This is a genomic window from Pseudoalteromonas sp. CO342X, from assembly GCF_004208915.1.
Taxonomy (GTDB): Bacteria; Pseudomonadota; Gammaproteobacteria; order Enterobacterales; family Alteromonadaceae; genus Pseudoalteromonas; species Pseudoalteromonas maricaloris.
Map to the genome: position 1 here is coordinate 1 of NZ_SGPH01000016.1, position 57,671 is coordinate 57,671.

General features: G+C 42.9%; 54 protein-coding genes, 1 pseudogene and 1 riboswitch. Of the genes and pseudogenes, 39 read left to right on the top strand and 16 right to left on the bottom strand.

Features of this window, described 5'->3' with window-relative positions:
* Both EXT47_RS07010 and EXT47_RS07015 read left to right on the top strand, forming a co-directional pair.
* Positions 1 to 288, top strand: a pseudogene (locus EXT47_RS07010) (transposase); the annotation flags it as partial.
* Between the two features lie 542 nt (positions 289 to 830).
* Positions 831 to 1,868: a hypothetical protein gene (locus EXT47_RS07015; protein WP_045988703.1), complete on the top strand. Its 1,038-nt coding sequence runs from the start codon at positions 831 to 833 to the stop codon at positions 1,866 to 1,868.
* 359 nt (positions 1,869 to 2,227) lie between these two features.
* Here EXT47_RS07015 and EXT47_RS07020 read toward each other — a convergent pair whose 3' ends face one another.
* The 4 genes from EXT47_RS07020 to EXT47_RS07035 all read right to left on the bottom strand — a co-directional run bounded on the left by EXT47_RS07020 (position 2,228) and on the right by EXT47_RS07035 (position 7,458).
* Positions 2,228 to 2,779: a DUF4136 domain-containing protein gene (locus tag EXT47_RS07020; RefSeq protein WP_010371911.1), complete on the bottom strand. Its 552-nt coding sequence runs from the start codon at positions 2,777 to 2,779 to the stop codon at positions 2,228 to 2,230.
* Between the two features lie 107 nt (positions 2,780 to 2,886).
* Positions 2,887 to 5,664, bottom strand: coding sequence for an ATPase (locus tag EXT47_RS07025; RefSeq protein WP_039495573.1), 2,778 nt, complete (start codon positions 5,662 to 5,664; stop codon positions 2,887 to 2,889).
* The gene (locus EXT47_RS07030) at positions 5,661 to 6,209 is read right to left on the bottom strand and encodes a hypothetical protein (RefSeq protein ID WP_010371906.1); all 549 of its coding nucleotides are present in this window, start codon (positions 6,207 to 6,209) and stop codon (positions 5,661 to 5,663) included. Before EXT47_RS07030 ends, EXT47_RS07025 begins: the two co-directional genes overlap by 4 nt.
* Before the next feature lie 4 nt (positions 6,210 to 6,213).
* Positions 6,214 to 7,458, bottom strand: a complete 1,245-nt coding sequence (locus EXT47_RS07035) for a hypothetical protein (RefSeq protein WP_130126176.1) — start codon at positions 7,456 to 7,458, stop codon at positions 6,214 to 6,216.
* Positions 7,459 to 7,614: 156 nt separating this feature from the next.
* Between EXT47_RS07035 and nhaD the strand changes: the two genes are divergently transcribed.
* The 4 genes from nhaD to EXT47_RS07055 all read left to right on the top strand — a co-directional run bounded on the left by nhaD (position 7,615) and on the right by EXT47_RS07055 (position 12,671).
* Positions 7,615 to 8,862: a sodium:proton antiporter NhaD gene (gene nhaD, locus EXT47_RS07040; protein ID WP_010371900.1), complete on the top strand. Its 1,248-nt coding sequence runs from the start codon at positions 7,615 to 7,617 to the stop codon at positions 8,860 to 8,862.
* A 145-nt stretch (positions 8,863 to 9,007) separates the two neighbouring features.
* Positions 9,008 to 9,178, top strand: a riboswitch (Lysine riboswitch).
* A gap of 88 nt (positions 9,179 to 9,266) precedes the next feature.
* Positions 9,267 to 10,613 carry a lysine-sensitive aspartokinase 3 gene (gene lysC, locus EXT47_RS07045; protein WP_017219273.1) on the top strand — a complete coding sequence of 449 codons (1,347 nt, stop codon included), beginning with the start codon at positions 9,267 to 9,269 and terminating at the stop codon, positions 10,611 to 10,613.
* A gap of 122 nt (positions 10,614 to 10,735) precedes the next feature.
* Positions 10,736 to 11,266, top strand: a complete 531-nt coding sequence (locus EXT47_RS07050) for a DUF924 family protein (protein ID WP_010604514.1) — start codon at positions 10,736 to 10,738, stop codon at positions 11,264 to 11,266.
* A 79-nt stretch (positions 11,267 to 11,345) separates the two neighbouring features.
* Positions 11,346 to 12,671, top strand: coding sequence for a sodium-dependent transporter (locus tag EXT47_RS07055; protein WP_039495578.1), 1,326 nt, complete (start codon positions 11,346 to 11,348; stop codon positions 12,669 to 12,671).
* Positions 12,672 to 12,732: 61 nt separating this feature from the next.
* Here EXT47_RS07055 and EXT47_RS07060 read toward each other — a convergent pair whose 3' ends face one another.
* Positions 12,733 to 13,533 carry a DUF2989 domain-containing protein gene (locus EXT47_RS07060; RefSeq protein WP_130126177.1) on the bottom strand — a complete coding sequence of 267 codons (801 nt, stop codon included), beginning with the start codon at positions 13,531 to 13,533 and terminating at the stop codon, positions 12,733 to 12,735.
* Between the two features lie 188 nt (positions 13,534 to 13,721).
* Here EXT47_RS07060 and EXT47_RS07065 point away from each other — a divergent pair, with 188 nt between their 5' ends.
* The 7 genes from EXT47_RS07065 to EXT47_RS07095 all read left to right on the top strand — a co-directional run bounded on the left by EXT47_RS07065 (position 13,722) and on the right by EXT47_RS07095 (position 22,530).
* Positions 13,722 to 15,167, top strand: coding sequence for a glyceraldehyde-3-phosphate dehydrogenase (locus EXT47_RS07065; RefSeq protein WP_017219277.1), 1,446 nt, complete (start codon positions 13,722 to 13,724; stop codon positions 15,165 to 15,167).
* Positions 15,168 to 15,412: 245 nt separating this feature from the next.
* Positions 15,413 to 16,540 carry a M14-type cytosolic carboxypeptidase gene (locus EXT47_RS07070; RefSeq protein ID WP_130126178.1) on the top strand — a complete coding sequence of 376 codons (1,128 nt, stop codon included), beginning with the start codon at positions 15,413 to 15,415 and terminating at the stop codon, positions 16,538 to 16,540.
* Between the two features lie 135 nt (positions 16,541 to 16,675).
* Positions 16,676 to 18,346 carry a sodium:alanine symporter family protein gene (locus EXT47_RS07075; protein WP_017219279.1) on the top strand — a complete coding sequence of 557 codons (1,671 nt, stop codon included), beginning with the start codon at positions 16,676 to 16,678 and terminating at the stop codon, positions 18,344 to 18,346.
* Between the two features lie 108 nt (positions 18,347 to 18,454).
* On the top strand, positions 18,455 to 18,781 hold the full coding sequence (locus EXT47_RS07080; protein WP_039495584.1) for a hypothetical protein: 327 nt from the start codon (positions 18,455 to 18,457) through the stop codon (positions 18,779 to 18,781).
* Between the two features lie 2 nt (positions 18,782 to 18,783).
* Entirely contained in the window at positions 18,784 to 19,065 is a 282-nt protein-coding gene (locus tag EXT47_RS07085) for a YeaC family protein (protein WP_010371878.1), read from the top strand.
* Positions 19,055 to 21,739, top strand: a complete 2,685-nt coding sequence (locus tag EXT47_RS07090; protein WP_130126179.1) for a DUF349 domain-containing protein — start codon at positions 19,055 to 19,057, stop codon at positions 21,737 to 21,739. Before EXT47_RS07085 ends, EXT47_RS07090 begins: the two co-directional genes overlap by 11 nt.
* Before the next feature lie 191 nt (positions 21,740 to 21,930).
* On the top strand, positions 21,931 to 22,530 hold the full coding sequence (locus EXT47_RS07095) for a polymer-forming cytoskeletal protein (protein WP_039495587.1): 600 nt from the start codon (positions 21,931 to 21,933) through the stop codon (positions 22,528 to 22,530).
* A gap of 43 nt (positions 22,531 to 22,573) precedes the next feature.
* Here EXT47_RS07095 and EXT47_RS07100 read toward each other — a convergent pair whose 3' ends face one another.
* Entirely contained in the window at positions 22,574 to 23,236 is a 663-nt protein-coding gene (locus tag EXT47_RS07100) for an FMN-dependent NADH-azoreductase (protein ID WP_130126180.1), read from the bottom strand.
* Between the two features lie 107 nt (positions 23,237 to 23,343).
* Here EXT47_RS07100 and EXT47_RS07105 point away from each other — a divergent pair, with 107 nt between their 5' ends.
* The 3 genes from EXT47_RS07105 (at position 23,344) to EXT47_RS07115 (ending at position 26,799) form a co-directional block, all read left to right on the top strand.
* Positions 23,344 to 24,231 carry a LysR family transcriptional regulator gene (locus EXT47_RS07105; protein WP_130126181.1) on the top strand — a complete coding sequence of 296 codons (888 nt, stop codon included), beginning with the start codon at positions 23,344 to 23,346 and terminating at the stop codon, positions 24,229 to 24,231.
* Positions 24,232 to 24,350: 119 nt separating this feature from the next.
* Positions 24,351 to 25,154, top strand: coding sequence for a PhnD/SsuA/transferrin family substrate-binding protein (locus EXT47_RS07110; protein ID WP_130126393.1), 804 nt, complete (start codon positions 24,351 to 24,353; stop codon positions 25,152 to 25,154).
* Between the two features lie 31 nt (positions 25,155 to 25,185).
* Positions 25,186 to 26,799, top strand: coding sequence for a sensor histidine kinase (locus EXT47_RS07115; protein WP_240701598.1), 1,614 nt, complete (start codon positions 25,186 to 25,188; stop codon positions 26,797 to 26,799).
* 99 nt (positions 26,800 to 26,898) lie between these two features.
* On the opposite strand, the gene EXT47_RS07120 is transcribed toward EXT47_RS07115, so the two are convergent.
* Entirely contained in the window at positions 26,899 to 27,270 is a 372-nt protein-coding gene (locus tag EXT47_RS07120) for a VOC family protein (RefSeq protein ID WP_240701599.1), read from the bottom strand.
* A gap of 229 nt (positions 27,271 to 27,499) precedes the next feature.
* Between EXT47_RS07120 and EXT47_RS07125 the strand changes: the two genes are divergently transcribed.
* Both EXT47_RS07125 and EXT47_RS07130 read left to right on the top strand, forming a co-directional pair.
* Positions 27,500 to 27,805 (top strand): NIPSNAP family protein, encoded by a 306-nt coding sequence (locus EXT47_RS07125; protein ID WP_130126182.1) that lies wholly within the window; start codon positions 27,500 to 27,502, stop codon positions 27,803 to 27,805.
* A 27-nt stretch (positions 27,806 to 27,832) separates the two neighbouring features.
* Positions 27,833 to 28,348, top strand: coding sequence for a GNAT family N-acetyltransferase (locus EXT47_RS07130; protein ID WP_130126183.1), 516 nt, complete (start codon positions 27,833 to 27,835; stop codon positions 28,346 to 28,348).
* A gap of 49 nt (positions 28,349 to 28,397) precedes the next feature.
* Here the strand turns inward: EXT47_RS07130 and EXT47_RS07135 are convergent, their stop codons facing one another.
* Complete coding sequence (locus EXT47_RS07135; protein WP_205991255.1) at positions 28,398 to 29,297, bottom strand: DMT family transporter; 900 nt, start codon at positions 29,295 to 29,297, stop codon at positions 28,398 to 28,400.
* 116 nt (positions 29,298 to 29,413) lie between these two features.
* Between EXT47_RS07135 and EXT47_RS07140 the strand changes: the two genes are divergently transcribed.
* Entirely contained in the window at positions 29,414 to 29,896 is a 483-nt protein-coding gene (locus EXT47_RS07140) for a MarR family winged helix-turn-helix transcriptional regulator (RefSeq protein ID WP_045989463.1), read from the top strand.
* Between the two features lie 175 nt (positions 29,897 to 30,071).
* Here EXT47_RS07140 and EXT47_RS07145 read toward each other — a convergent pair whose 3' ends face one another.
* Together EXT47_RS07145 and EXT47_RS07150 are read right to left on the bottom strand one after the other, a co-directional pair.
* A complete protein-coding gene (locus EXT47_RS07145; protein ID WP_039495600.1) occupies positions 30,072 to 30,497 on the bottom strand; it encodes an N-acetyltransferase in 426 nt (141 codons plus the stop codon).
* Positions 30,494 to 30,745, bottom strand: a complete 252-nt coding sequence (locus EXT47_RS07150; protein ID WP_039495601.1) for a hypothetical protein — start codon at positions 30,743 to 30,745, stop codon at positions 30,494 to 30,496. Before EXT47_RS07150 ends, EXT47_RS07145 begins: the two co-directional genes overlap by 4 nt.
* A gap of 693 nt (positions 30,746 to 31,438) precedes the next feature.
* On the opposite strand from EXT47_RS07150, the gene EXT47_RS07155 reads away from it, so the two are divergent.
* From EXT47_RS07155 to EXT47_RS07165, 3 genes are all read left to right on the top strand, one after another.
* Entirely contained in the window at positions 31,439 to 31,852 is a 414-nt protein-coding gene (locus tag EXT47_RS07155; RefSeq protein WP_039495603.1) for a hypothetical protein, read from the top strand.
* A 123-nt stretch (positions 31,853 to 31,975) separates the two neighbouring features.
* On the top strand, positions 31,976 to 32,401 hold the full coding sequence (locus EXT47_RS07160) for a hypothetical protein (RefSeq protein ID WP_039495604.1): 426 nt from the start codon (positions 31,976 to 31,978) through the stop codon (positions 32,399 to 32,401).
* Between the two features lie 129 nt (positions 32,402 to 32,530).
* Entirely contained in the window at positions 32,531 to 33,592 is a 1,062-nt protein-coding gene (locus EXT47_RS07165; RefSeq protein WP_039495606.1) for a hypothetical protein, read from the top strand.
* A 184-nt stretch (positions 33,593 to 33,776) separates the two neighbouring features.
* On the opposite strand, the gene speB is transcribed toward EXT47_RS07165, so the two are convergent.
* Together speB and speA are read right to left on the bottom strand one after the other, a co-directional pair.
* On the bottom strand, positions 33,777 to 34,697 hold the full coding sequence (speB, locus tag EXT47_RS07170; RefSeq protein WP_010604538.1) for an agmatinase: 921 nt from the start codon (positions 34,695 to 34,697) through the stop codon (positions 33,777 to 33,779).
* A 3-nt stretch (positions 34,698 to 34,700) separates the two neighbouring features.
* Complete coding sequence (speA, locus tag EXT47_RS07175) at positions 34,701 to 36,614, bottom strand: biosynthetic arginine decarboxylase (RefSeq protein ID WP_130126184.1); 1,914 nt, start codon at positions 36,612 to 36,614, stop codon at positions 34,701 to 34,703.
* 269 nt (positions 36,615 to 36,883) lie between these two features.
* On the opposite strand from speA, the gene EXT47_RS07180 reads away from it, so the two are divergent.
* From EXT47_RS07180 to EXT47_RS07215, 8 genes are all read left to right on the top strand, one after another.
* Positions 36,884 to 37,834: a calcium/sodium antiporter gene (locus EXT47_RS07180; RefSeq protein ID WP_130126185.1), complete on the top strand. Its 951-nt coding sequence runs from the start codon at positions 36,884 to 36,886 to the stop codon at positions 37,832 to 37,834.
* Positions 37,835 to 37,924: 90 nt separating this feature from the next.
* Complete coding sequence (locus EXT47_RS07185) at positions 37,925 to 38,767, top strand: alpha/beta fold hydrolase (RefSeq protein ID WP_130126186.1); 843 nt, start codon at positions 37,925 to 37,927, stop codon at positions 38,765 to 38,767.
* 62 nt (positions 38,768 to 38,829) lie between these two features.
* Entirely contained in the window at positions 38,830 to 39,219 is a 390-nt protein-coding gene (locus EXT47_RS07190) for a hypothetical protein (protein ID WP_130126187.1), read from the top strand.
* 3 nt (positions 39,220 to 39,222) lie between these two features.
* The gene (locus EXT47_RS07195; RefSeq protein WP_039495616.1) at positions 39,223 to 39,867 is read left to right on the top strand and encodes a DUF6058 family natural product biosynthesis protein; all 645 of its coding nucleotides are present in this window, start codon (positions 39,223 to 39,225) and stop codon (positions 39,865 to 39,867) included.
* A gap of 114 nt (positions 39,868 to 39,981) precedes the next feature.
* Positions 39,982 to 41,115 carry a type 1 glutamine amidotransferase domain-containing protein gene (locus tag EXT47_RS07200; RefSeq protein WP_226899094.1) on the top strand — a complete coding sequence of 378 codons (1,134 nt, stop codon included), beginning with the start codon at positions 39,982 to 39,984 and terminating at the stop codon, positions 41,113 to 41,115.
* A complete protein-coding gene (locus EXT47_RS07205) occupies positions 41,108 to 42,019 on the top strand; it encodes a dienelactone hydrolase family protein (RefSeq protein ID WP_130126188.1) in 912 nt (303 codons plus the stop codon). Before EXT47_RS07200 ends, EXT47_RS07205 begins: the two co-directional genes overlap by 8 nt.
* A complete protein-coding gene (locus EXT47_RS07210; RefSeq protein ID WP_130126189.1) occupies positions 42,019 to 42,720 on the top strand; it encodes a response regulator transcription factor in 702 nt (233 codons plus the stop codon). The genes EXT47_RS07205 and EXT47_RS07210 overlap by 1 nt, the downstream gene beginning before the upstream one ends.
* Before the next feature lie 21 nt (positions 42,721 to 42,741).
* Positions 42,742 to 44,004: a sensor histidine kinase KdpD gene (locus EXT47_RS07215; protein ID WP_130126190.1), complete on the top strand. Its 1,263-nt coding sequence runs from the start codon at positions 42,742 to 42,744 to the stop codon at positions 44,002 to 44,004.
* Between the two features lie 81 nt (positions 44,005 to 44,085).
* Here EXT47_RS07215 and EXT47_RS07220 read toward each other — a convergent pair whose 3' ends face one another.
* Positions 44,086 to 44,781, bottom strand: a complete 696-nt coding sequence (locus EXT47_RS07220) for a hypothetical protein (protein ID WP_130126191.1) — start codon at positions 44,779 to 44,781, stop codon at positions 44,086 to 44,088.
* A gap of 253 nt (positions 44,782 to 45,034) precedes the next feature.
* Between EXT47_RS07220 and EXT47_RS07225 the strand changes: the two genes are divergently transcribed.
* Entirely contained in the window at positions 45,035 to 45,886 is an 852-nt protein-coding gene (locus EXT47_RS07225) for a GNAT family N-acetyltransferase (RefSeq protein WP_130126192.1), read from the top strand.
* A gap of 5 nt (positions 45,887 to 45,891) precedes the next feature.
* Here the strand turns inward: EXT47_RS07225 and EXT47_RS07230 are convergent, their stop codons facing one another.
* Positions 45,892 to 47,352 (bottom strand): PLP-dependent aminotransferase family protein, encoded by a 1,461-nt coding sequence (locus EXT47_RS07230; protein ID WP_226899091.1) that lies wholly within the window; start codon positions 47,350 to 47,352, stop codon positions 45,892 to 45,894.
* Between the two features lie 108 nt (positions 47,353 to 47,460).
* On the opposite strand from EXT47_RS07230, the gene EXT47_RS07235 reads away from it, so the two are divergent.
* Together EXT47_RS07235 and EXT47_RS07240 are read left to right on the top strand one after the other, a co-directional pair.
* Positions 47,461 to 48,237, top strand: coding sequence for an aldolase (locus tag EXT47_RS07235; RefSeq protein ID WP_130126193.1), 777 nt, complete (start codon positions 47,461 to 47,463; stop codon positions 48,235 to 48,237).
* Positions 48,238 to 48,246: 9 nt separating this feature from the next.
* Positions 48,247 to 49,125, top strand: a complete 879-nt coding sequence (locus tag EXT47_RS07240) for a dihydrodipicolinate synthase family protein (RefSeq protein ID WP_130126194.1) — start codon at positions 48,247 to 48,249, stop codon at positions 49,123 to 49,125.
* Here EXT47_RS07240 and EXT47_RS07245 read toward each other — a convergent pair.
* Positions 49,122 to 50,018 carry a LysR family transcriptional regulator gene (locus EXT47_RS07245; protein WP_130126195.1) on the bottom strand — a complete coding sequence of 299 codons (897 nt, stop codon included), beginning with the start codon at positions 50,016 to 50,018 and terminating at the stop codon, positions 49,122 to 49,124. The genes EXT47_RS07240 and EXT47_RS07245 overlap by 4 nt on opposite strands.
* Before the next feature lie 109 nt (positions 50,019 to 50,127).
* Between EXT47_RS07245 and EXT47_RS07250 the strand changes: the two genes are divergently transcribed.
* A complete protein-coding gene (locus EXT47_RS07250; RefSeq protein ID WP_130126196.1) occupies positions 50,128 to 50,883 on the top strand; it encodes an SDR family oxidoreductase in 756 nt (251 codons plus the stop codon).
* A gap of 24 nt (positions 50,884 to 50,907) precedes the next feature.
* Here EXT47_RS07250 and EXT47_RS07255 read toward each other — a convergent pair whose 3' ends face one another.
* Positions 50,908 to 52,467 carry an ATP-binding protein gene (locus tag EXT47_RS07255; protein WP_130126197.1) on the bottom strand — a complete coding sequence of 520 codons (1,560 nt, stop codon included), beginning with the start codon at positions 52,465 to 52,467 and terminating at the stop codon, positions 50,908 to 50,910.
* Positions 52,468 to 52,625: 158 nt separating this feature from the next.
* Here EXT47_RS07255 and EXT47_RS07260 point away from each other — a divergent pair, with 158 nt between their 5' ends.
* The 5 genes from EXT47_RS07260 (at position 52,626) to EXT47_RS07280 (ending at position 57,581) form a co-directional block, all read left to right on the top strand.
* Positions 52,626 to 53,006, top strand: coding sequence for a BlaI/MecI/CopY family transcriptional regulator (locus EXT47_RS07260; RefSeq protein WP_130126198.1), 381 nt, complete (start codon positions 52,626 to 52,628; stop codon positions 53,004 to 53,006).
* A 3-nt stretch (positions 53,007 to 53,009) separates the two neighbouring features.
* Positions 53,010 to 54,338, top strand: coding sequence for a M23/M56 family metallopeptidase (locus EXT47_RS07265; protein ID WP_130126199.1), 1,329 nt, complete (start codon positions 53,010 to 53,012; stop codon positions 54,336 to 54,338).
* Position 54,339: 1 nt separating this feature from the next.
* Positions 54,340 to 55,692 (top strand): peptidoglycan DD-metalloendopeptidase family protein, encoded by a 1,353-nt coding sequence (locus tag EXT47_RS07270; RefSeq protein ID WP_039495635.1) that lies wholly within the window; start codon positions 54,340 to 54,342, stop codon positions 55,690 to 55,692.
* Entirely contained in the window at positions 55,685 to 56,908 is a 1,224-nt protein-coding gene (locus EXT47_RS07275; RefSeq protein WP_130126200.1) for a DUF418 domain-containing protein, read from the top strand. Before EXT47_RS07270 ends, EXT47_RS07275 begins: the two co-directional genes overlap by 8 nt.
* 88 nt (positions 56,909 to 56,996) lie before the next feature.
* Positions 56,997 to 57,581: a GNAT family N-acetyltransferase gene (locus EXT47_RS07280; protein WP_130126201.1), complete on the top strand. Its 585-nt coding sequence runs from the start codon at positions 56,997 to 56,999 to the stop codon at positions 57,579 to 57,581.
* Positions 57,582 to 57,671: the final 90 nt, after the last annotated feature.

The window sequence follows — 57,671 nt, forward strand, 5'->3', positions numbered from 1 at the left end:
CGAAAACATATGCCAAAAGGTCTGCCTTTTGAACTCAAATCCTATATTGAATTAGTTGAACTCACAGGCCAATGTATTCGCGCCGACAAGCGAGGCTATATCTGTGAGTCTCAACCCATTCTTACTCGATTAAATATCGAACCGGAAAACTGGATAAAACTTACTACGCAGTTTTCTCGGGTATTCCACGGTGCAGTTGGACGAGAGCGAACAATAACCGCTTACTGCGAAACACTTCAAAAACGACGACGGACGAACCTAACAAATTGCGAGCGCTTGTTGGCTTAGCAAAACTCACATTCTCAACGCTAGAGTTTCTTTCTGTTGTATTTGCAGCGCCTTGTCGTGCGTGATAATCCTGTTTTAGTGTAGAGATACGCTTGAGTGCTAAAAATTAGCCTATCGATAAACGTTTTTGACCAACGTGATGGAAGTATTTTTATACTTTTTTACTTGGCCTCCTCAGATCGGGTGTTAATAGTAGTGGGAGTCACTTATTTTTCACTTATTTTAGTCCTTAGTTTTGATGCTAATAGTGATGGGTGTGAGCGATTTGTCTTGTTCGGATATCAAGGAAAATAATGAAAAAATTTTTGCGCGTTTACGCATGAATGAATTAAAAATGTTATTTTTTATCAATAGGTTATTTGTTTTTGATTTGAGGTAATAGGTTTGGGAAACGCGCATGCGCATTTTTCCAGATGGTATATTTAGCAGAATGCTGATAAGTTCTTTGCATACAGATAGTTAACTGTGCGCGTTTTCATTGGTCCAACGAGGTAAACGCGCATGCGCACGAATAAAATGTTATAAGCCTTCGAGGAATTAGCTTGACTTCAAGTAATGAAAAAAATGGACAGCCCTCTAAATGGGAGTACAAAGAAGGTGATAAGTCTTTAGACGGATCAGTTATTTCACATATTGTGGGTAGAGAAGAAGATTTTATTGTATTCATTTGTGAAGACGGCGCTTGCAGTTGGGAACATAGAGAAATTCCAGACTGGGCATACGTGGGAATTGATCAGTACGAAAAACTTAATGCTAAAATACCTACTTTTTTAGGACAGGTTCATAAAGCTGATATCAAGGCTTTAATGGGAACCAGCTTATTATCTGCGTTTCGTTCACGAGATCATAATAAAGAAGCTGTGATAGCTTGTTTTGCTGACGCTTGGGAAAAGGTCAATGAATATGAGAGTCGAAATGTATTATTAGCTGGTGACGGTTTCTATCTATATGAAGACGAAAATCAATCAATAAAGATTCAAATGTCAAAACCTGACCAACAATTAGATAGGGCTTTTTTTGAGGCGTTTCATTTATCACAGCAAGCAGCTCACTCGTTAAAAGATAAAAAACTGAGCCAGGCTAACAGTCTAATTTGTAATGATTTTTCAAATTACAAAGAACTAGATGCTAAAGATATATTTAGTAAAAGTAAGTCATATATTGCAACCCAATCTCAAGAGGTTGTTCGTATTAATTATTTACTTATATCTATTGCGGTCGCTTGTGTTGCATGTATTTTATTGTTTATTGGCTTTTTATGTGCGTCCACTTCAAATGATATAGTGAAAACAGTAATTCTTTGTTCATTAGCTGGAATTGTTGGGGCAACAGTCTCTATTTTACAACGAAGTTCAGATGTTAAACCTGAACCATTTAGTTCTGGCGGCTTATTGGCTTTCCAAGGAGCTACTAGAGTTTTTCTAGGGGTGGTCTTCGGGGCACTTGTACCAATATGTGCTAAAGCCAATATAGCGCTGGGCTTAGCAAATGATAATCTTTTCGCTCTTTTTATTGTAGCTTTCTTCTCAGGTATAAATGAGAGGTTTGTACCTGATTTAATTAAGAAGAATATCAATTAACAGGCTTGTAACAAGTCGTTTAAAAGGACAAAAAACAGTTGGCTTTTGCTCCTTCGTCGCTAATTTTAGCCAACTATTTTATTGCCTCTTTACGAGGCGTTAACCCATAGAAATTTTTATGCGAAATTCGCCTAATACAGCCGACGACCTAAAACATTTCTGTCCAAATACTAGTCGGATGAGCATCCGTTATCGCAATTGGGTTTAAGATATGGAGTTGCAGTTGGACGGCTGAGTTTGGCACTTATATTTGATTAAGCCCTGATAATCAAACCTAGCAGATAAAGTTAAGACTATTGCTCACCTTCAAAATAAAGATGAAGAATTCGGATCAAGCCAAGGCTTGATCCGGTTTTCGCTTAGTGTTGTGGCTGTGGTGGGAAGTTAGCCAGCAATTCCGAAATGGTTTTGTTAATTGACGCAGTTCTTTGATCTGGTGATTGGTTGCTACGTAAGCGACCTTCTTTTGCACCACGCCAAACTAGCTGATTAGACGCTTTGTCTATCATATCGAGTACTAGCGTACCTACTTCATATTCACGTGTTGTGGTCTGTGTTTGCCAGCCAATACCCCAGTAGTTCCAACGCGCACCATACGTGGTGTGAAGTGAGTCAGATTCAATTTTTGTATCAACTGATGCGTGATAGTTAACCAGTAAGTCGGCCGATTGCGGATCGGTGAGGGTGAAACCTTGTTTGCTCATTTCGTTTTGAATTGCACTGCGGATCCGCTTTTCCATTAAGTCATTGACCTGGTATTCACGACCATTATTTTTTAGGTCCGCTTCGGGTGACCAAGCATAGGTTTTGTAGTTAGCGAATTGTACAGACTTATCATAATCCCAATCAGGGGTTTTGGCGCAGGCCGCTAACATCAGCACCAAAGTGGCGATAACAATATTCTTAAACATGTGTCTTTACTCCTTAGTCGGATGTTTGCTCTACCTTAACGTGTTAAGGCGTTAAATGGTAGAGACAAGCATCCTTTAATAATTGTGTCTAAGACATTAACTTGGGATTAATGTTCCACTTCTATCCAGTCTTTTTCATCCACCCAGTTTTGGCTACCTTGTGCGACACTGCGGATCGGCACCAAGTAGTCACAGCTGATCTGTGGTTTCACCGATGCAAAAATTGGTACAAACCCAAAGCTTAGTGCGGTTTCGATAATAGCCTTTTGGTTTTGTGGGTCGATATCCGCGGCTTCATCGATATAAATCGGGATACGATACATTGCTTGCTCTTGGTCAGATAGCAGATAGCGGATAAATAGCATGCCACATAAAAGCTTGATAGTGATCCGCGTACCGTTTGAGCCGGCCGAGTCAATTTTATCAAAATGCTCGGTGTCACCTGCGCGGTTGACCACTTCAAAGCGAATGTCGAAGAGATCGGTTAACGTCAATCCCGCTTTATCACTTGCCAGTTTGATGATGTGATCTTTCGCCTCATTAACAGATTTCTCTGAACTAGGCTGCTCGCTCAGTAAGTCTAAGCTTTCGCCTTTTTCATATAAATCTGAAGTGCTGATAATGGTATCTATGCTATCAACTAGCATTTTACGAGGGATGACATTGATTTTGAATGCCTGCAAGTTAGAGATACGATGCTGGCTTATGCCTTTGTTAAAGCTGTTCATCTCTCGGCGTAAGCGGTCTAAGTCTTGACGCAGTCCTTTAATGGTTGCGGCCACTTCAGTGAGCGCCACTCGCGCTTGTTTATCTACCGCTTCACGTTCATTATCGAGATTGTGATAGGCACTGATGAGTTTTTGATACTTAATGGTAACGTCAGATTCGTTTTCAAACTTAGTGATCCCAGCATTGTAGATGTGCAGGTAAGTATTACGCACGTTCACGTCTAAGTTTCTAAGCTCGTTACATTCTTTATTAAATTGGTGGATCACCTCTGAAAGGTTATCAAAATCAAGATTAATGTCGATTTCATATGGTGCTAGCTTACCCGAGTACAGATCTAGCGTGTGGTCGATACGTTCTGACTTCACCTGCTTTAGGCGGTCGGCTTGGCGCACCAATAAGTCTTGCTTGCTTTTAATGATAGAGCGGCGGTCTGAAATTGAACCAGCATTGCGTTGAATATCGTGTAAATACTCGTCAACTTGCTCTCGTTCCATCTCTAGTTGCTCTTTTAGTGCTTGTTGAGCATCGACGGATTGCAACATGGTTTGATATTGCTCAAAGCGTTTCATGGCCGCTTCTGTTGCCATGAGCTCATCATAAAGCGCATCACGTTCTTTTTGCTTTTCAGCGACGTTTGCAGCTACTTCACGCTGCTGCTTTAAGTCGTTAAGCGACTGTTGTAGTGACTCCAGTTGTGCTTGCAGTTGGGCTTTGTTCTCACCACTTTGCATTTGTACTGGACTCAGTTTTTTCAACTTAACGGTAGCGCCAGGCACCTTAAGCTCACCACCTTGAACTGACTTAGATAGCGACTCTAAAAATGCACCAAAGGCATCTTCGTCTGTGATATCAATTTCACCTTGAGAAGTGGTTGAAAACGATAATAAATCTGGGTTCAAGATCCGTGAGATCTCTTCCACTTCTTTTAAAGAAAGATCTTCACGCATACGAGTAAACAAGTTGAACTCAAGGTTCTTGAGTTGCAGTTTTAAACTCTTAATCTGCTTTTGTGTTTCGTTGATGCGAAAATCAAGGGTGTGGAGACTTTGCCCCTGTGCACTATTAATAGAGAAGGAAAGTTGCTCATATTCCTTTTTCAACAGCGTTAAATTGGTTTTAAGCGTTGCATGATTAGTTAGTTCAAATTCACGTTTTAACGCGTGGAAATCGGTAAACCATTGCTCAATTTGAGTTTGTTTACGCTCGATATCACGAGACTGCTGAACATATAGTTGCTGCTTAGACTCAAATTCGCGCTTTTCGGCTTCGATGTCTTCCAGCTGTGTTGCCAGCTCTGCAATTTGCTCGTTGTGATAGTTATCATATTCAACCAAAGCTAAATCGAGTTTCGGGGCGTAAGCCGCCAGTTTACCTTTTAATACCGCTTCATTTTCAAGCATTTTCTCAAGGGCTGAAATTGGCTCTTGCATCGACTCCAGCGCATTTAGCTCACGGCGAGCGCGGTTGACCTTATCGAAAGCGCGACGCCAGACTTCATAAAAGTCGACTTTCGAGTTCGACATATGGCGTTCGAACACCTTGAGCATAAAGCGCTTTACGTCCTGTGCGCCGAGTTTATGCAGATTCAGAATACGACGGAATATTTCTTTGTATACAGGCGCATCTTGGACATTATTCAGTGGGATCATCTTCAGGTTGATATCACCATCAAATGGGGTGGCGCCACCTGTGAGCAAGGCATTAAGTTCTTGTGCTTTTAGCTCTACAGGCTTAAGTTGCTTTTCCTGTAAGTGATTAAATAGCTTGGTGTACTTGATGATACTTTTACCTTGGGTGTAATCATCAAGATTCAGTTTGCCTTGATAGCAAAAAAACTGGTGCGCGTAACCGGCGATTTTCCCCAGCCCCGCAACGCCAATGACCACATCGCCATGGGGGAGGTTGGCTTCCAGCAAAATATAGGATTGATCAGAAGAAAAGTAGAACTTACGCGTTTCTTCTAAATCGTGACCATCCCATTCAGTCAGTCTTAAATCGTTGATAAGTGGAAACTGCAGCGCATTGATCACCGAGCTTTTACCAGTGTTATTCGGAGCGCAGATAGACGCGCTTTTATCCAGAGGAATGACACACTTAGCGTATCCGGCGGTATTTAATAATGCTAGTTTACTTAAGCCGTACAACTGCTCGCTCATAGCTCGTCCTCAATATCATATTGTTCTTCGTTTACTTCCATTAGCGCGTCAATGTAGCGATAAATCGGTGCAAGTAGCATAAAGCCTTGCTCAACCTCACGGGCTAGACCCAGTCTCACCATACGCAAAAACACGTCTTTTCTGAGATCTGAGCCCGAAAAAATCTCCAACTGGTCAAAAAGATGCTTATTGAGCTGTACTATGGTTTGCATTAGCTCTAAATCGCAGCTTTCATCAAATAGTACGCGAAGCGGATCTTTACCTTGGTTGGCATAGTGCTCAATTAAAATATAAATGGTTAGGGCAATCGCACGGGAAATTTTCCCCATATTTGGTGTGCTTTCATCGCTTGCCAAATAATAAAAACCACGGGCATCGTGCTGTAAATCATGGCCTAAGGCTGAAAATAGCGCTTGATAGCTATCAATTTGCTGATCTAATTCTTGCCAAAGGGTCGTGTCTTGCTCACTGATATGATACCCGCTCACCAGTTTTTTATTAATGGCTTGGAGTTCATTGAGCATGTCTAAGTTAATTGTCGTCATAATGCTAATCTTGTTTTGCTTTGGCACTAAATGGATATAAAGAGAAGGTATGCGATGCGATAGTGATCTTACTCTTTTGTTGTTCTTGGCTAAGTGCCAAGTCAGATTCGTTGATCAGCTTTTGATAAAGAAACAGCATTTCGTCTGCTTCAAGATCTGGGTAGCTATCGTTTAAAAAGCCCAATAGTGCCTGGCGCTTTTTACCGGTTTGTTGAAATCTCGTTTTTACCGAGTTGTAATCTGGAATGTTAGGACTCTGATAAGCTGGCACATCGTCGTGATCGGGCAGCTGATATTCTTCATGCTCAAACTCAACGAGACTTGCCATATAAGCGACCATGTGACGCTTTTGCCCAAGGTTAAAACGTTGAATGTCTGACACAAATTCTGGTTGAACTGGTGAGAGTAAACGGTCAACGCCGCGCTTTCTAATTTGTCCAAGGACTTTAGAGGCTTGGCGTGTAATGAGTGTATTGCGGCGTAGCTCTTCTCGTAACGGCATAAGTAGGTCGGTGCTGCGGCTTAGACTTTCTCTACCAATGAGGTGCATATCTAAAATGCGTGTTCTGAGCTGCTCCAGCATACGTTTGTCTGCAGCACCACGGCCTAATTGTTCAATCTCGTCAATTTGTTCACTGACCTGAAGCTCTATTTGATCAAAGCAGCGTTGGAAAGGGCCATGAATATCGACCATTTCCAGCATAGGTTCGATATATTCGTCAAACGCTTCCAATACCGCTTTATATCTCATGCCAAGAGACAGCGTTGAGGTGTCAGACTTTGCTTGTTCAACCAAGTTCATGATAGCGCTTTCGTTATGCTCGAACAGCTTAACAATTTTACGAACGCGTTCGTCCATAATGCGGCTAAAACGGCGTAGCTCAGAGTAGTCAGCCTCTTCACCAGCTTGTGCGATGCGATTACCTAATCTTTCTAAGTCTTTTACCAGCACCGTGATCTCTTCCGCTAAACCAAGACTCTCTTCTTGTAAAAGAAAGCTGGCGAAGTCAGCGATTGCACGGTTGATTTCTAACTGTGAAGATTTAGCTAAAGGGATAATAATTTCTTGTTGGAGTAATCGATTGGTTTCTTTATAAATTCGTTCACTCGACCAGCTAGGGTTTTTCTGTTTTAGGATGTTTTGTACATCTTTTAGACTGAAATCTGCGAGCTTAAATCGTTTAAAAAGTAGCTCGAGTACGCTCCAGTGTTCATTTATCGTATTTAATAATTTTTTTGCTGGGATCATAACTTTCCAGTGTGTAGTAGCTAAGTTACATCGCTACTTCATCAATTTGTCACAAAATGTTTATCGTACGTAGCATGGGGACTGTGATGGTGCTAGAATCCGCCGCGAAAACGAACCCACCCCTTGTTACATTTAATTACAGGTTGTTTACGCATTATGGTCACGCCCATTATTCTAACCCTGATCGCCATCGCTTTTATACTCATCGTTATAGAAGATATTATTCACGTAAACAAGGCCAAAACAACGCTTTTTTTTGGTACTTTATGTTGGATTATCGCCTTTATCTCTCCAATTCATGGTCAAAGCCCAGAAATTGTACAAATTGAGCTAGACCATAACATTTTGGAAATCGCGACACTTTGGCTGTTCTTAATGGCTGCCATGACGTTTGTGGCCTACTTGAACTCAAAAGGGTTTATCCAAAATATTGTTCACCGGATCATGCCAACCCATATTAGCGAACGCAAGCTAATGTTTTTGGTCGGTGCTTTTGCATTCGTATTTTCGTCAATATCGGATAACATCACCGCGACGCTTATTTCATTAGCTGTAGTCATGTCTTTGAAATTAGACCCGAAAAAGTTAATTAGATATGCGACGTTAATCATCTTCAGCGTTAACTCTGGTGGGGTATCATTGATCACCGGTGATGTAACCACCTTGATGATATTTCTAGCCGATAAAGTGACTATCCCTGATCTGCTTTTACTAATTGCCCCTTCTATTTTTAGCGTATTTATCTTAGCTGCGATGCTATCAATCGGCATGAATGATAAGATCACCTTTGAAAAGGCTGAATTACGCAGAATTGAAAAGACCGATATCACCATTGCACTCATCTTCTTATCAACCATTTTTGCTACGTTATTCTTAAGCGTGCAATACCACGTACCGCCGATGCTAACTTTCTTATTTGGCTTGTCTTTGATGTTCTTAATGGCGCAATTCTTGATGCGCAAGAAAGACGTTAATAAGAAAATCATCGACTATATCCGTGAAATTGAATACGACACCTTATTGTTCTTTGTGGGTGTGCTGTTATTAGTTGGTGCGTTGAAAGAGGTCGGTGTACTGTCTAAGTTTACCGATTTATATCTGCATCTTGCGCCGGAATACGCAAATTACTTGGTCGGTTTAATGAGTGCGGCGGTAGATAACGTGCCGTTGACGGCTGCGCTATTAAAAGCAGACATTACGATGACTCCAGCGCAATGGCTAACCTTTACTTATGCGACTGGCGTTGGTGGCTCTATGCTTATCATTGGTTCTGCAGCGGGGATCATTGCAATGAGTAAGGTTAAAGCCTTAACTTTCTCAAGCTATCTTAAAATGAGTATCTACCTGCTTATCGCATATACCATTGGATATAGTGGTGCGTATTTCGCGGGTCAGCTTATTTAAGACCAATGGATTTAATTTTTTACCGCTTTGGGATAAGTTTTTCATAAATAACTTGACACCTAGACGGCTAAAAGATAATTTTCTTACATCGCCCGCATTGATTGCGGGCTTTTATTTTGCTTTTATTCAGATTAACAAAGGCAAAATAAACAGAAGAGGCGCGATGCTTAGGTAGTTAGTGTGAGGTGACGAGACCAATGACCACTAGTGAGGGAAGTATTCGCCGAGGAGAAAAGTTGCTCGTCGCAACGATTCTTCGGTTTACGAGGCTGAATCCTCGGAACTGTCACCGTATTGGTGGAGAGCTTCTGGCAAAGGTCATTTCAAGCGTTCGTCTTTCTAGAAATCCCATGCCGAGTTCTCCTTATAAAATTTGACTGTGCCAACAGTCGAGAGGAGAGAAAATGAATTCGCAGTATGTTGTAGCCAAATTTGGCGGTACCAGTGTCGCTGACTTTGAAGCTATGTCTCGTTGTGCCCACATTGTTCGTGACAACCCAAATGTTCGAGTGGTCGTTGTGAGTGCATGTGCTGGCGTAACCAATCACCTGGTGACGCTAACCCAACAAAAGGAAGATGAAGCCGGGCGCAAAGCAGTTGTTGCAGCGGTTGAAAACATACAGCAAGCGATTATCGATCAAGTGTCTTTGGATGCTGATCTTGCAGAGGGTTACAAGCAAACCTTCAGTGAATTTGAAAGCCTTGCGAGTTTACCTGCACTTAGCAGACAGCAATGCGATGAAATGTTGAGCTTTGGTGAGCGCTTTTCTTCTTATTTGTTTACCCAAATATTACGGAATAATCAGGTTCAGGCGTCGCGCTTTGATGTGCGTAAAGTGCTTAAAACAGATAATCAATTTGGCAAAGCGAATCCAAATGTTGCAGCTACGCGTGAAGCCGCGCAAACCAATTTAGTCGCGCTACTTGGCGACACAGTGCAGGTGACGCAAGGGTTTATTGGTAGTGACCAATACGGCCAGACGACCACGCTTGGTCGTGGCGGTTCTGATTATAGTGCTGCATTGTTAGCTGAGGCAATTGACGCGTCAAGTGTGCATATTTGGACCGATGTTGTTGGTATTTTTAGTACTGATCCGCGTTTGTGTGTAAAGGCTAGACCTATTCCTCGTTTGAGTTTTGATGAAGCGGCAGAAATGGCGACATTTGGTGCCAAGGTGTTACATCCCGCAACTATATTGCCAGCGAGTCGTAAAGGTATTTCAGTATTTGTTGGTTCAAGTCGTGATCCGCAAGCGGGTGGCACTTGGATTGAAAAAGAGAAAACGGCGCAAGCAGGCATTCGCGCAGTGACACAACGTAAAAACCAAATACTATTGACGCTAAAGAGCCCTGAAATGCTTCTTGCAAGCGGCTTTTTGGCTCGTATCTTCACCATTTTAAGTAATTACAATATATCGGTTGACTTGGTAACGACTTCGGAAATTAGTGTCGCGCTTACGCTAGATAATGCGCCGAATGCTTCTCGACCAGAGTTAGAACAAGCTTGTTTGGATGAACTTGGCGAGTTTTGTCATGTGACCGTTGAAAATAATCTTACTTTGGTGGCCATGATAGGTTCTGAGATCCAGTTGAAGAAGTGCCAACTTAACCTGATGGATGTGTTGTCAGAGTTTAATATTCGACTAATATGCCATGGTGCGAGCAAGCACAATCTGTGCTTTTTAGTTGAGCAGCAGGAGTCAGATCAGGTTGTGCAATCAATTCATGCTAAATTACTAGAGGTTGCGTAAGTGAATTTATTGTTTTTTAGGAACTAATAAAAAAGTTGCATTATTGAATAATGGATGGCACTTTGTTTATAACGGTTAGGGTCTGCTGACCATCAAGTTTGTTTTTCCCTAGGAGTGCCATCATGAATTATAAAGACGTCTACGAATTCTGGTTTGTTGAATGCACTGAATCAGATTGGTGGAAGAAGTCTGCGGACTTTGATCGCATAATAAAAAATCGCTTCGGTATTTTGCACCAAATGGCGCACCAAGGTGAGCTTTCGAGCTGGAGAGCAACACCACTTGGCGCGCTGTGCGAAATCATTATCTTAGATCAGTTTTCACGCAATATATTCAGAGACACTCCAGAGGCGTTTGCCAGTGATCCTTTGGCGCTGAGCCTCACCCAACACGCTATCGAAAAGGGCTATCACCGCCAGCTCAACGATACTGAATTGATGTTTTTATACCTACCTATGATGCATAGCGAAAGTCGCATCATCCATCGTGCCGCAGATCATTATTTTCGCGACCTGCCCAATTATGATTTTGAAGTCGCGCATAAAAAAATTATCGATAGATTTGGCCGTTATCCCCATCGAAATGAAATACTCAATCGCGATTCAACAGAAGAAGAAATGGACTTTCTAGAGACGCCCAACTCGAGTTTTTGAGGCACGGCTAGAACCTCTCGCATTTTCAGCGGAAGTACGTATAATCGGCCGTCTACAAAAATAATGATTGATTACAGACATGGCTCATACGCGCGATGGATTTCAAAGCCGACTTGGCTTTGTGTTAGCAGCAGCTGGTGCGGCTGTTGGACTTGGTAATATTTGGGGATTTCCTACACAAGCCGCAAACCACGGTGGCGGTGCATTTTTACTGGTTTATTTTGCGGTAATTTTCTTACTCGCATTACCTGCACTTTACACAGAATTGTATTTAGGCCATCAGGCACAAGCAAACCCAGTTAAAGCACTTAAGACAGCCTGGCGTGAAGGTAATCCGAAAATAGGAGCCGCGGCGGGGTATATCGGCCTTGCTGGTGCTATCGTGATGCTCAGCTTTTACTCCATTGTGGCTGGGTGGATGCTGTCTCATGCACTTGATCCTCTTGCGCAAATGGCTGAATTAGATACCGCACATCAGTTTCTTAGCGGTGACTCGATGCTTAGAAACTTTATCTTTACGCCACTGATGTTAATTTTGACTGCGAGCATTATTCTCAAAGGCGTAAAATCAGGCATAGAAGCTTGGTCGCGCAGACTTATGCCGTTGTTACTGGTATTACTGCTTTGCCTTATTGGCTATATGGCGACGTTAGACGGCGCAGCAGAAGGGTTTAGAACGTATTTAGTTCCGGACTTTTCAAAAATTAGCGATCCTGATTTGATCATCGCGGCGATGGGGCAGGCGTTCTTTTCGTTGTCGTTGGGTGTGGGCTGCATGATGATTTATGGCTCGTACTTAAAACCGAATGAAAATCTACCTAAGCTGACGTTTAGTGTTGCAATGCTAGACACCAGTGTCGCATTTTTGGCCGGTTTACTTATTATCCCTGCAATATTCGTTGCGCAGCAAAATGGTGTTCAAGTATTTCAAGACGGCAAATTAATCGGTGAAGGCCGGTTGATTTTTGCCATTTTACCCGAGCTATTTGCCAATATGGGGGAAATGGGATTATTAGTTAGCCTGACTTTCTTTGTGCTTATGTCTATTGCGTCGGTAACTTCTACCATTTCTTCAACAGAAATTCCGGTATCTTTCTTGGTTGAAAACCATGGCTTTCAACGTAAACAAGCGACTTGGTTGGTTACGTTAGTTATCTTATTAGCATCGAGCACGATTATTCTAAACTTTGATTGGCTGTTCGAATTGGTGATCAGTCTATTCACGCAATATCAGCTACCATTGATGGGACTGTTCTACTTTATTACTGTTGGCTGGGTTTGGAAGCGTGGTAATCAGCTTCACTTAGAATCTCGTGGTGCACATTACTGGTTTGCTCAGTACGTTAGATTTGTTTGCCCAGTCTTGATGACCGCGGTATTTATTAACGTAGCACTGGCAAAGTAGTGGTGATTTATTTTCAAAAACGGGAAGCATAGGCTTCCCGTTTTTATTTTGACAACAAGGCTCAAAAATCACGAGGGGAAACGAACTCCCCAGCTTGAATGCTCTCATAAGTTCGTTGCGCCAATGAATCTAGGTTGGCTAAATCTTTTCCCATTGAAGCCAGTTGGTTTGTCACTGGAATAATATCGATATCTTCAACCCCAGAAAGTTGAGCCACTCGGGCAAACGTATATGCGTGCTTATATTTTTCGTGTTTGTAGAAAATACTGACTAAAGATGAATAGACTTCTGGGTTAGGGGTATGGCCGCTTTTATTCAGCTCTAATACGCGGTAGAGAATATCAACGGTTTTATCATCATCTACTTTGGCGTAAAACTCTGCGAGGAAAAGCTGAATTTCGGGATCGTTTTGAACTCTAGGGTCATCCTGCATGTTCAAAAGCTTATTCATTGCTGTGCGATCATTGTTACGAGACCAATGATAATAAAGTAGGCCTGGGTGGTTACTGCCTTTTGTTTCATTATAAATACGTGTCATTTCTTTTAATGCAGTGAGATGACCTTCCACTCGTGAAGTGGTTTTTTCTTTTAACTTGATGTGCTCAATTTTGGCAGCGCGAGAAACACATAGGTTGTAGCTTTCTAAATTTTGCAACAAGTCATATTTGTTTTCGTCCGTCGGTGACTTGTATTCGTGATAGCGCGCGTAGATTAGCGACGCACGTTCGTCTTTACAGTGACTGTCTTTATTTAAGTCTTCACAAAAACCAGGCGTTTCGCTACACACTTGGTTCAGGGTTAGGGTGTCGTCGCAACCAGCAAGTAGTAACGCTACAAAAACTAGCGACTTTTTAAACGCCATAGTTTGACCTCAATGATTTTTTATAATTATAGGGGGTTACGCCCGAATAAACAGGGTAGAGCTAATAGTTTACTAGTTTAACGCAATGAATTGTTCGGTAACAGTGGAGAATCACGGCAGTTTAAATTAGAATAGCCGTGCCCATTCGGGCTATCCGTTCAAAGAAAATTGTTTATTAGGCAGAAAAAATGACCTTATCTCACGAGCAAGAATATCAAAACAGCTGGCAAGAGCGTCAAGATTATGCAGAAAGCATGCAACCCCTAATCGGTCGTCTATACCGTAACAAAGGCGTTGAAATCTCTGTATACGGTCGTCCTCTTGTGAGCGCAAGCACCATTGATGTTATCAAAGCACACAAAACAGTAGCACGTTTTGAAGAGCGTAAACTACGTCTTCGTGAAAGCTTTCCATTCTTAGAAGTGATCAGCAAAATGGAATTAGCACCAGGTCGTGTTGACCTTGGTAAGCTAGCTTATGCCTACATTTATAAAAATGCAGGTGAAGGCCGCTCAATCGAAGAGTTTTTAAATGCAGAACTTGCAGAATTACTAAACCAAGGCGCACGTCCAGAACCTCGTGACGTTGTTCTTTATGGTTTTGGTCGCATTGGCCGTTTATTAGCACGCCTACTTATCGAACGTGGCGGCTCTCACGCTGATTTACGCCTACGTGCAATCGTTGTTCGCGGTGGCCGCGATGGTGATCTTGAGAAACGTGCAAGTTTATTGCGCCGTGACTCAATTCATGGTCCTTTCAATGGTTCAATTACAGTAGACCATGAAAAAGGTGCGATTAAAGCAAACGGTAACTACATCCAAGTTATCTACGCAAATTCACCTGAAGAAGTGGATTACACCAAATACGGTATTGAAAACGCACTTATCGTAGATAATACAGGTGTTTGGAAAGACGAAGATGGCTTAGGTAAACACCTTAAGTCAATCGGTGCGTCTAAAGTATTACTTACAGCCCCTGCTAAAGGCGACATCAAAAACATCGTTTATGGTGTTAACAACTCAGACATTCAGTCTGAAGACAAGATTGTGTCTGCAGCAAGCTGTACAACTAACGCAATCACACCGGTATTAAAAGCACTTAACGACAAGTTTGGTATTAAAAACGGTCATGTTGAAACGGTTCACTCTTACACCAATGACCAAAACTTGATCGACAACTACCACAAAGCTGAGCGTCGTGGTCGTAGTGCAGCATTGAACATGGTTATTACTTCAACAGGTGCTGCGAAAGCGGTTGCTAAAGCACTGCCAGAGCTTGCTGGTAAACTAACTGGTAACGCAATCCGTGTACCAACACCAAACGTATCAATGGCAATTCTTAACCTAAATCTAGGTAAAGAAACAACTGCTGAAGAGCTAAATGAATTCCTTCGTGAGTCTTCACTTTACTCTGAACTACGTGACCAGATTGACTACACTGCATCAACAGAGATCGTGTCTACTGATCTTGTGGGTAGCCGTTATGCAGGTGTGGTTGACTCAAAAGCAACCATCGTTGATGGCGACCGTGTAGTACTTTACGTATGGTACGATAACGAGTTTGGTTACAGCTGTCAGGTTGTACGTGTAATGCAAGACATGGCGGAAGTAAAATTCCCGAGCCTACCTCGCTAACACGAAATTTACGATAAAAAGCCAGCACCAGCTGGCTTTTTTAGTTTTTGAAACAAGTTCGTTGTGGTAGGCTTGCAAAGATAGGTCAGCTACAATTAGCTAACAAAAAGTTACACCTCAACTTTGTGCAAAGGCAGGCACAGTATTACCTCTCTTTGAGGTTTAATATAATTCTCGACTGAAACATAGTTGAGTATGGTAACAGTGTATTTACACAGCAGTTTTTAACTTATTTAGGGAAACCTATGCGCATTACGAGTAATTTCGATAGTGGTAATATCAAGGTGGTAAAAGCAGAATCACCTGCAGATATTCAACTAGAAATCAATAAAGACAATGAGTCTGACTTTTTTCAATGGTTTCACTTTAGACTTGAGTCTACGCCTTTTTTAGAGCACAAAATTCATATCAACCAACTACTAAACTCAGCCTACCCAGAAGGTTGGAATGACTATCATGCGGTTGCATCTTATGATCGTCAAACTTGGTTCCGTGTGCCAACCCGTTATGAGAATGGCACATTAACTATCGATTTTGAGCCTGAATGTGCTCACACCTACTTTGCTTATTTTGCTCCTTATAGTTATGAGCGCCATTTAGACCTAGTCTACTGGGCTCAAGCCCATGATGCGTGCGTTGTAGAGACGCTAGGTCAAACGCTTGATGGCCGTGATATGAGCTTACTCACTATTGGTGAGCCGTCAGATGAGAAGAAAAAGATTTGGATCACGGCGCGCCAGCACCCAGGTGAAACAATGGCAGAATGGTTTGTTGAAGGTTTGCTTCACAAACTATTGGATGACGAAGATCCACATGCCGCTGCACTGTTATCGAAAGCGGTATTTTATGTCGTGCCAAATATGAATCCGGACGGCAGCGTTCGTGGTCATCTGCGTACAAATGCAAAAGGCGTTAACCTTAACCGTGAATGGCAAACGCCAACACTTGAGAACTCACCTGAAGTTTATTATGTATTAAATAAAATGCATGAAACTGGGCTGGATATGTACCTCGATATTCATGGTGATGAAGCACTACCGTATAACTTCGTTGCGGGTAGTGAAGGTATTCCGAGTTATGATGATCGCCTACAGCGTTTGGAAGACGCTTTCAAGGCGGCACTGTTAACTATCACACCTGAGTTCCAAGATGAATTTGGTTACGATAAAGATGCACCGGGTGAAGCAAACCTCACCGTTGCTTCGTGTGCTGTCGGTGAAGCGTTCAAAGCGTTGGCTTATACCGTTGAAATGCCGTTTAAGGACAATGCAAATCTGCCAGATCCTTACTTCGGCTGGTCAGACCGACGTTCATATCAGTTTGGTCAAGACACCTTAGCTGCAATCTTAAATGTGGTTGATGACTTAAGATAAGCTTAAAGACGGGTAATCACCATATTGATTACCCGTTTATTTTTGTGCGTTTAAAAGAACAACAAAATAATATTTAAAAATAATAAGGTAGAGCACCTCGACAGGGTGTAATAACAACAATAAAGGGGAATATTCGTGGATGCGTTAGGCAGCTTATTAGATAGCTTAGATGGAATGTTAGGTGGTTCACCTTGGTTCCCGTATGTTCTGTTAGGGGTAGGTTTGTTTTTTACAATCTACTTGAAATTTCCACAGATCAGATATTTCAAACATGCGTGTAAAGTCGTTACTGGTAAATATGATAAAAAAGGCCTAGAAGGCGATACCACACACTTCCAAGCACTCGCAACGGCACTTTCTGGCACAGTTGGTACTGGTAATATTGGTGGGGTGGCGCTGGCAATTTCAATCGGCGGGCCAGCAGCATTATTTTGGATGTGGATGACGGCTTTTTTTGGTATGACAACCAAATTTGTGGAAGTCACACTGTCGCATAAATACCGTGTACAAACAGATGATGGCACCATGGCTGGTGGTCCAATGTACTATATGGATCGTCGCCTAAACATGAAATGGTTAGCGGTATTATTTGCAATTGCTACTGTGATTAGCTCATTTGGTACAGGTAGCTTGCCGCAGATCAACAACATTGCTCAAGGCATGGAAGCGACCTTTGGTTTTGCACCGATGGCGACCGGCGCTGTGCTTTCAGTTTTACTTGCGCTTGTTATACTTGGTGGTATCAAGCGCATTGCTGCTATCACTTCTCGCGTTGTGCCATTAATGGCCGCGATTTATATTCTTGGCTCTTTTGCCGTTATCTTCTACAACGTTGAGAATATCGTTCCTTCTTTCCTTTCTGTATTTACAGATGCTTTCACGGGTTCTGCGGCAGCGGGTGGTTTCTTAGGGGCTTCTTTTGCTTATGCATTTAACCGTGGGGTTAACCGAGGTCTGTTTTCTAACGAAGCGGGTCAAGGTTCAGCACCAATCGCGCACGCCTCGGCAAAAGCCGATGAACCAGTGTCTGAAGGTATGGTTTCCATTCTTGAACCGTTTATTGACACAATCATTATCTGTACCTTGACGGGATTGGTTATTTTGTCATCGGGTGTGTGGACCGAAAAGTTCGAAACCCATTTCGAGCGCTCGTCTATGGTTATCTTAGACGGTAAATATGACGAATCGAATCAACAAGACCGAGATGCATTGTACGCCTACTTGAATGGTAAAAAAGAGCATACTGTCAAACCGTTCAATGGTGAAATTGAGGTCGTACAGGGTAAGGCAGTAACAGAAAACTTTACCGTGATCCACTCGCGTTCTATTGGTGAGCAAGTACGTTTTGGTATTACAGAACGTCACAAGTACACAGGAACGGTCGAAGTGAAAGACGGCTTGCCAACAGACAATAGCATCAGCGTGATTGGTTACTCTTTAGTGCATTCGGCAGAGCTAACAACCAAAGCATTTACCCGAGGTTATTTGGGCGAAAATGGTAAATACATCGTTTCGATTGGTTTGTTGTTATTCGCGTTTTCTACGGCAATTGCATGGTCATACTATGGCGACCGCGCGATGATTTATCTTCTTGGTAGTCGTTCGGTTATGCCGTATCGCGTATTCTATGTTGCAGGCTTCTTCTGGGCGTCGTTTGCTGATACGACACTAGTGTGGAAGTTGGCTGCAGTGGCCATCGTAGTGATGACGTTACCTAACTTGTTTGGTATTTTACTACTCAGAAAAGAAATGAAATCTTCGGTTAAAGAATACTGGGAAGATTTCAACAAAGAACACAAACAGTGAGCGAATTTTAATTAAAATTATCTTGTCATTTAAGGACAAGAGTTTGCAAAGGTAGTAGAATAGGGCGCCTCACAGGTGCCCTTTTTTGTATTATGGAGAAGTAACACGATGGCAATAGCACAGTGCCCAAGCTGCGGTAAATCTATTTCCTCCAAACATAAGTCCTGCCCGCATTGTGAAACCAATTTAGCAGACTTTTCTCAAGAAGACAGAGAGAGAGCGGCCTCTAGAAATCGTGTAAAACGTCAGCAATCTGTAATGAATTACTCGTTTATTGCACTGATCCTAGTACTAGGTGGATTCTTATATATCTATTGGCAGCAGCCTGACCCTAACTCGTTTGAAATGATCGCAAGCAAAAGCGTTATAGGCATTGGTGCGGTTTGGTACTTAATTAATCGAGTCATCCTCGTTATTTTGAAAAAGAAAAAGTAGTAATGAATGTAGATAGCTTAGTTCAAAATATTACCCCTGAAGTATTCGAGCGTTTGCAATACGGTGCGTCAACCGGAAAGTGGCCTGATGGTACACCACTAAGTGATGCGCAAAAAGAGCAAACCGTGCAATTGGTCATGCTATATCAAGCAAAAGTAGCTAAGTCCAATGAGCAGTTCACCATCAACGAAAAAGGTGAAATGGTGCAAAAATCCAAACGCGAATTACAACAAGAATTCAAAGCCGACAATGAAATAGCTAGGTTCAGTGAAAATGATCTTTAAACACCTTTTTACACCGAAATGGAAACACCCAAAGGTTGACGTTCGCTCACAAGCAGTGGACAAGTTAGACTTAAGCAAAGACGCAACTTTACTACATACGCTAGCACTTGAGGACGAGTCTGCGCAGATCAGAAAAAAGGTACTTACTAAGGTAAATGACCTTGGTCTTTGGTGGAAAGTTTATAAGCAAGATAGCGAGCTAAAAGAGCTTGCTGAGCAGAAAATTTCGAGTGCGGTTATTAATCAAGACACCGCACTGCAGAGCAACATTCGTGAAGAATACATTGAACGCTATGCGCCAGCTAAAACACTTGAGAAAGTTGCGTTAATTGAAACCGATTTAGCAAATAAAGTTAAACTGCTTAAGCGCCTTGCGAACGCCACGTTAATCGAAAAATCGTTCAAAGAAGGTGATGAAGCACTTCAGATCGCTATGTTGGAACTGATTGCACAGCATTCACTTGAAAAGAGTGTCCTAAAAGCAGCCAAAGGTGAAGCGCTGACTTCTCTTAGTGGATCACTGGAACAGCAGCGATTAGCAAAAGAAATGCCTGCTCAAGTTGCTGAGCAAACGCGAGTTGTGCTTGCCAAGTTAAACGCGCTAAGAGATAAGCAAAACTATGAAACGGTGAACGCACAAGCACAGCAGTTATTTGCACAGTGGCAAAGCATTGAGCTTAAGTGGTTAGATGCTGAAACAGTAACTGCACTAGATGCAAAGTATCAACAAGTAGCAGATAAATTAAACCGTCATCTCAATGAGTTACAAGTTAAACATCAAGCGCAGCAAGCTGAGTTAAAGCAAAAGCAAAATGAAGCCCTAGAGGTCGCTGAATTAACTGCTGAACTTGAGGCCATTGAAAAATCGGTCGAAGTTGCATGTAAAGCACTAGACTTAGCCCCACACGATGCACTAGTTAAGCGTAGTGAAGTATTAAAAGGCAAAGTGTCTGCACCTCAATATGTCACTGTTGAAGCGCTTGGCGAGTTCACAAGAAAACTGCAAAATATTGAGCGTGATCTTGCCGATTTACCCGCACTTATTGCTGCAAGTGAAACCTTCAATAATGCCTTAGCAGAGTTAAAGGCAGTTGAAGTACCAGCTTCGTTAGAAGCGCTTGATACCCAAGTACAAGCACAAAAAGACCGCTATGTTACAGCGCGTAAAGCGTTAGATTCACTGCCTAAGGTATTGCATAAATCAGCAAAAGCTGAGCTATCAGATGCAAGCCAAGCGTTTATGACAGCTATCGAGCCGCTGAAAAATGAGCAAGAAAAGGCACTCAAAATCGCGAAGAAGAAAGCACGCGATGTGCAACGACTAATTGATCAGGGTCGATTTAACGTGGCATTTGGTGTTTTTAATGGCTTTATTGAGCAGTTTGAGTTGCTTACGCCAAGCTACAAAAAGCAGCTTGAAAACCAGCATGAAAGCTTGTCTCAAGCATTAAAAGATCTTAAAGATTGGCAAAAGTATGCAGCTACACCTAAACGTGAAGAATTGCTTACGGAGCTTGATATCAAACTGGCTGAGGAGTCGGTTGACCCTGTTAAGCGTGCTGAGGAAGTAAAATTACTTAGAACACGTTGGAACGAACTTGGTCATGTTGAAACGGAACAGGAAAAAGCGCAAGCAGCTCAATTTGATGAAAAAATCGAATTATTGTTTGTACCTTGTCGCGCTTACTTTGCGGAGCAAGAAGTACAGCGTGAGCAGGCAAAAATAGCGCGTGAAGCGGTGATTGAAGAAGTCAAAGCACTGCTTAGTAGTTTGGATAACGAGGGTATTGATTGGCGAGAAGTGGAAGCACAATTTAACCGCCTAGCCAAAGTGTGGAAAAATGCTGGCAATGTGGATGCCAAAGTCTATCAAAAGCTGAATTCGATTTACCGTGAGCACCATCAAGCGGTTTACGAGAAACTTAAAGCCTTTCATCAAGCCAATGCCGTTGAAAAGGCTAAGTTAGTTGAAACTGCACAGCAGCAGCTAGAAGCTGAAGATTTAGCTGCAGCTTGTGACTTACTGAAATCATTGCAAAAACAGTGGCAGCAAATTGGTTTTGCTGGTGCCAAACAAGAACATACTCTGTGGAAAGCATTCCGTGCCCATAATGATGCCGTGTTTGAAAAGCGCAGCGCACAATATGCAGAGCAAAAAGCACAGGAGAAGTCACAAGAAGCCGAGCAGCGTCAGTTGCTTGCAGAGTTCGACAACAAGGTCATTGAAGCGGTCACTCAAAATGAACTGGCTGCCATTCGTGACGAACTCAATACATTTATTGTAGTACCAGGACTGAAGCAAGAAAAGAATCGTTTATTGTCACAAGTGAAGTCGAAATTAGATGATTTATTTTCTTCCCAGCGTCGTGAAAAGTTCAATGAACTGGTGGAAGCGGTAGAAGCTGACGGTGATATTCCTAGCTCTTGGTTGGGTAATAATAAAACCTCGCTAAACGCTGCTCAGTTGCTATTGAGACTTGAGATTTTAACGAATCAGTCATCACCGGAAGCGTTGCAAAGCGAAAGAATGTCTGAGCAAGTCGCGATGCTGGATGCAAAACTGCAAGGTGAAGAAAGCAGCCTTGAGACTTACCTTATCGGTTATCTAGCTGAGGCTGACAAAGCCGATTTAGTGATGTCAAAAGGCAGGTTACTTGCTGTTTTGAACGCATAGTCATTATATACTTTGAGCCTACTCAGAACACTCTGGGTAGGCTTCTATCGATGTAAACTTTATCCGCCTCTAACACCTCTTGAGCTCGGTTTGAATGCTAAAGTTAAGTGAAATCTGCTTAGTGGCTCTAGGTAGTTACACCACTTTGTCTTAATACTTTGCTCTAGTAACCAATAATAAGAAGAAAAATAATGACCAACAAACTTTACCAATATCCACTTGCGCTTGCGTTTACCTTCAGCTTAGTTGCATGCTCGGTAGGTAATCTTAACGCTACTCATGGTGAAGACCTAAGCCATTTTGCTGGAAATATTAATGTGGCAAGTAGTCAAAGAGCCGGGAACTTATCCCTACAAAATGGCAATATTACGCTAGCTGAAGGGGCCAAAGTTAAATCTGCAGAAGTGACTAACGGTAATGTTCAGCTTGATAAGCATAGTGAAGCGCAGTCAATTAATATTGATAATGGTAATATTATGCTGATGGAAAAAGCGCACGTATATGGGAGCATTCAGGTTACCAATGGTAATATTGAGGTTGGTGAGTCGGTTCTAATTGAAGGAAACGTCATCAACACGAGCGGAGATATTACAATTGCTAGCGGCGCTACTATTTTAGGTGATGTGATTTATCGTCAGGCAGGATATCTTGCTTCTAAGCTTGAGAAAGACATACCAACGCTTACAATTAGTGATGGTGCAAAGATTGTTGGCACTATCCAGCTTTATCGTCCTATTCATATTGAACCTAAACATCTACAAAGTCAGATCACTTACCACTATAAACAGTAAGCTGCATGAGAGTAAAGTGAGCGCAATACGCTCACTTGTGCTCTTACTTAGCGCTAAGTATTTGTGCTAGTTTGTGCACATCATCAATAGCACGTTGTTTTGAGCGCTTATGCCTGTCGTCGCCAAACTCTTGATACTCAGATGCGATTTCATAAAACGTTTCAGCACCTAAATATGGAGCCAACTGCTCGATATGGCTACTTAGGTGATTCAAATGATATTGTGACTCACCTTTTTTAAATGCAAACTCTCCCCAAGATGCCAGTAATACGAGAGTTTTACCCGATAAAATTGGCTCAAGTGGTTTATCACCTCGTGCTAAATCAAAGCTGAAGGTTTTATTTACTCGGATCACCATATCAAACCAAGCCTTTAGCACGGCAGGCATGCCGTAGTTATACATAGGGCTTGCGATCACGATAATATCGGCATTGGTCACTTCTTTGATAATTTCGTCAGACTCAGCGAGTACTAAGCGTTGCTCTTCGCTCAACACTCCTTTTGCAAATGCAGCCGCTATAAATGCTTCATCAATGAATGTAGGTTGTTTTACGGATAGGTCGCGATGGGTGATTTCCACTTCATGTGTGCAGCAGCTAAACTCTGTCAAAAATTGCTCACCTAACATCCGGCTAATTGACTGATGTTGCGAACTCGTCTCACTATACTTTCTTACGCTACTACTTATATATAGAATGTTTTTCATGGCTTTTCTCCAGTTGTGTCTTGTGTTTTATTTTGTTCCTGCGAGAGCAATGTGACAACTGAGAAGAATCCACAAATAGATGAGATAAACTAACTTATAGGTTTGCTATGTTCACACATTTACCGTCTTTGAATAACATAAAAACCTTTGCAGTTGCTGCACATTACTTGAGCTTTAAAGATGCGGCGCGGGTACTTAATGTTACGCCTACGGCAGTGTCACATCAGATAAAATCACTGGAATCACAGTTAAGGGTTCAGCTTTTTGAGCGAAAAACGCGAGCAGTGCAATTAACATTACAAGGACAGGCACTTGCAAAGGTGTGTATTGATTCACTCAATATGCTTGATAATGCGTTTATTGAGTTTACTGTGCAAAAGAACGATTTGCTTATTTCATGTTGTAATTCATTTGCTGCACTTTGGCTTGCTCCGAATATGGCTGCCATTAATCATGCTTTCCCAAACCAAACCGTCACAATATGCGCGAGCGATCAACTCATTGATTTAAACAAAGAGAAACATATTGATATCGCCCTGCGTTATGGCAAAGCGGATCCGAATTCTAATGAAACTCATCTTATTACCGAGAAAATTGGGCTTTATGCTAGCCCAAATTATCGGGTGCCAGACCAAGGTAAACCTGTACTATTTCTCACCCATTGGCAAGACGAAACGGGGCTTGAAAATATTCCTTGGCGAGCGCACATTGACGAAAGCCATTATGACTTGCGTTATTTTGAGCAAGAACACTTTGTCTTGCAGGCGGCTGTGGCCGGGCAAGGGCTGGCACTATTGAGCGATGTATTAGCAGAGTCAGCAGTAATACAGGGGTGGTTAAGTAAAAGCCCAACAATGGAGGAATTTTCAGGCTATGGCTATTGGCTCAGGCAAACGACTTATCGCAAGAGTTCGGCGATTGTTCACCATTTTACCATTTGGCTGGCAAGCGCGTTACAAAATATCAAGGCCAACAAAGATAAGGACATAAGATAAAAAGATAAAGGACAGGCACTTTTATCAATGAGCAAATAAGCCGTTTTTTAATATTGATCTATACTTTTGTGGAACTTAAGTCCTTATTCGAAAAGTGTTTATTGCTAGGTGGTGATGTGATGATAAAAATCCTGCTGATGAGTCTCATTTTGTTTCCCGCTTTATGTTTGAGTGGTGATTATACCTTCGCCTTTGTGCCGCAGCAGTCTGCAAATAAGTTAGCCAATAATTGGCAGCCTATTCTCGATTATCTCAGTGATAAAACCGGAGATAATTACACGTTTAAAACCGCTAAAGATATACCAACCTTTGAAGCCCGCGTGCTGCAGCAAGAGTATGATGTGGCATACATGAATCCCTATCACTTTGTTGTATTTAATGAGCGGGCAGGTTATCAAGCTATCGCCAAGCAAAGAGATAAAATGATAAAAGGGATCATCGTGGTTAAGAAGGGAGCCGGTATTACCGACTTATCGCAGTTGCGAGGAGAGACGCTCGCTTTTCCGGCTCCTGCTGCATTTGCTGCGAGCATTTTACCCCGCGGTGAATTGGCGAAGCAAGGTATTGAATTTACGCCAAGATATGTTTCTTCTCATGACTCCGTTTATCTCAATGTGTCGAGGGGGTTTGTAAAGGCGGGCGGTGGTGTTATGCGTACTTTCAACAATGCCGACCCCAAAATTAAATCACAACTTGACATTCTCTGGATGACAAAAGGTTATACGCCCCATGCATTTGCCGTTAAAAAAACAATGCCAGAAGATGCAAGGCAAAGATTAGTAGCGGCATTGACTTCTCTTGAACTGAGTGAAGAGGGCATTAGGCTACTCGAAGCCGTGAACTTCAAAGGCATTATGGCGGCGTCGAACGAGGACTGGCAAGACGTAAAAGCGTTAGAATTAGAAACCTTGGTTGGCAAATAGTACTCGGATGATTAAGAAGCGCCACAACTGAATGAAAAGAGTATCGTTAAGACTCAAAACCATGATTGGCACCGCTATTATTGAAGCGGTGCTGTTGAGTGCGCTCATATTTGTGGTGATTGATTTTATGATGGAGTCCGCAAATGACGCCATGAATAAACGCGCAACCACGACTGCACGTTTGTTTGCGAGCGCGACCAAAGATGCTGTGCTGTCGTACGATTTAGCCACGCTAGATGCTTTTACCAATGAGTTATTAAGCAACCCAGATATCCTTTACGTTAAAGTGATCGATGGTGAAAGCCAAACACTTTCCTTTGCAGGAAACGAGCGCTTTAAAACGCGCACATTTGAAGATGATACGTTAGTTGCGAAAGTCATGGACGGTATTTTTGATATTCATGCTGATATTGTTGAGGGAGGGACACTATTTGGCACTATTCAGATAGGCATAGATATTGGCACCATAAATCGAACGATGTCAGAAGTAAAACGCTGGACGGTTTCTATCGCGCTGTTTGAAATGGCGTTAGTTGCTATTTTCTCTTATTTTCTGGGGATATATCTCACAACCAACCTGTATATATTGAAAAGCCAAGCTAAATTTATCGCTCGTAATGTCAAAAAAGGCGTATTTGATTTCAAATGGAAACCAATACAGAGTAAAGATGAGTTACAAGAACTGTCTTTAGCGTTTGATGAACTATCACAAACTTTAGCCGAAGAGCATGAGCGTCGAGAACGATATAAGCATGATTTGATTGAGCTAAATAAACACTTAGAAGAACTGGTGGCACAGAGAACTGAAAAGCTGAATCAGAAAAATCAGCAGCTTGAGGCCACCAACAGAGAGCTTGAAGCCGCGCAGCAACAGCTTGTTCACTCAGAAAAAATGGCCTCTGTGGGTCAATTGGCTGCCGGAGTTGCCCATGAAATAAATAATCCGCTCGGTTTTGTGATGAGTAACCTTGATGTGATGCGTCACTATCATGGCGATTATGCTGAGCTTGCAAAGCGTGCGGTTCAGCTTGGACTTGAACCTGGTGAACGTCATACGTTCAATCAATTTGTTAAAGACAAAGACTTTGCTTTTATTAATAGCGATTGTACAGAGCTTATTGATGAGTCGATGACTGGGCTACAAAGAGTTTCTGCGATTGTGAACGACCTCAAGCAGTTTTCAAGAGCTGATACTATTCAATTGCAACCTTGCGATATTAATGCATGCATAAAGACAACGTTAAATCTGGTTGAGAGTAAGCTCAAATATCATGCGAACGTGATCACACAGTTAGGTGAAGTCCCTCAAGTGCTGGGGAACCAAGGCAAGCTAATTCAAGTAATGACAAACTTACTCATCAATGCAGCGCAGGCTTTAAAGAGTGAAGGAGAGATTAAGGTAACAACGTATTTGGAAAATGGCAGTGTTGCGATCAGTGTGCAAGACAGTGGCGTTGGGATCCCCAAGGAGATCATTGATAAGATATTTGACCCCTTTTTTACTACTAAGCCTGTAGGTAAAGGCACAGGACTCGGGCTCTCCATTAGCTACGATATAATCAAAGAGCATGGTGGAGAGTTATTGGTTGAGAGTGAAGAGGGCATTGGGACATGTTTTACTATTTTATTGCCGCCATGCAAGTAAGAAATTGGGTGATTTGATTTGGAGGGTAAGCAGCGTGTTACTATGGGTTGGTTTGTCAAGACCTGTTACACCTTGAAGCGCTAGCTGCTTTTGCCAAATTTATTCATTTACGACAAACGCGCGAATACGATGTTTATCTGGGTCTAATACGATAAAACTATCGCCATATACCTCGGCTTGCGGGACCCGAGCAAACTCAATATCTAGTAACTTCCATGTATCGTATAAAGCAAAAAACGCCTTTTGGCTTGGTTGCATAATAGAGATTTCAGTACCGCCCCCGGTAATGCGACTTGGTGGTGTAAGGGCTGTGTTTTGTTTAAGTGCAATGGAGATGTTGTTTGCACACTTCATAGAAACAAAAGTTGGAGAAAGCTTTACAGTCTCACATTGGAATAGCTGTCTATAGAACGCTTCGCTAAGCTTGATATCGCTTACATATAACACCAAAGAATCAACGGTGACCATCATGGAATTCCATCATTTTTTAAAAAGTTGCAGCTACGATACTCTCTTGGTGTGTCAGTTACTGTCAGTAGCATTACGCTGAATTAATACCTTGGGTTGAGCATTTAATCGAGACAGATAGTCCCATATCACTTTAACTTCATGTTATTAACGCTTAAAGTAATCTCGCACACTGTCTATCGCTGTGTAGAGCAAAGTGAAACTGGTGTTTTTAACAAAAAGGAAAGGTTGTATGGTTACTTGCTACTTAAAATATGTTGTTGATCCGGCAAAAATTGCTGACTTTGAGGAATATGCCAAAATGTGGATCCCACTCGTCAATCGCTTTGGTGGCCAGCATAATGGCTACTTTTTACCATCGGAAGGTGCAAGTAATATTGCCTTGGCATTATTCACCTTTCCCAGTTTGGCAGCCTATGAAACGTATCGCAACGAATCGTTTCAAGATGCACAGTGTCAGGCTGCAATTAAATTTGCAGATGATACCGGTTGTATAATCAGCTATGAACGCAGCTTCTTTAGACCTGTATTTGAATAGAGGTAAGTAAATGGAGCTGAACATCCCGTGCAACTAGATATTTCTGCCAATCTCAAACTACAAAACCTTGCTTTGACGCATGCAAAGCCATTATTTGATTGCGTACAAAGTAGCCGTGAAAGTTTACAAAACGTACTGCCGTGGGTTGCGACATTACATACCGAGGCTGATGCAGAGCGATACATCGACACACGTATAAACAACCAAGTTGGCGGACTTTGGTCTGCTATTGAATTTAATTGCGAGTTTTGTGGTGTGTTTGGGATCAAGTATATGGATGCGCAAACGCAAACTGCCGAAATCGGCTATTGGCTTGGCGAAAAGGCAAGAGGTCACGGCTTAATCGGTCTAGTGCTTGAACAGGTTATTGCCAGGCTTCGAGAGGTAAGTGATATTAAAACTGTGGAGTTTCAATGCTTACAGTCAAATATTGCGAGCCAGCGGATCATTGAAAAAATAGGCGGCCAGTTTGTTGAGTCCTGTGTCAATGATCTGGGCGTAGCAAGTGACGAGTCGCTATATATCTATCGACTCGCACTTTAGTTTCGCCTTTTTAAAGGAACGAGCGCATAGTTGCTATGCGCTCAACTGATTAGTTTACCTCACACTTAGCAGGCACAGCTCGGCTTCGTAGGGTAGTGACGATAATTTGCGGTAATAACGGCATTACAATCATGCCAACCATCAAACTATACTGAAGCGGCGTGAACGTCTCGCCCAGTAGCACCAGCCCCGTCAAAATACCCGCAATCGGATTTGCAATACCACCAAAGGTAAAGTCCACAACAGACATACGTTGTAGTAACCACACGTACAAACTATAACCCAGTGCGGTGTTCAGGAGCACAACCCATAATATGCCGATGAGATTGGTCATCGAGAAATTGTTAAAAGCTGCAATATACTTAGCTGGTGCGATCACGCCATGAACGCTTGATGCGAGCGTGAGAATAACGCCGCCAATAATGAGCTGCCAAGTTAACACCGTCCACCAATGCATGCGATCACCAAGAGACTTAGTGATTGAGCTGCCGATCACGATACAAATTATTGCCGCAAGTATTGCCGCTAAACCAAGAGGGTTTAAATTCAGTGAACTCGGATCAAATAGCAACCAAGCCAACGCAATAAGCGCCGCGCCGCAGAACGCTTGCACCAATCCCGGACGTTGCTTATTGACTAACCAATGATAAAGCATGGCGAACACTGGCACAGACACCATGCCCACGCTAGATATGGCAGATGGTAGCGTTAACGACATCACGAAGATCATGCTAAAAAAGGCCGCGATATTAATCGCCCCAAGGGCGCATAGTATTTTCCAGTCAGTTTTTTTTGGCAAACTTGGCTTAACTGCTAGCAAAATAAGCCCAGCTGGAAGCGCTCTAATAGCGCCAAGTAAAAGAGGCGGCCAGTCCGCAAGGGTGTATTGTGTTACCGCGTACGTGGTGCCCCATAAAAATGCAGGGATCATCGCGAGGAGTATATTCACATTAACTATCTTTATGTTGAGATACTTTGCGGTAAGATATTACTAAAAACACTTTTTGTAAAGTATCTTTATGTTAAGATATTTCTTTACAAAGTTTGTTGTCGGGGCAAATATTGATGGATGCGATTGATAGAGTACAAGAGCAGTGGGCTCGCGAAAAACCACAGTTAGAAACAACGCCCATGGCGATAATGGGTCGCTTAGTGCGCATAGCTAAACATATGGAAGCCGAAGTTGAAAAGCTACATAAGCAATATGGCTTAAATTTGGGCGAATTTGATGTGTTAGCTACCTTGCGCCGCAGCGGCAAGCCATTTCGCTTAACTCCATCAGAGCTATTTAAAACCATGCTACTCACCTCTGGCGCGATGACCAATCGTTTAGATAAGCTAGCGGCAAAAGGCCTTATCAAACGTGAGCATTGTAAAGAAGACCGCCGCAGTGTAACAGTTGAATTAACAGCAGAAGGCCTCGCCCTGATTGAAAAGCTGATTGAACCGCATATCGCCATTCAAGCCCAATTGGTTGAAGGGATGAGTAGAGAGCAGCAAACCTTGTTAAATAGTGTGTTAAAAGAGTGGTTAACGCAATTTGAGTGAGGATGTAAACAGTCTTATAGGCGGTTCACCCGCCGAGAAGTGATGCCTTCGGATGTGGGGGAAAAGTGGTGTTGCCTGCGCGTTCAGGTTTTACTTAAATCATCGGACTGTTTGCAAGCAGCACATAACCATCATAGTGTAGTAGGTTCGAATAATCGAAGCGCTATTCGACCCACTAAACCTTTGTACTCATCACGTACTCTGGATACCCTGTATGTTCATCTTTCTGTTCAGCGATAACACTAAAGCCTTGAGATAGGTAAAACTGATAGCTTGCTTGATTTTCTTTGTATACACAAAGCGTCAATATCGGTCTTTGATTTTTTGCATGAGTAAGCAATTGTTTGCCTATGCCGTTTCCCTGCCGCTTTGGTTTCACAAATAGGGCGGCTAAGCTGTTTTGGTGTAAAGCGTAAAACCCGACAACGTCGGAGTTCAGCTCGTAGATGTAAACCTCTGAAGCAGGGAGATAAATATTACGCATATTTTCTAAATTAGCTTGCCAAAACTCAGCTGAGATAAAGCCGTGTGCTTGAATGGATGCGCTCAACCAAATTTCAAGTATGGTATCTATGTCATCTTCAGTGTATTTTCTTATCATGATTGCAGCGTCCGTAATTTTTCAAGCACTTCGTTTAGTACAGCAATTCCCATTGTTTTTTCCACGAGGGAATTCATATCCCCTTGAAGAAATTCATTCCAAGATACGGTTTTGGCACCTGAATTGTGTGCATATCTACCATACGCAGATAACACAGTTCCATCATCCTGAATGGAGACGAGATAAAGGTTTTGATCCGGCGTATCAAGCCTACGCTCGAATAGTGTTTTAGGTTGTTTATATTCCATGACCGTTTATCAAATAAAAAAGTGGCGATGTGAGTTCAGGTCTCAAGTCTGTGTTGAAGGTACTTAAAACGTACAGTGATTACCTTTTCATTCCTTGTGATGTGCAAATTATCATTGGGCCATACTTGGTACAAGTGCTTTGTTGGCGAGATGGCATGCTTAATCTTTAAAAAAACCAAAATAAATTACAAGACCGACCTGAATACGTTAACTTGAGATTGCTTTTTTGATAGGTATCAAAGCGCATCCACGCGCTCCTCGTTCATTCTTTTGAAACGACGCGATCGAGCGAACCAAGAAAACGTCGCCCTAGCATCACACTTAATCCTCAAATCCTAAGCCGATATAGTGCAACCGTCTTGTAAGGCACGTCCCTGTGCCAGACAAGACTTGGCCGACATCCTGTCGGCACATTGCATATCGGCTTATACTTTTCGGGTGTGATGGAGGGGGAAATAAGTTGCATGTGAGATTTGGCTTTTCTTTAGCAGCTGAACTGTTTGCAAGCAGTACACCAGAAAGAAAATTCCAAATGTTGCCCAAGAGTTTTATTACGCGCCTATCTACCTGTTTACTTTGAAGTTGTTCCGTGGGATTCTTAGATAAACCAATAGCGTTCGAAGTGACTATTTTTATTCAGGCATTTTGGAGAATATAGACTGTGAGAGTTTTCAAAAAAACTAAGGAGTAGGGATGAAGTCTAAAGATGATGTTTGGAAAAAAGCTTGTTCAACATCAATGAATAAATGGATAGGTATTATTGAAGAAGAAACAGAAATTGTTTCATTTGGTTCTAATCCAACACAAAAAATGCACGATCTAATTGATAAAATTAAACATGCAATTGCAACAGGCGATAATTTCGATACATCTATAGATGAACTTATTCAAGAAACTTTTGATAAAGGCGTTCAGAGTGGCTTTGCCAAAGGGTTAGCTAAATTTATTGATGGTTCGATAACAACAAAGAAAATTAGAAACGAAAATAGTTGGATTTTAAGCACCAATTCAAAGCAATATCAAATCACCGCCAAGTTGCCAAGTGCTGGCGAAAAAACAATTCAAACTACTTCATATATAAAAATCAGTGAGCATGGCTTTGAGTAACAAAGGTTAACATGTACCTAAACGACAGTACACAAGATAGCAGGCTGTATTTGTTTGTCGCTATGACCAAGCTTTTCCACGCCCATCGCTCATATACTGGCGTTGGTATTTTTAGAGGCTAATGTGAAATTTGATCCAGCATGGGAGTTCATCGATAACTCCAAAATAGTAAAAGAACAGTTTGATGAGTTGCCTAGTTTTCACGATGCCTATATTGAGAAGTTAGCATTTCATAGTGGTAATTGTAATGATGGCGGTGTCATTCAGCCTAGTTTATTAGTTGTACTCGACTTACCAGTCAGAGAGAGAAGTGGAGCTTCTTATGAGTTCCTGTATTACATACAATTAGAACTTGAGCTATCGGGCATTATTAAAGCATCTCTTAGAGACTTCACTTATGATAATTGCTTGTATTTTTTGAATATTTCTCGTAAAGAGGATTCTGGTTTACTTACTGTAAAAATGGACTCATCTACAAATGGGGATTCGTTTGAGTGTGAGGTTAAATGTACGTCGGTCACTGTCCAAAGCTGTAAAAAGAAAGACTAACAAAATGGCTAAAAAATTAATTAAGCAAAATTAAAAGTTTGTGATTAGTATTTGTTATTTACTTTTTTAAACACCAGTAAGTTAATCTGCTCGTTAACCGTCTAAGCATACTGTCAGGAGTAATAGATTATGGAATTAAAAGATTTTGGATATCACTATTTTGATGAATTCATGAAGAATAATGATATATCAGTCTTACCTGATAGCTATCTTGGTCATATGATGTTGACAAATGCAGAAAATGGCGTGTGTGCTGGTAATTATTCGAATTTACTTAATCTTTCAGTCGCAGTCGAAGCATTAATTGATCGTGATATGCACATTTCATGGTTAATAGATAATCTGAAAGCTTTATCAACATCGCCCTATACTAATATGCATGAACAGATTAACCTTAACTCGAAAGTTGCTGCTGAATTGATTGCTGGTGGACTCCTAGCTGAGTCGTTTAATGAGCTTAAGCCTCTACCTGAAGCTAAAGGAGATAAAACGCCAGACTTTAAGCTATTTGACTCTGGTTATGCTGAGGTTTATTGCCCTCAGACATCACAGCAAAATATAACTGCTGTGAATGAACAGAAAAAAAATCAAAAGGGTAAATCTGTTGTTCTCGCCTTCTCATACCCATTAACAGGTCAGACTGCCGGAGCTAAGAAATATCCAGCCAATAAAGTAATTGACCGCGTCATTAATTATAAGCGCGAGAAAGATCAGGCTCGTGAAGATGCTACAAATTTATTGTGGCTAGATTTAACTCATGGCTTTGATGTATATAGCAGCGATACACAACCACTAAAAACAGTTTTACACGCAGGTACAGCCTATACTGGTAGTTTTGGTGTTTGGCATGCATTTTATGGGAAGGCGGGTGAGAGCGTATTTGCTTCTGAAAGAACTGAACTTAAGTATCTAGACCTTAACTTTGATTCTTATCAACAGCAGAAAGAAGGTCTTTTTAGACAGCGTAACCAATTGCATGGTGCAATTTTGTTATTGAAGGACGGTATTATATTTTTTGAAAACCCCTGGTCATCTAGACCACTTACAGAGTGTGTTAAGAAGAAAATATCTCAACTTCATCGGTTCCGTGCAAATTTCTCGTGGTTTCAATGTGGTACACAGCAGCTTCATAGCTCTGTTATTGATAATGAGCTAGTTAAAATTAATTGGTTATATCAAAGAAATGGCTAACAAAAGCATTAAGTTGACGTTTTAGACTAGGAATTTTGAGGCTTGGTGGGTTGGTTGCGGTGCACCAGATTAAAATGTTTACCACAGCACAATGTTAAAACTTGACCCGTACTTACTATCCAAAGATCAACCCCAAACAAAAAAGCCACCTGGTTAAGGTGGCTTAATCTAACCCTGCATCCGGTTATTTATGCTTTACTGCCCACAGATGCAGTAGTTCGTGTGCAATGGTGGCGGCGGCGATTGCGGTGAGCTCGCTTTGGTCGTAGGAAGGGGAGACTTCTACTACGTCCATGCCTATCATGTTTAGTCCTTGCAGTGCGCGTAAAATCTTCAGCACTTTGTCGCTGGTTAGGCCGCCGCATACTGGGGTGCCGGTGCCTGGTGCGAATGCTGGGTCTAGACAGTCGATATCAAAGGTTAAGTACACCGGCAAGTCGCCAACGCGTGCTTTGATTTGTGCTGCTATTTCTTCGGCACTTAAGTCGTTTGCTGCCATAGCGTCAATCACGCCAAACTCGTGGCCTTGCTCTGTGTACTCGGTTCTAATGCCAATTTGCATTGAATGCTCTGGGCTTATTAGGCCTTCAATCGGAGCATGATAGAACATAGTACCGTGATCATAGCGTGAGCCTTGGCTGTACGTGTCTGTGTGCGCATCAAAATGTACAAGCGCCATTTTACCGTGAATTTGCTGGTGAGCACGCAGCAATGGCAGGGTCACAAAGTGATCGCCGCCTAGGCTTAATAGCGTTTTGCCTTGCTGCAAAATTTGCAGAGCAGCTAGCTCGAGTTGCGCAGTGAAATACTCAGGATCGCCAACTGGGTAAGTGAAATCGCCAGCGTCCTGAAGTTTAATTTTGTCCCACAATGCAAATGACCAAGGGTATTTTTTACTTTCCCAAGCTAAGTGCACGGATGCGCGACGGATTGCATCTGGACCCAAGCGTGCGCCTGGGCGCCCAGAGGTTGCCAAGTCAAATGGCAAGCCAAGTACCACAACGTCTGCATCAATATCTGTGATATTGCGTACCATTGGCTGACGTAAAAATGTCATGCCGTTGGAGTACAGAGAATGATCGGTGTGATCGAATAAGTGGCTCATGGGTTAAAAATCTTCCAAATAAGTATAGCCGTCAAGGCCGGTTTCAAGCTCTGCCAGGCAGGTAGCTCGTTCTTCAAGCGGTAGTTTGCTTTCAACTAGGTTGGCAAAGTTACGCTTAAATTGTTCAACATCAAGGTGTACATAACGCATCATATCGGCAACGGTGTCGCCCGCATCAACATTACCAAGCGCCAATTCGCCTTGGTCATCTAATGTGGCTACAACGGTGTGGGTGTCGCCAAATAGGTTGTGCATGTCACCTAAAATCTCTTGGTATGCACCCACCAAGAAAAATCCCAATAAATAGGGTTTATCTTTGCAAAACTCTGGTACTGGTAGGGTGGCTTCAATACCTTGGCCATCCACATAATGCTCCACCGTACCGTCAGAATCACAGGTAATATCCAGTAATACCGCGCGGCGCTTTGGCGCCTCTGTTAACCCGCTGAGTGGCAGGACAGGGAATACCTGTTCAATACCCCAAGCGTCTGGCAAAGATTGAAACAGCGAAAAATTCACAAAGAATTTATCCGCAAGCTTAGCACTGAGTTCGTCAATAATTGGGCGATGGAAACGGTTTTTGTTATCCATACGCTTGTTCAGCTCATAACAGACACGCAGATTTACTTGCTCCGCCCATGCTCTTTGCTCAAGGCTTAATAGGCCCATCGCAAATTGGCTGTGTACTTCTGCCAAGTCGCCCTGCGTATCATGAAAAATTTCAATCAACGCGCGGTCATCACTCTGCTCGTTGAGCGCCTGCCAAGACGTCCACATATTGTGTAGCAGTCTTGGGGCGTCACTTACCGGTGCAGTTATCTCTTCTACTTGATAGCTTTCGGTGCCAATCACATCGGTGATTAATACCGCGTGATGCGCCGTTAGCGCACGACCCGACTCAGAGATGATCTTTGGCATTGGCTGATTGTATTGCTTACAGGTATCGCCTACGGTGTAAACGATGTTGTTTGCATATTCAGCTAAGCTGTAGTTCATCGAGTTGGACGACTGGCTACGCGTTCCATCGTAATCCACTGCAAGTCCGCCACCTACGTCTAAATTCAACAGGTTTGCACCTAAACGGCGTAATTCGCAGTAGAATCTAGCTGCTTCACCCACACCAACGCGCACGTCACGAATATTGGCCATTTGCGAGCCTAAGTGAAAGTGCACCAGTTGCAGCGCGTCTAGCATGTCAGCTTGCTTTAATTGGTTAACAACCGTAAGGACTTGCGATGCAGACAGACCAAATTTGGACTTTTCGCCGCCGCTTGCTTGCCATTTTCCTTTACCTTGTGATGCCAAACGTACGCGTAAGCCTAAACGAGGTTTAACGTTGAGTGCTTTGGCTTCTGCCATCACGATGTCGAGCTCAGAACGCTTTTCTAAAACGATATAAACCTGATGGCCTAATTTTTCACCGATAAGCGCAAGACGGACGTATTCTCTGTCTTTGTAGCCATTACACACGATCACTGCGCTGGTTTTTTCACTGAGCGCTAATACGGTAAGTAACTCAGCTTTACTGCCAGCTTCTAAGCCAAGCTGTTTTTTATCGCTGGTTGCTTGGCTTGCGATAAGCCCCTCAATGACTTCTTTTTGTTGGTTTACTTTAATTGGGTAAACCAATAAATAATCTTCTGGGTAGCTGTAATCAGTAATCGCCTGATTAAACGCACCAACAATATTATGTACACGCTGTTCTAGAATTTGTGGAAAACGCACTAGCGCAGGTAGGGTATAACCCTCAGATTTAATTTGTTGTGCAATGTTTGTCAGAGTTACGGCGTGCTGTGGCTGCTGTTGGTTCGGCATCGCAGTAACCTCTCCCTGATCATTAATACCAAAGAAGCCTTGGCTCCAGTGGCGCACGTTGTAGCATTCACGTGCTTGCTCAGAAGAGGTAAATTTGGTCATTCAAGTTCCTTAACGTAAGTTAGAGTTCAGCCTGCAGTGCGCCATCAATGGCGGCTACTCACTGAGTGATAGGTCTCATTAATTTTCGCGCATTAGACACAAATAGAAAGTCTCAGTCTAATGAGTTATTTTGCTCGTCAAGAGTGACAAATCTTTCCCTTAGTTTAGTTGCGCTATAACGTGAATTAAGTGAGTGTAAACAAGGAGTAGTAAATTCTACTCTCGGGTTTTTTAAGCTAACGTTTCATCAAAACGCAAGGTTTGCATCGATGACAATCAATATTATTTATATCGTTTTAGGTTTATCACTGTTGGTATTCGGTGCTGACCGTTTAGTCGTGGGCGCATCTAAACTGGCTGCGAGCTTCAACGTACCCAGTTTACTAATTGGATTAACTATTGTGTCCTTTGGTACCAGTGCTCCTGAGCTTGCGGTCAGTGTGCAATCTGCAGTAGCTGGGCAAGGCAGCTTAGCTGTTGCCAACGTGCTTGGCAGTAATACCTTTAATATCTTATTTATATTGGGTATATCAGCGCTGATAGCGCCGCTGGTGGTGTCACAAACATTGGTAAAAAGAGATATTCCTATGCTAGTGATCGCCTGTTTTATTGTTGCTGCGTTGGTTTGGGATGGTGAGCTAGGTCGCTTTGATGCTGGATTGCTGAGTTTGCTCTTGCTGCTGTATGTTGTGTATTTATTTGTGCAAGGTCGTGCGCTTAGTCACAAAAATGATGAACCAGCGTCATCGCAACAACCAAACCGCTGGCGTGAGCGCGCTGTTAATACAGTGCAATTTATTTTAGGGCTTGGTTTGTTGATATTTGGAGCACAGTTGATGGTTGATAACGCGGTGCAACTTGCCCGTACTTTAGCGGTGGATGAAGTGATGATTGGCTTAACCATTATTGCAATAGGTACTTCGCTACCAGAAGTGGTTACCTCAGTAACGGCGAGCATAAAAGGGCATGTTGATATAGCGGTAGGAAATGTGATTGGCAGTAACTTATTCAATTTACTCGGTGTCCTAGGCGTGGCTGGACTTATCAGCAATAGCCCTTTGGAAGTGACAAATCGTATGCTAAGTGCGGATATTTCGGTCATGATCGTTGCAACTTTACTTTGTACTCCACTACTTATTTCAGGCCTGAAGCTTAGTCGTCGAGAAGGTGGTATCTTGTTTATGGGTTATGTAGCTTATTTCATTTATACGTTGAGTTAATAAGGTTTCAGAAGTTTCTGAAACTTTATTGTGTTTATCGAGTAAACTAATTAGTATGTTATTGGGAAAACTTAAAAATGAGAAAGGACAATGAAAACAATAACATCAGCAGTACTCGGACTCGTCGCTTACAGTTCAGTGGCCAGCGCCAACCAATCAGTTCATGAACATGATTATCAATATGTGGAAATAAATGGCAACAAACTTGCCTATGCTTGTAAAGGAGAGGGCGAGACTACCGCACTTTTACTAGCTGGGATGGGCCTTGATGCTCATGAAACCTACAAAAACACCATTCATAACATAAATCCAAAAGGCTATCGCTTATGTTTTTATGATAGAGCTGGCACCGGAAAAAGCACTTTTGCGAAGCCTCGAGTACGGACTATGTTGGAGCTTACACAAGAGCTTGAGGCATTCACTCAAGCCACTAAAATGGATAATTTGGTACTTGTACCTCACTCTTTTGGTGGTTTTGTTGCAAGAGCCTATGCCAACCGAAACCCTGAAAAAGTAAAAGGTATGGTGCTTATCGATATCGCTCATGAGTCTTGGTATCACGATATGAAAAGTAAGATGTCCAAAGAAGCATGGAAGATAATGGAATGGATCATCAACTGGGAGCGAGATACTCATTCATTAGAAGATTTGGAAGAAGCTTCTGCCCATACAGAGATGTACAATATCAACCGGAAAATACCAGTTACTATACTGTCACGTGGGATCCCTCATGTTTCTATTCGCTCTACTGGTATGAGCTATGCCGATGTTGATGTTTATACTCAAACTTCAAAAGACTCCCAAATAAAGCTGCAAGAAATTGGCGATAATGTTACGCCCATTACCATGAAATATGCGTCTCACCTGTTTGATGAAACAGATCCATTTATTGCCATCAAATATATTGAAGAAATGGTGAAAAAGGTACAATAATATTTTTTACGCAAAGGGTTAGCGGTTATACTGCTGCTAACCTAACTAACAATAATAAAGCAATGTTCTCTCATCACATAATCAGTTCAAAAATCACGACTTTCTTAGTAGCTGCAGCTGGCTTTGCAGGGGTGGTATTGTTAGTACTGGGTGTATTTAACCATCCGGAATTGACGTTAATCCTCGACTTTACAGCAAGCTTTTTATGCTTGATGGTTGCGTTTAAGTTATATCAAAAGCAACTCAGGGCCTTAAGCTGGGCTGCGGTGCTCGGCGCGCTTATGTCCATTGGCGTAGTCGTTGATGATACGCTAATCCAATTTTCATCAGGGCTGCTATTAACGGTTCAGTTGAACCTAGAAACCATAGCCGTAAACATTAACTTGCTTGGCTTGATTATCATCGCGACTGCGCTCACGGCAAAAATAAAGCTAACTAATTCAAAGGAATAATCAATGGAGCTACTGACCTATCTGCAGACGCATTTTATTACCAAAGAAACCTTGCTGCGCGAGTCGCAGTTATCCCATCTTGAATTGACTACGTTAATTGAAAAGCGTTTGATGCCAAAAGCCGCCTATAAGTTAGCATTGAAGCTCGAATGCGATTCTTTCTTTGGCGAGCACAGTGATGAAAGCTGCCTGGAATTTTATCCGCAAGGGGCTTTAGTGTGGCTTGGTGCTGTGTCACAAGTAGCGGATGAAGCACAAGCCTTTGCACTCTTTAGTAAACGTTATAAAAACCAACTGCATAGATTAAAAGCGCAAGGCTTTAATCCGCGAGATGCAAAACTGGATCAAGACATCGACGCGCACTTAGAAAGTGAGTGGCAACACTTCCTTGGCGGTATTTACGGACTTTGTACTAAAACGGGTTTACCTGAAGATATTGCAAATAAAGAAGCCGCTATCGTTATCATCAATGAGTATTTGGCACGAGATGAACATTTGAGTCTGGATGAACTGACTCAGCTTCACCAAGTGGTTGATTTATTGGATGAGGCCAGTGCCTTATTTGCGCCTCATGAGCGTGAACGTAGCTCACGCAAGCGCTTAATCGACGACGTAAGAGCAAAATTTCCAAAGCCTTTAACATCATAATTAACTGTTTTTCGCTTTTTAAATCATGTGAATTGACTTCACATCCATTTCACACCTGTCCGCATAAAGTGTCTGTAACAAAACAACACAAGGGTCAACAGGCCCGAGGACAGGATGATGAACAAATCACTATTAACCTTATCTCTCGTTGCTGCCTTATCAGCAACTTCAATCAATGCGGTTGCGCAAGATAAAAATACACCTCATGTGCTCATGGTGCTCAGTAGTTATGGCGAAATGGGGGCTGATGGCTCTTTAAGCAAACCTGGATTTGAATTTGACGAGCTCAGTAAAGCGTATGCCGTGTTCAAACAAAATGGCATAAAAGTCACGTTAGCCTCGCCAAAGGGCGGTGAACCACTTGCCGATAAGTTCGATAAGAACAAACCCTACAATCAAGCATACAGTAACGATACGACAGCGATGGTGCAGCTTAAAAACACTAAAAGACTGAGTGAGTTAGAGCCCTCGCAATACGATGCTGTATTTGTGGTTGGGGGCAAAGGCCCAATGTTCGACTTGCATGACTCCAAGCCGTTACAGGCGATTATTCGTGATATCTACGTTAACAACGGCGTGATTGGTGCGGTTTGTCATGGTCCTGCTGCATTGGTGGATGTAAAGCTTGAAAATGGAGAGTACTTAATCGCTGGCAAGCGAGTAAATGGCTTTACCAACGAAGAAGAAGCAGCGTTTGGTAAAAAGTGGACCAAACAGTTTCCATTCCTACTTGAAGATAAACTCATTGAGCGTGGAGCATCGTTTGTGCAAGACGGGTTGATGTTGAATCAGGTCAGTATTGACGGTCAATTGATCACAGGGCAAAACCCTTTTTCTACGGTAGACACTGCTAAAGCGATGGTTGCGGCGCTAGGTCTGACGGTAAGCGAGTTACCGCGATTCAAAGACGATGAAAGTATTTTGCTGGTAGAGCAATTCTTTTCAGATAGTAGCAAAGCGAAGGCGCGTTATTTAGCGGATAAGTCATCATTTGATCCTATGTTGCTCGGGATCTCTGGTTTATATCAAGCGCAGCATGCGCAAACTGCTCATCAACTTGCCGTGGCCATTGAGTTGATGCAATTAACCCTTGCAGATATCGATCACCCCATGCTGTACGAAGCACTAATAAATGCACAGCTCAAACTAAATGATGTATCTGGCGCAAAATCCACAATAAAAGCAGCGCTTAAAAAGCACGGTACGGCGGAGAGTTTGATTGCACTAAAAGAGAAAGTTTATGGTTAAGCAAAACTGGAGAAAAGCAATGTTAGTAGTGACTGGAATTATCGCGGGCGTTGCCGCTGTTTGGTATGCAGTATTTGGATTAAAGCCATACAGCGTTACGCCAGAGGAATTAACGCAAATATATAGCTATGAGCAAAAGGCGGTGGAGGTAAAGCTATCGCCGCTCGAGGGCAATCAATTTTCACTCGAATACATTAGTTTTGACGGTGATAAAGTGAATGGCCAAATCATTTACCCCACTAATTACGATGCTAGTAAACCAATGCCTATCATGGTGGGTGTCCATGCGATGGCTCGTAGTTATGTGCGTTGGATGCAGGAGAGTTTTAGAGGATATGATACGTTTGAGCAAACCGATGAACTTACCAAAATGGCACTAGCAAGCGGGTATGCCGTGGTGGCCATTGATTCAAGAAATCATGGTAAGCGTAAAGATCTCGAACATGGTATTTTTAAAATAATGGATGATTTAGATTGGTGGGGCAAGCGCGAACCGTACGAAAAGTTAATTATTGATTCGGTAAAGGATCACAGGGTACTGCTTGATTGGATTGCAACTCAACCGCAATTTGATCAAGACCAAATCAGTGTTGCGGGATATAGCATGGGAGGTCAAATCAGTTTAATTCTAGCAGCGCTGGATAAGCGAGTAGATAATGTATTATCAATTGTGCCGCCTTACCTGACTAACGCGGTGGCACGAGTGGCGATTAAAAACTTTGCGACGGCAGTTGATTCTCCCAAGGTGTGGTTGGTCTCGGCTGATGACGATGAATACACTAGCGAGCGTGAAAATGAAGCACTATTTGAAGCCATTGCGAGTGTGCAAAAACATCATGTAGTCATTGAAGGTGGGCATCTCTTGCCTGAAGGCTACTACAAAAAACTACAAGGCTGGTATTAATGAAAGCAAGCTCACAACTCAATATTTTAGTGATTGAAGACAACCCCGCGATTGCAAGTAATATAGCCGATTACTTCGATATGCAGGGACATAATCTGGACTTTGCTTATACGGGAGAGCAGGGTTGTGAGCTTGCATTAACGCAATATTTTGACTGTATTATTTTAGATATTATGCTGCCAGATATTGAAGGGCTAGAGGTCTGTCAGCGATTGAGGCTTCAAGCTGACAGGCATATTCCCATCATCATGTTAACTGCTCGAGATACCTTGGATGATAAATTAGCAGGATTTGCGCAGGGTGCGGATGATTACCTCACCAAACCTTTTTCGCTAGAGGAGCTAGCCGCGCGAGTCAGCGCATTAACTTGCCGATTAAATCCCACATCTGCTGCAAGGACACTAAGTGTAGGGGACGCAGATAAACAGGTTACGCTCAACTATCAAAATCAAACAGTAACGCGGGGTGAGACTGCACTCGTGTTACCGCCAATATTGTTCAATATTCTTAAAATTTTGATGGAAAGTTATCCTCGAGCGGTGTCAAAGAGTGAGCTCGTTGAGCGTATTTGGGGCGAGGAGGGCACTGACTCGGATTCTTTACGGTCACACATCTACCAATTACGCAAAGCGGTAGATAAGCCATTTCCAACTACCATTATTAAAACCATTCACAGCGTTGGCTTGGTGCTGGATTTATAGCTGAAATAGCAACTGAGAAAAATGAAAACAAAACAACTAAGAAACCGCATCATCACTTATTTTGTCTCTATCGTCGTGTTGCTCAGTGTATTATTTTCACTGATCACTTTGCTTTTTAGCTACATCATAGAAGACAGTTTTTTTTATCAAATTTTAGAGGATGAAAGAAAGCAGATAGCGCTTCAAATCGTCAATAACGAGACACCAAAAGCACATTTTGACTTCGTTACATTTCATCCTACAACCGACACTTTACCCGCGGTGGTAAGAACGCTACTCGCTGAGGAACCAAACCGCAAAGAGTTTAGCGCTGAGGCGGGTAAACATTATCATATCGCCTTTCTAAACAAGGACGACCGTGGACAAGGCATATTGCTTGCTGAAGTAAGCGGCCATCTTGTAGTGCGCGAACTGCGAGGCTTGATGCTTGGTTTTTCACTGAGCCTATTGGCGATTGGATTAGTGATCGCGTTATTGTTAGCACTCGGAACGGTAAAGCTGGCAAAAAAACTACTTAAACCTTTGGATGAGCTTATGGTAATTGTAGACGGGAGTCCCGTTGAAAACCTACCGACCAATTTTGCATCTCAGTTTTCGCAAAATGAAATTGGTAAATTTGCACAAACGCTAGAATCGGCCCTTGCTCGCATTCGAGCATTCGTTGAGCGTGAACGCCAATTTACCAGAGATATTTCCCATGAATTGAGAACACCTGTCACCATTTCCCAAGGGGCGGTCAGTTTACTCAACCACACTGAGTTAAACAGTAAACAGCAAGAGCTGGTGGCAAGGATAGCGGAGTCTGATCAGCAGATGCAGCTAACACTAGAAGCGTTACTTGCCCTTGCCCGGGAAAAAGCAAATACACCGGAGCAGACTAATCTACAATCCGTGATTGAAGCCTGCATTATTAATAACCAAGCGCTGTTTGAGCATAAAGTCCTCAGTATCGACTTACCCGGCAATGTATTTGTTCCTATGGCCGCACAGGAGCTAAGATTAGTGGTGCAAAACCTGTTACAGAACGCTGTACATCATAGCCAAGGTGAGCAAATTCATATTCGTTATAGAGATAATACACTAACGATTGCGGATAATGGCCAAGGGTTACCAGAGATCTTTACGGCAAACGAGCAAGCCTTTGAGTCTGGTATGCGGGGTCCTAATAGTTTAGGTACAGGCATTGGCTTATCGCTAGTAAAGCGTCTTTGTGAGAAGTTTTCTGTAGAGGTGATGATTGAAAGTGGCGAAACGGGTGTATCGGTTCACTTAAAGTTTGCTTAGGGTCTTTGTTGACCTGACCCAACACAGAATGAAAAGGCACGGTGACTTTCGTTATCGTACCTTGAGAGAATTTAATTGAACTTAAGAAAACTCGGCGATAACCAATACTCTCTTGTGTTTAGCACTATAAAAAACAATCCCTTCGCCACCGCCCTCAAAATAAGTGGAGAAGCAGAAGGTACCAAGGTAGGCAAAATCTACGTCATGCTCTTCATCAAAAAAGCCAATTTCACGAGTGGAGTAGTGGCTGTAATTCTCGCCACTTTGCTCATCCATAGCGTCAAAATAGCGCGTTTCATCATCACCTTCTTCATCCCACAAATAGGCGTCCCAATTGCAACCGAGTATGGGTTGGCCACCGAATTCAAATAGCGGAACGCTTTCATCGTTTTCGTCAAGAGAGTAGTTAAGTCGTTGATGTTTGGCGTAGAAGTTGGCTGCTTGCTGATAGTATTCGCTATAGTCTTCAAAATCCTCCGTCTCTTCACTTAGGTTGTCAACATTGTGAGCGTCAACTTGCCACCCATTGTCTGTCAGTGAGTACGAGATATAAGGAAGGTCGCCATCAAAAATCTCCATAGAAATCGGTAATGCGATAAGTACATTATCATCGCTGTTTACGTCTAACTTTGAATAGGCAAGTAGTCCTATTGGTAATAGCTGATTGTCATTAAACGCGACATCTTGGCAACTCGGGAATGGCTTGTAAAAATCAGTCGCTTGTAACACTTTTGTTGCAGGGCATGCGAGCGCCGAATCTTTAATGTAGAGGGCCATAAAACAACTCCTTTTTATGGTTTATTTTTTGGTAATTAATACGTTAGGATTGTATTTGGTGCACACCATATAGCGATGTGTGTGGAAAATCAATCAGTGTAATAACTATTCGGGCGTTAGCGTGCCTGTCCTTTATATTGTTACTTTATATTTGCTCCAGATTTGTGGTTTATTATGCCTATGATAGGGCCATTGCAGTGCCGGATTGTCCGCTATAATACAAACTACATCAGGTGAGAAAAGTAGATACGCCATGGAAAATAGAGCATTTAAAATAAAAGTAATGGATCTAACTGAATTAGAAATTGCAGCAAAGTGGGCTCTGCAAGAAGGGTGGAATCCTGGGCTTAGCGACGCACAGTGCTACTATCAAGCCGATCCAAATGGCTTTTTAATTGGCTATCTAGGCGATGAACCTATCGCTTCGATTTCGGTGGTTAAGTACGATGATTCATTTGGTTTTTTAGGCTTTTATATCGTTAAGCGTGAGTATCGAGGTCAGGGTTATGGGATGCAGATTTGGCAGGCAGGACTTCAATATTTAGCTGGTTGTAACGTCGCACTGGATGGAGTGGTCGCGCAGCAAGAGAATTACAAAAAATCGGGTTTTAAGCTCGCCTATCGTAATATTCGCTACGAAGGAGTGGGTGGCGGCGAAACGCCTGATTGCACAAACTTAGTGGCACTTGAAAGATTACCGATAGAAGAAGTCATTGCGTACGACAGTACGTTTTTCCCAGCAAAAAGAGTAGCCTTTGTTGACGCTTGGATTAACCAGCCAAACTGCCACGCTTTAGGCATTAAACAGGATGACACACTTGTAGCCATAGGTGTGATCCGTCCTTGTCACATTGGCTATAAAATAGGACCTCTTTATGCTGATAACGCAGAACTTGCAGAAACACTCTTCTTAGCGCTTAGGTCCAAGGTATCAGCAACTGAGGCCATTTATTTGGATGTGCCAGAAGTAAATGCAGCTGCTGTTGCGCTTGCACAAAAGTACAAGATGTCACTTTCTTTTGAAACCGCCAGAATGTATACCGCTGAACGCCCTGATTTGCCATTAGCGCGAGTGTTCGGGGTAACTTCGTTTGAAATTGGTTAATGTTTTCACTCAAACAGCGAGTCATAAAGTAAATGTATTGCTTTGCAAATTTCCGGCTCTGAAAGTGCGCCAAAGCCGAATCTAATATGGCTGGCAGGGGACTGTGAATTTGTAAACACTGAACTTAGGGTAAAGTCTTTACTGGGTGCAAAGCTCAGCGGGTTTGTCTTTGCAACAGTGGAAATGTCAAGCCATAGTGCCAGTCCGCCTGTGGGAATATGATAGGAGATCCGTGTTCCAAATACGCGTTCGAGTTCAGCCATGGCAAAATCTCTACGCGCTTGATATTGCCTTCTGGTTTTGCGTATGTGGCGTTTGACTTCACCTAAATCCATTAAGCTCGCCAGCACGATTTCCGAGACGGTATTACCTTGTCTATCAATAAGCATTATCTGTTGTGCAATACGTTCGATAAATTCAGGCGCGGCGGCAATGTACCCAAGCCTCAAACCTGGGGCAAACACTTTTGACATTGACCCGATAAGAATCACGTTTTCAGAATTTGGCAGGCTTGAAAGTGGAGGAATAGGCCGTGTGTTGTAGTGAAACTCATGATCATAATCGTCTTCGAGTATCGCAAAATTATACGCTTTTGACAGTGCTAACAATGCGAGTCTCCGCTCCATCGGCATGGTTACTGTGGTTGGGTATTGGTGGTGAGGAGTAACATACACCGCAGCAATTGGATGGGTAGCTAACAGTGCTGCGAGCTGCTCAGTATCGAGACCGTTATCATCGATTGGACAAGGCAAAACGACAAAGCCGTGGGCCTCAAATGCCGCCTTTGCAGGGAGATAACAAAGTGCTTCAACAACAATTGCACCTTTACGAGGATCGAGCACTTTTGAGGCGAGATAAATGCCCATTTGACTCCCTCGAACGATGCAAACCTCCTCGATATTACAATTCATAAAGCGGTCAAAGCTTAGCATGTTTGCAATTGCACCGCGAAGCTCAGGTGTTCCTCTTGGATCGCCATACCCAAGCTGCGCCTTGCGACTTAATTCGATGCAAACTTTACGATAGGTTCTGGCGAGCAGAGTATAAGGGATTAAGCGAGAGTCGGGACTGCCATCATTTAAACTGGTGAAATCGTTCAATGGCTCTATTGCGTCTTGATAGAGCATTTCAACAAGGCCAGATGTTGCTTTGGTCTTTTGCGTCATCGTGACCAGATGCTGGGTTGAATCAGTTAACGATTGCTCGGGCAATTCATAGGCAACAAAAGTCCCTGAGCGAGGTTTTGTAAGCAGCCAACCTTGTGCTTCTAGTTCTTCGTAAACGACTTGTACGGTTTTTCGATTGATACTTAATTGTTCAGCGAGCTTCCGAGAGCTCGGCAGCAAAGTGCCGGGATTTAACCTGCCCAAAGTGATGTCTGAGGTAATTTGATTGAGCAGTTTGGTATGTATCGTTTTCCCCTGCGAGTGGGTCAAACAAAAGTGCATTTGCCAAGATTTGGACATAACGGAGTATTTATCTGGACCAGTTAAAATTAAAAAACTGGATGTTATTTTTGGTCCAGTTTGGCGTTACTTTATCCTCGTTGTCAAGCAGTAAAGAGGAGAGTATAGGTGAAGACAGCACTAATGAGGAAAGGGGAGCTGATGCAAAACGCTCAGCTTCAAATGCAAAACCAACTAACCACAAAGGCTTTTAGTCAACATGAAAAACTCGCGCTAACCTGTCGAATACTCTTTGATAAGGGTCATGACTCGGGGCTTGCAGGCCAGATAACCTGTCGAGTAGAGCATGAGAATCACTTTCTTACTCAACAGTTGGGACTTGGGTTCGATGAGATCACGGCAAACAATCTGATTGAGGTGGACGCAGATCTTAATCCGATTAACGGAAAGGGGATGGCAAACCCTGCAAATCGCTTCCATACCTGGATTTATCAACATCATCCTGAAGTGAATTGCATTATTCACACCCATCCTACTCATGTGGCGGCGCTTTCAATGCTAGAAACCCCACTGATAATCTCACAAATGGATACGTGTGCGTTATATGAAGACTGCTCATTCGTGGCCAATTGGCCTGGAGTGCCTGTGGGTAATGAAGAGGGCAAACTTATTTCAGAGGCGCTTGGCAATAATCGTGCGGTGTTTTTGGCTCACCACGGCCAGCTCGTGACAGGGAAAACGATAGAAGAGGCGTGCAATTTGGCGGTATTAATTGAACGCGCTGCTAAGTTACAACTCCTTGCTATGGCGGCAGGAGATATCAAATCTTTACCTCCTGAGCTTGCTCGAGAAGCGCATGACTGGGTGTCGACAGAAAAAAGAAATCAAGTGAACTTTGCATACTATGCAAGGCAAGCACTCAAACTCCATGTTGATTGTATTTAAGGAATTGCGATGAAAATTTCAGGTATTATCGGTTACACCGTGACACCGTTCGATCCCTGTACGCAAGGGGTTGATTTGGCTAAACTTGGCGAAGTGATAGATATTTTACTTGCAGGCGATGTGGATGCGATAGCTGCGCTTGGCAGCGCAGGAGAGGCGGCCTATTTAACCGCGCAGGAGTGGCAGCAAGTTGCTGAATTTACTGTCAAACATGTCGCAGGGCGGGTTCCTGTTATCATCGGGATTGCAGCGTTAACGACTGCACAAGCCACGACTTATGCTAAGTATGCCCACCAATTTGGTGCGGATATGATCATGCTTTCACCTTTTTCTTACTATCAATTGAGCGAGCAAGAGATATTTGAACATTATCAGCAAGTGTCGAACGCTTCGCCGTTACCTATCATGATCTACAATAATCCAGCAGTATGTGGTGTGGACATGACACCTGAGTTAATGCTGGCAATGGTGGCAGACATTGAAAATGTTGTCGCGATTAAAGAGAGCTCGGGTGACATTCAGCGGATGCACAAAATTTATCATCTTAGTGAGGGAGCGGTGCCATTCTTTAACGGTTGTAATCACATGGCATTAGAGGCATTGACTGCCGGTGCAGCAGGGTGGTGCACTGCGGCGCCATGTTTAATCGGTGATAAGCCAAAACAGTTATTGCAGGCTGTTGCAAACAGCGAATTTGAACGTGCTCAAGGGCTATTTTATCAACAGTTTGAGTTTCTGGAATTTATTGTGAGCTCTGGCCTTGCCGCCGCAGTAAAAGCTGGGTTCGCACTGAAAGGTATGGATGTCGGTGGTCCAAGAGCGCCATTGCTACCACTCAATGACGCTAAGCAAAAACAGTTAGCGCAATTACTAAGTAATTTGCGTTAATCGAAGCGGTATTGCTGATAGGTTGAAGTCAATAGCTCAACAAACTCCCGTACCTTTGCGGGAGTATATTGCTTCGACAAGTACAGTGCGTGAATAGGATAACTTTCATCGTGTAGTTCAGGTAGTAGCTGTACACAACTGCCCATAGCTAATTCATCTTGAAATGCCCATAGCGGCCCGTAATGCACACCAAGGCCAGCGTTTACCCAATTTTTTAGCACTGCAACACTGTTGGCGATGAGTTTACCACTTACCGCAACAGCTTCACGGTGCAGGCCTTTACCGAGAATGAGCTGATTATCAAGCTTAGGTTTATTGTAAAAGATAAAGTCCAGTTTGCTTAAATCGCTAAAGCGTTGTGGTTGTCCCATGCGTTCAATATACGATTTAGAGGCCACTAAGACCCGTGGTACATGGCCTAGTTGTCGGCAAATCAAGGAGGAATCATCCAGTTTGCCAATCCTAATTGCAATATCGATTTGTTTAGCCTTGAGATCTTCAAAATGACTGCCGAGCAGTAACTCGATATTGAGATCTGGATAGGTGGTTATCATGGTTTGTACCACAGGAGCAATGAAGCGCTCGGCGAAGTCGTGTGGAGCTGCAACCCTCAATGTCCCAGAAGGCACTGCTGAGGTGCCTGAAATCGATTCTTCTAATTCCCTTTTTTCATCTAGTAATTGCTTTACGCCTTTATAGTACTCAAGCCCAACCTCAGTTGCAGCCGTTTGCTTGGTGGAGCGCTGTAAAAGTTTTACTCCTAATCGACTTTCTAAGTTTGCGAGCTTTCGGCTTACCGAGGAGGGATCGGTACCTATCACTTCAGCCGCAGATTTGAGGCTGCCAGATTCAACGGTAAGAACAAACAAATCTTCTTCAGTAATCGATTTCATAGCGGATGTGAAAAATGCAATTAGTAAATGACTAAAATCACTATACCTGTATCCCTTTCACCTAGCTACACTAAAAGTCGATTGAATATTTCAAGTAGGAGAAATAGGTATGTCTAAGCAGTTAACAGGTAAGGTCGCGTTTATCACTGGGTCATCCAAAAATATGGGGAAGGATTTTGCTATTGCGCTGGCAAAGCAAGGCGCTGATCTTGTCATTCACTATCATAGTGCGCATTCTAAACCACAAGCACTTGAAACCCAGAAGGAAGTTGAAGCGCTGGGTGTTAGGACTACGTTAGTACACGGAGATGTCAGCAATAAAGCGCAGGTAATGAATATATTTGAGCATATTATTAGTGAGTTTGGCGGCGTAGATATCGTTATCAATAATGCCGGTACTATCAGTAAAAAACCGTTTGTTGAGTATAGCGAGGAAGATTTTGACAGGCTATTTGGGATCAACTGTAAAGGAGCATTTTTTGTGATGCAAGAAGCCGCTAAACATATTCGTGATAACGGTCGGATCATTAATATGGGCACTTCGCTGCTGGCAGCATTTACTGGAAATTATGCGCTCTATGCTGGCTCAAAAGCACCACTTGAGCATTTTACTCGTGCGCTGGCAAAGGAAATCGGACATCGAGGAGTGACCGTCAATACCATCGCACCAGGTCCAATTGACACTGACTTTTTCCATGGCGAAGAAAACGAGCAAACCGTTAATTATTTGCAGTCTGCAAGTGTAATGAACCGACTAGGGCAAGTAGACGATATTACCCCTGCGGTGCTTTATCTTGCGTCGGAGCAATCACGCTGGACGACTGGACAAACCTTGTTTGTTAACGGAGGCTTTGTCACTCGTTAAGTATGCTATGAGGGCACAAGTTGGTTAGGCGGTTTGTGCCAACGTTTTGTTCGCCAACAAGATGGTAAACGTTGTGCCATTTCCGGCTTTGGAATTGACTTTTAAGTCACCTTCTAAATGTTTTTTGACGAGATTATAGGTGACGGAAAGTCCAAGCCCGGCATGACCATGTTGGCGAGCTGTGGTGTAAAAGGGCTCAAAGATCCGGTTTAGGACCTCATTACTCATACCGACGCCTTCGTCTTTGACTCGAATAAATATTTTATTGTCAGTGATCTCTAAACGAACAGCGGCAAACGGCTGGGTGTCGCTATCATTACTAAAACCATGCACTCGGGCATTCTCTAGCAGCTGCAACAAGATTTGCTGTAGCGCCTTAACGTTGATTTTGACCAGTTGTTCCAGTTTTCCTGTTGCGCTAAATTCAACGCGCATCTTTAACTGGAAACGTGCTGTTTGTTCGCAATAATCGCGAATAATTGCTTCTAGGTCGACAAGTTGCTCGACGTCAGTTTCTTGCTCTGCAGAGATATTCTTGAACTCTTGCACTAGCTTTGCCGTTTTGCCGAGATTTCGCTCTGCGATAGACAACCCAGAATCCAATGCTGCCATAATTTCTAAAAACTCAGCGTGCGACAAACGCTGAGTTTTCATGCCGGTTTCCATCACATCCACTTGCTCTTGGCAGGATGACACTGCGGTAATCGAGACGCCAAGTGGGGTATTTACCTCGTGAGCCAATCCCGAAACTAAGCTACCTAGGCTCGATAATTTTTCCGCCTCTACCAGTTGCTGGTGGATCACATGAATGTGGCTAAGGAGCTGATTGATGGCAAGGCTAACATCAGTCAGTTCATTGTGGTTATCAATGTCGATACGTTTTTCGAGACTCGAGCTCTCAATAATGTGATTGATTTGCGAGCGAATATGATTGGTTGGATGTTGAATAGAGCGATATAAAGCTAAGCCAACGGCGATTAAGCTCACCAATACAATCACAGAAAAAATAATGAGCAACAACTTTAGTTGGCTAAATTGTTGCTCGGTTTGCTCCACAATACTGAGTGCGACGTCATTTTGTACCTCGGTGAGTGCTTGTAGTGACGAAGTTAACGGATCGAACTTTTCATAGAGTGCAGTAACAAACTGATTTTGTGGAATCGCTAAAAATGTCCCTTGATTTATCGCGCTTTGGAGCGTGGCAATATGCGTAAATACGGCCTGCAGTTGGAACTCAATGAGTTCAACTTTGACTTGCTCCGCCGTCACCAAATATGTGTTTAGATAGCTTTGCCAGGCGTCGTTCATGACCCGAGTAGCATCTGCTATTTGCATCAACCCCTCGTCTTTGGAGACCAGCCCTGCACGATACTTATGAAGTATGTCGACAATCTGAATCGCACCGTGATCTGATACTTTTTTTATTTGAATAAGCGGCACAACACGATCGGCGTATAGAGATTCTACTTCTGACTCAAGGTGAGCGTAACGGTTAAAAGCATATCCAAGCAGTAAGGCAAGCGCAATGATGGGAAACACAATTAGCAGCCATAATTTATGGCGAATATTAATTAGCTCTAGCACTACAGATAACTCATTTTTTACATATCAACTTGAAGTATAAGTGCTGTTGATAATGTCGCCATTTTTCGTGGTGAAAATTAAAAAAGCATAATGTGCGACTTGTGTCGCACTTTTTTGTTTGTTAATGTGTGACATATGTCGCAGTTGTGAGAAAAACAATGAAACCTAACTCAACCGAACTAATCGTTTTAAAAATCCTTTGGCGTGAACAGCCAAGAACGGGCAAAGAAATTCACACAGAAATAGGAGCAAAGCTCAGCTGGAGCTACTCATCAACTCGAAAAACTCTTGAGAGAATGTGTGAAAAGGGTTATCTCGCCGAGCAAATGCAAGGCAATAAAAAAATATACTCAGCTGTCCTTGCTAAGGTACCGACTCTCGCACTTTATGCCCAAGAGTTTGCAAAGCAAATTATGGAGTTGGATGAGCCTCTGCCAATCGCTATGTTTTCAGATAGTAAGTTAATTGCAGCGGATGAATTAGATGAATTAGAAGCCATGTTAGATGAGTTAGCTAAGACGCAAGGTGATAAAGAGTAAGGTATGGAACTAATATTACTTTCGGTCTTGCTGTGGGTGGCGCTTAGTGGCTTAACGTACGCACTAGGTGTGAAATTTTCTGCTCGGTATGTACAGAATAAAGGACTTTGGTGGGGCGTGCTGGCAGTGACTTTTGTGCCTTGGATCCCACTTGAACACATGGAGCAACACAACGCCATTCCAGCCGTATTGTTTAATGCCAATTTACAACAATTTGCAGAGCCGCTGCTGGCAATGACGAAGCGCACTCAAGTTGCGTCTGACTGGCTAAACCTGACGCTTATGGCTGTATTTATGGTCTATTGCGTTGGGCTAATCGCTCATCTTTTGGTACTTGGGCGACAGTATTGGCGAGTAAAACGCCTCTGTAGCACCGCCTCAAAAATAAAGTTCGGCGCACGGAGTTGCTATCAATTGCCAATTACTTGCTCTCCTTTTGTGTTCGGACTGTGGCAACCTAAAGTGTATTTGCCGGTGGAATTTGACACGCTACCAGAGGCAGAGCAGCAAGCACTTATTCTGCATGAGTTAACCCACATAGATAAGGGCGACCATATTGCTGTCGTAATTTGGCGAATACTCGCGACGCTTGCTTGGTTTAACCCGTTCATTGCAAAAATGGAACTGGGCTTTATTCGAGCGATGGAATATTGCTGTGATGAGGTGACGATAGCGAAGCACAGCCTTGAACCTTTGGCTTATAGCAAAGCATTAATGAACTCTTTAAAACGAGCTGCTGTTCCGCCGAAAACGATGAATATGACAGCAAGTTTTGCGTCTAACTCTTTGACTTTAGATGATTATAAAAAGCGTTTTAGCGTTATTCTTAAATCTAAAAAGAAGCCAAGTAATCTTGTGTTGATAGGGGTTTTTGTGTTGCTTAGTTCAGGTTTAGCCTATGGCAATATTCAATGGACAATGGGAACGGCAATGGTGAGTAAAACATGGACATACCCGGTCGTCACCCCTGAAATAACATCAAGGTTTGGGCATGTATCGAACTTTCGTCACAATAAAGCACATCAAGGACTGGATTTAGCTGGCGGCGTTGGTGAACCTGCGATGGCGGTTGCCAGCGGTACGGTCACGATTGCCGATGATAAAACCTTGCCTGAGAATTACGGTAAAGTGGTGTTGATCCATCATGACAATGGTTATCAAAGTCTCTACGCACATCTTGATAGCATTGATGTTGAGGTGGGTGAGCAAGTATCACAAGGAGAAGTGATCGGTACCATAGGTGAAACCGGTCGAGTCACTGGTCCACATCTACATCTAGAAGCTTTACATAACAACACGCGCATTGATCCGCTGACCTTATTGGAAAATTAACATGATTAAAAAGCTTTCTATCGCCATTGCAATGATGGCAACTTTTGGCTGCTCGAAACAACCCGAGCAGACTCATTCGGTCAATAAAGCGCAAGAGAACACCTTTGTGTCGGCGCAAGCAGATCAAGAGCAAGCTGTTGTACATAATGGATCCGCTGAAGACTCAGTCGCGGCCCAAATCACTCAGGAGCTAAAGCCAGTTCAAGATATTTGTTTACTTGAACTTAAATCGGGTGAGAGTTTAGCGAATCTCTTAAGTCAGTTTGCATTCAGTGACCGCGATAGTTGGCTGGTGGAACAAGCCGTGAGTACGTGGACATCACTGACTAAGCTCAAGGCTGGACAGTTAATAGAAGCAGAGCTTGTAGACGGACAAGTACAGCAGATCCGCTTTGAATATGCATTTGCTCAGGTTATTGAGATTAAAAGAGTGGATGAGCAGTGGCATGCATCGCTAAGTGAGCTTGAAACCGTCACGCAAACAAAGCGTTTATCGACAAGCATAGATTCTAGCTTTTTTGTGGACGCCAGCAAAATCGGGGTGCCCAATGATATTATCAATCAAAGTATTGTGGCCTTATCTCACCTTGTCGATTTTCAAAGAGAAGTATATGCTGGTGATCAAATTGATTTTGTATTTCAAGAACAGCAGCTTGTGGTTGCCGAAGAGTTACTCAAGCAAATCTCCAAACCTTTAGCATTACAACATGTTGCGCTACTTTCTGGAAAAGAAAAATACCGCTTATACCGCTTATACCGGTTTACTGATAATAGCGGAACGACCGCTTTTTACCACTCAGATGGTACCCTCGCGCAAAGCTTTCTAATGAAAACGCCCCTTAACGGTGCTCGATTATCGTCAAACTTCGGTAAACGTCATCACCCAGTATTGGGCTATACCCGAATGCACAAAGGGATCGATTTTGGTGCGCCTGTTGGTACGCCTATTATGGCTGCAGGCTCAGGAAAAGTACTCAAAGCTGGGTGGGGCGGCAGCTTTGGTAATCGCGTAGTGTTAGATCACGGTAAAGGCTATCAAACACTTTATGCTCACTTAAATGGCTTTGCGAACGGTCTCAAGGCTGGGGGGCGAGTAAAGCAAGGCGATGTGATTGGCTATCTTGGGAATACCGGCCTGTCGCAGGCGCGTCACTTACATTATGAAGTGCATAAAGATGGAAAAGCCATCAATCCACTCACCCTAAAACAACCAAAAAACACCAAGCTAAGTGACACGCAATTTGATGAATTTAGCGCGCAGGTTGCACAAATTACCACACTGCTCGATAGCGAAAACACAAAGCTAGCTCACCATGATGGACAGTCGGGCCGCATAGGTAATGCCGATGACTAGTCCTGAAAGAAATCGCATTAACAGCCTCGACTTTATTCGCGGGATAGCAATCCTATGTATTTTACTTATCAACATCGAAAGCTTTGCCTATCCCAATCCATGGGGCAGTTACCAATATGGCTTTATGACGGATATAGACAGTGAGGTAAGGTACTGGGTTTATGTATTTGCTCAGGGCAAGTTTTACGGACTGTTGGCGATGTTATTTGGCGCAGGTCTCACCATTATTCTTCAAAAACAGCCATTTGAATTTGCTATTAAATTAAGTGCGGCTAGGCTAGTGGCTTTATTTATACTCGGCCTTGTTCATGCTTATTGTATTTGGAGTGGCGACATTCTCTATCACTATGCCGTGATAGGAATGATTGCCACCACCGTCATATTACTTGGCACCCGGGCCATCAAAGTCAGCATAGTAATTTGTTTGGCGTTTATGTTAGCTGCAGGTTTTGGCAGAGCAGAGCGCACCATCGCCCAATACGATGCTTACCAAGCAGCACTCAATGTGGACGAAGCGTCTCGCACACGAGACCAGCAAAAAGCGATTAATCGGTGGCAGAATAAAACCGAACCACGGACACCCACTCATCGTACTTTGGAAGAAACGCCAAGCTTAACTGAGTATTGGCAGGAAAACTTTGACAGTCCGCAAGTCCACAAAGGTAAGCTGTTTTATTCAAGTATTTTTTGGTCCACGCTAATGATGATGCTGATAGGCTCGCAGCTGTTTCAATGGGGATTGTTCTCAAAGACTAAACTTAGCCCATTTGCGGTAGTGGCACTGCTTTGCTTGATTGCGGTGTCATGTTATGCCACTCAAGCTCGCTATTTTCATTGGCTACAAAGTTCACATATCCCAGTGTTATCTTACGCTAAACAAATGATCATTGTACTTAACCGGGAGCTGCAAGCGATTGTTTACTTGGTTTTGTTGTCTTTACTATATAACCGTTGGTTGCATCGCTTCAAACCCCTTGAGGCGATAAATCAAGTGGGTCGATTTGCGCTGAGCAACTACATTGGACAGTCACTGTTATTGGTGGTGATATTTTATGGCTTTGGATTACATAATACGCTAAGTCGCAGTGAGCTCTTGCTCTTATGGCTTGTGATTATGGCAGTGCAGCTGCTGTTAAATACGGCTTATGGGCGATTCTTTAAAGTGGGACCCGTTGAACGTGTATGGCGCAAACTAACAATTAAGTTACATGCATAATCGACTCGAATTTTTTACAAATTCGAACTTCATACCTAAGCTAACTTTGACCTAAAATTGATGTCTATACGTTAGCTTGAGGTAAAGTATGGAAATAGAAATAACACAAGGATGGGACATTGAGCATGCGCAAGCGGCTGCTGAGCTTTATGTTGACGCGTTTGGTAGCAAATTCAAAGCCGCAGTGCCGGATCGCAATAAGCTGATCACTATTATCGCGAAGAGCTTCATCTCAGAATACTCCTTTGCTGCCTTTGCAGACGGCAAGTTAGTGGGGGTTGCGGGCTTTCAATATGGCAAAAGCGGTTTTACATCGAATATGGGCTTTACTGGACTCATTGATGAATTAGGCTTGCTAGGCGGGGTTAAAGCCGCAGCGGTGTTTACCCTATTTGAGCGAAAGCCTGCGCCCAATGAAGTGGTGATGGACGGCATCGCTGTTGCAGAATCGGTCAGAGGACAAGGTGTTGGCACTGCGCTTCTAGTGGCACTGCAGCGCTATACCAAACAAAGCGGGTTTCACGCTTTACGACTTGATGTAATTGATTCTAACCCCCAAGCAAAAAAGCTTTATATGAGAATGGGCTTTGTTGCCTCCCATCACGAAGATTTTTCTTATCTCAATTGGTTAACCGGTCTTAGCGGGGCAACAACGATGTTGTGGCGTCCATAGGACCGGTTCTCTTTGCTGCTAAAAATAAACGTGAAAGATAAGCAGACCTTAGACATTTGCTTTTGCTATGAAGTAACAAGTAAAATGCCG

Bases quoted from the DNA above. Each gene is read 5' to 3' on its own strand.
- EXT47_RS07020 (WP_010371911.1), bottom strand. From the start codon at position 2,779: ATGTTTAAGAATATTGTTATCGCCACTTTGGTGCTGATGTTAGCGGCC.
- EXT47_RS07025 (WP_039495573.1), bottom strand. From the start codon at position 5,664: ATGAGCGAGCAGTTGTACGGCTTAAGTAAACTAGCATTATTAAATACC.
- EXT47_RS07030 (WP_010371906.1), bottom strand. From the start codon at position 6,209: ATGACGACAATTAACTTAGACATGCTCAATGAACTCCAAGCCATTAAT.
- EXT47_RS07035 (WP_130126176.1), bottom strand. From the start codon at position 7,458: ATGATCCCAGCAAAAAAATTATTAAATACGATAAATGAACACTGGAGC.
- nhaD (WP_010371900.1), top strand. From the start codon at position 7,615: ATGGTCACGCCCATTATTCTAACCCTGATCGCCATCGCTTTTATACTC.
- lysC (WP_017219273.1), top strand. From the start codon at position 9,267: ATGAATTCGCAGTATGTTGTAGCCAAATTTGGCGGTACCAGTGTCGCT.
- EXT47_RS07050 (WP_010604514.1), top strand. From the start codon at position 10,736: ATGAATTATAAAGACGTCTACGAATTCTGGTTTGTTGAATGCACTGAA.
- EXT47_RS07055 (WP_039495578.1), top strand. From the start codon at position 11,346: ATGGCTCATACGCGCGATGGATTTCAAAGCCGACTTGGCTTTGTGTTA.
- EXT47_RS07060 (WP_130126177.1), bottom strand. From the start codon at position 13,533: ATGGCGTTTAAAAAGTCGCTAGTTTTTGTAGCGTTACTACTTGCTGGT.
- EXT47_RS07065 (WP_017219277.1), top strand. From the start codon at position 13,722: ATGACCTTATCTCACGAGCAAGAATATCAAAACAGCTGGCAAGAGCGT.
- EXT47_RS07070 (WP_130126178.1), top strand. From the start codon at position 15,413: ATGCGCATTACGAGTAATTTCGATAGTGGTAATATCAAGGTGGTAAAA.
- EXT47_RS07080 (WP_039495584.1), top strand. From the start codon at position 18,455: ATGGCAATAGCACAGTGCCCAAGCTGCGGTAAATCTATTTCCTCCAAA.
- EXT47_RS07085 (WP_010371878.1), top strand. From the start codon at position 18,784: ATGAATGTAGATAGCTTAGTTCAAAATATTACCCCTGAAGTATTCGAG.
- EXT47_RS07090 (WP_130126179.1), top strand. From the start codon at position 19,055: ATGATCTTTAAACACCTTTTTACACCGAAATGGAAACACCCAAAGGTT.
- EXT47_RS07095 (WP_039495587.1), top strand. From the start codon at position 21,931: ATGACCAACAAACTTTACCAATATCCACTTGCGCTTGCGTTTACCTTC.
- EXT47_RS07100 (WP_130126180.1), bottom strand. From the start codon at position 23,236: ATGAAAAACATTCTATATATAAGTAGTAGCGTAAGAAAGTATAGTGAG.
- EXT47_RS07105 (WP_130126181.1), top strand. From the start codon at position 23,344: ATGTTCACACATTTACCGTCTTTGAATAACATAAAAACCTTTGCAGTT.
- EXT47_RS07110 (WP_130126393.1), top strand. From the start codon at position 24,351: ATGATAAAAATCCTGCTGATGAGTCTCATTTTGTTTCCCGCTTTATGT.
- EXT47_RS07115 (WP_240701598.1), top strand. From the start codon at position 25,186: ATGAAAAGAGTATCGTTAAGACTCAAAACCATGATTGGCACCGCTATT.
- EXT47_RS07120 (WP_240701599.1), bottom strand. From the start codon at position 27,270: ATGATGGTCACCGTTGATTCTTTGGTGTTATATGTAAGCGATATCAAG.
- EXT47_RS07125 (WP_130126182.1), top strand. From the start codon at position 27,500: ATGGTTACTTGCTACTTAAAATATGTTGTTGATCCGGCAAAAATTGCT.
- EXT47_RS07140 (WP_045989463.1), top strand. From the start codon at position 29,414: ATGGATGCGATTGATAGAGTACAAGAGCAGTGGGCTCGCGAAAAACCA.
- EXT47_RS07145 (WP_039495600.1), bottom strand. From the start codon at position 30,497: ATGATAAGAAAATACACTGAAGATGACATAGATACCATACTTGAAATT.
- EXT47_RS07150 (WP_039495601.1), bottom strand. From the start codon at position 30,745: ATGGAATATAAACAACCTAAAACACTATTCGAGCGTAGGCTTGATACG.
- EXT47_RS07155 (WP_039495603.1), top strand. From the start codon at position 31,439: ATGAAGTCTAAAGATGATGTTTGGAAAAAAGCTTGTTCAACATCAATG.
- EXT47_RS07165 (WP_039495606.1), top strand. From the start codon at position 32,531: ATGGAATTAAAAGATTTTGGATATCACTATTTTGATGAATTCATGAAG.
- speB (WP_010604538.1), bottom strand. From the start codon at position 34,697: ATGAGCCACTTATTCGATCACACCGATCATTCTCTGTACTCCAACGGC.
- speA (WP_130126184.1), bottom strand. From the start codon at position 36,614: ATGACCAAATTTACCTCTTCTGAGCAAGCACGTGAATGCTACAACGTG.
- EXT47_RS07180 (WP_130126185.1), top strand. From the start codon at position 36,884: ATGACAATCAATATTATTTATATCGTTTTAGGTTTATCACTGTTGGTA.
- EXT47_RS07185 (WP_130126186.1), top strand. From the start codon at position 37,925: ATGAAAACAATAACATCAGCAGTACTCGGACTCGTCGCTTACAGTTCA.
- EXT47_RS07190 (WP_130126187.1), top strand. From the start codon at position 38,830: ATGTTCTCTCATCACATAATCAGTTCAAAAATCACGACTTTCTTAGTA.
- EXT47_RS07195 (WP_039495616.1), top strand. From the start codon at position 39,223: ATGGAGCTACTGACCTATCTGCAGACGCATTTTATTACCAAAGAAACC.
- EXT47_RS07200 (WP_226899094.1), top strand. From the start codon at position 39,982: ATGATGAACAAATCACTATTAACCTTATCTCTCGTTGCTGCCTTATCA.
- EXT47_RS07205 (WP_130126188.1), top strand. From the start codon at position 41,108: ATGGTTAAGCAAAACTGGAGAAAAGCAATGTTAGTAGTGACTGGAATT.
- EXT47_RS07210 (WP_130126189.1), top strand. From the start codon at position 42,019: ATGAAAGCAAGCTCACAACTCAATATTTTAGTGATTGAAGACAACCCC.
- EXT47_RS07215 (WP_130126190.1), top strand. From the start codon at position 42,742: ATGAAAACAAAACAACTAAGAAACCGCATCATCACTTATTTTGTCTCT.
- EXT47_RS07220 (WP_130126191.1), bottom strand. From the start codon at position 44,781: ATGGCCCTCTACATTAAAGATTCGGCGCTCGCATGCCCTGCAACAAAA.
- EXT47_RS07225 (WP_130126192.1), top strand. From the start codon at position 45,035: ATGGAAAATAGAGCATTTAAAATAAAAGTAATGGATCTAACTGAATTA.
- EXT47_RS07230 (WP_226899091.1), bottom strand. From the start codon at position 47,352: ATGTCCAAATCTTGGCAAATGCACTTTTGTTTGACCCACTCGCAGGGG.
- EXT47_RS07240 (WP_130126194.1), top strand. From the start codon at position 48,247: ATGAAAATTTCAGGTATTATCGGTTACACCGTGACACCGTTCGATCCC.
- EXT47_RS07245 (WP_130126195.1), bottom strand. From the start codon at position 50,018: ATGAAATCGATTACTGAAGAAGATTTGTTTGTTCTTACCGTTGAATCT.
- EXT47_RS07250 (WP_130126196.1), top strand. From the start codon at position 50,128: ATGTCTAAGCAGTTAACAGGTAAGGTCGCGTTTATCACTGGGTCATCC.
- EXT47_RS07260 (WP_130126198.1), top strand. From the start codon at position 52,626: ATGAAACCTAACTCAACCGAACTAATCGTTTTAAAAATCCTTTGGCGT.
- EXT47_RS07265 (WP_130126199.1), top strand. From the start codon at position 53,010: ATGGAACTAATATTACTTTCGGTCTTGCTGTGGGTGGCGCTTAGTGGC.
- EXT47_RS07270 (WP_039495635.1), top strand. From the start codon at position 54,340: ATGATTAAAAAGCTTTCTATCGCCATTGCAATGATGGCAACTTTTGGC.
- EXT47_RS07275 (WP_130126200.1), top strand. From the start codon at position 55,685: ATGACTAGTCCTGAAAGAAATCGCATTAACAGCCTCGACTTTATTCGC.
- EXT47_RS07280 (WP_130126201.1), top strand. From the start codon at position 56,997: ATGGAAATAGAAATAACACAAGGATGGGACATTGAGCATGCGCAAGCG.